Origin of the sequence: Stenotrophomonas sp. PS02298, assembly GCF_029959445.1 — a bacterium.
GTDB lineage: Bacteria > Pseudomonadota > Gammaproteobacteria > Xanthomonadales > Xanthomonadaceae > Stenotrophomonas.
In genome coordinates this window covers 1-41,894 of sequence record NZ_JASCOR010000021.1, presented here as the reverse complement: position 1 = coordinate 41,894, position 41,894 = coordinate 1, and the positions used below count along the sequence as shown (strand labels likewise).

37 protein-coding genes and 2 pseudogenes are annotated in these 41,894 nt (G+C 66.3%); 8 read left to right on the top strand and 31 right to left on the bottom strand.

The window, feature by feature from the left end; all coding sequences use genetic code 11:
* Nucleotides 1-166 precede the first annotated feature (166 nt).
* From QMX78_RS05485 to QMX78_RS05475, 3 genes are all read left to right on the top strand, one after another.
* Nucleotides 167-991, top strand: a complete 825-nt coding sequence (locus QMX78_RS05485) for a DUF932 domain-containing protein (RefSeq protein ID WP_154352387.1) — start codon at nucleotides 167-169, stop codon at nucleotides 989-991.
* 79 nt (nucleotides 992-1,070) lie between these two features.
* On the top strand, nucleotides 1,071-3,122 hold the full coding sequence (locus QMX78_RS05480; protein WP_154352388.1) for a ParB/RepB/Spo0J family partition protein: 2,052 nt from the start codon (nucleotides 1,071-1,073) through the stop codon (nucleotides 3,120-3,122).
* A 61-nt stretch (nucleotides 3,123-3,183) separates the two neighbouring features.
* Entirely contained in the window at nucleotides 3,184-3,393 is a 210-nt protein-coding gene (locus QMX78_RS05475; RefSeq protein ID WP_154352389.1) for a hypothetical protein, read from the top strand.
* Nucleotides 3,394-3,522: 129 nt separating this feature from the next.
* Here QMX78_RS05475 and QMX78_RS05470 read toward each other — a convergent pair whose 3' ends face one another.
* Both QMX78_RS05470 and QMX78_RS05465 read right to left on the bottom strand, forming a co-directional pair.
* Nucleotides 3,523-4,041: an N-acetyltransferase gene (locus QMX78_RS05470; protein ID WP_154353609.1), complete on the bottom strand. Its 519-nt coding sequence runs from the start codon at nucleotides 4,039-4,041 to the stop codon at nucleotides 3,523-3,525.
* A gap of 696 nt (nucleotides 4,042-4,737) precedes the next feature.
* The gene (locus QMX78_RS05465; protein ID WP_017355167.1) at nucleotides 4,738-5,163 is read right to left on the bottom strand and encodes a MerR family transcriptional regulator; all 426 of its coding nucleotides are present in this window, start codon (nucleotides 5,161-5,163) and stop codon (nucleotides 4,738-4,740) included.
* Nucleotides 5,164-5,204: 41 nt separating this feature from the next.
* On the opposite strand from QMX78_RS05465, the gene QMX78_RS05460 reads away from it, so the two are divergent.
* The 4 genes from QMX78_RS05460 (at nucleotide 5,205) to QMX78_RS05445 (ending at nucleotide 7,356) form a co-directional block, all read left to right on the top strand.
* A complete protein-coding gene (locus QMX78_RS05460) occupies nucleotides 5,205-5,561 on the top strand; it encodes a mercuric transporter MerT family protein (protein WP_017355168.1) in 357 nt (118 codons plus the stop codon).
* 8 nt (nucleotides 5,562-5,569) lie between these two features.
* A complete protein-coding gene (locus QMX78_RS05455) occupies nucleotides 5,570-5,857 on the top strand; it encodes a heavy-metal-associated domain-containing protein (protein WP_017355169.1) in 288 nt (95 codons plus the stop codon).
* Nucleotides 5,850-6,062 (top strand): GDCCVxC domain-containing (seleno)protein, encoded by a 213-nt coding sequence (locus QMX78_RS05450; RefSeq protein ID WP_083536958.1) that lies wholly within the window; start codon nucleotides 5,850-5,852, stop codon nucleotides 6,060-6,062. Before QMX78_RS05455 ends, QMX78_RS05450 begins: the two co-directional genes overlap by 8 nt.
* 94 nt (nucleotides 6,063-6,156) lie before the next feature.
* Entirely contained in the window at nucleotides 6,157-7,356 is a 1,200-nt protein-coding gene (locus tag QMX78_RS05445; RefSeq protein WP_017355170.1) for a hypothetical protein, read from the top strand.
* Nucleotides 7,357-7,392: 36 nt separating this feature from the next.
* On the opposite strand, the gene QMX78_RS05440 is transcribed toward QMX78_RS05445, so the two are convergent.
* The 28 genes from QMX78_RS05440 to QMX78_RS05305 all read right to left on the bottom strand — a co-directional run bounded on the left by QMX78_RS05440 (nucleotide 7,393) and on the right by QMX78_RS05305 (nucleotide 41,124).
* Complete coding sequence (locus QMX78_RS05440; RefSeq protein ID WP_036196077.1) at nucleotides 7,393-8,496, bottom strand: acetate/propionate family kinase; 1,104 nt, start codon at nucleotides 8,494-8,496, stop codon at nucleotides 7,393-7,395.
* Between the two features lie 19 nt (nucleotides 8,497-8,515).
* Nucleotides 8,516-10,591, bottom strand: coding sequence for a heavy metal translocating P-type ATPase (locus tag QMX78_RS05435; protein WP_082316348.1), 2,076 nt, complete (start codon nucleotides 10,589-10,591; stop codon nucleotides 8,516-8,518).
* A gap of 63 nt (nucleotides 10,592-10,654) precedes the next feature.
* The gene (locus tag QMX78_RS05430; protein WP_017355174.1) at nucleotides 10,655-12,247 is read right to left on the bottom strand and encodes an AarF/UbiB family protein; all 1,593 of its coding nucleotides are present in this window, start codon (nucleotides 12,245-12,247) and stop codon (nucleotides 10,655-10,657) included.
* A 25-nt stretch (nucleotides 12,248-12,272) separates the two neighbouring features.
* On the bottom strand, nucleotides 12,273-14,738 hold the full coding sequence (locus QMX78_RS05425) for a hypothetical protein (protein ID WP_017355175.1): 2,466 nt from the start codon (nucleotides 14,736-14,738) through the stop codon (nucleotides 12,273-12,275).
* Nucleotides 14,735-15,649 carry a ribose-phosphate diphosphokinase gene (locus tag QMX78_RS05420; protein WP_017355176.1) on the bottom strand — a complete coding sequence of 305 codons (915 nt, stop codon included), beginning with the start codon at nucleotides 15,647-15,649 and terminating at the stop codon, nucleotides 14,735-14,737. The genes QMX78_RS05425 and QMX78_RS05420 overlap by 4 nt, the downstream gene beginning before the upstream one ends.
* A complete protein-coding gene (locus QMX78_RS05415) occupies nucleotides 15,646-17,163 on the bottom strand; it encodes a thymidine phosphorylase family protein (protein WP_154352390.1) in 1,518 nt (505 codons plus the stop codon). The genes QMX78_RS05420 and QMX78_RS05415 overlap by 4 nt, the downstream gene beginning before the upstream one ends.
* The gene (locus tag QMX78_RS05410; RefSeq protein ID WP_017357192.1) at nucleotides 17,160-18,545 is read right to left on the bottom strand and encodes an MBL fold metallo-hydrolase; all 1,386 of its coding nucleotides are present in this window, start codon (nucleotides 18,543-18,545) and stop codon (nucleotides 17,160-17,162) included. Before QMX78_RS05410 ends, QMX78_RS05415 begins: the two co-directional genes overlap by 4 nt.
* An 82-nt stretch (nucleotides 18,546-18,627) precedes the next feature.
* Nucleotides 18,628-19,035: a hypothetical protein gene (locus tag QMX78_RS05405; protein ID WP_049436410.1), complete on the bottom strand. Its 408-nt coding sequence runs from the start codon at nucleotides 19,033-19,035 to the stop codon at nucleotides 18,628-18,630.
* Nucleotides 19,032-21,419 carry a heavy metal translocating P-type ATPase gene (locus tag QMX78_RS05400; RefSeq protein WP_049404642.1) on the bottom strand — a complete coding sequence of 796 codons (2,388 nt, stop codon included), beginning with the start codon at nucleotides 21,417-21,419 and terminating at the stop codon, nucleotides 19,032-19,034. Before QMX78_RS05400 ends, QMX78_RS05405 begins: the two co-directional genes overlap by 4 nt.
* Nucleotides 21,416-22,081 (bottom strand): isoprenylcysteine carboxylmethyltransferase family protein, encoded by a 666-nt coding sequence (locus QMX78_RS05395; protein WP_017357195.1) that lies wholly within the window; start codon nucleotides 22,079-22,081, stop codon nucleotides 21,416-21,418. The genes QMX78_RS05400 and QMX78_RS05395 overlap by 4 nt, the downstream gene beginning before the upstream one ends.
* A gap of 1 nt (nucleotide 22,082) precedes the next feature.
* Nucleotides 22,083-22,397, bottom strand: coding sequence for a DUF2933 domain-containing protein (locus tag QMX78_RS05390; protein ID WP_065427866.1), 315 nt, complete (start codon nucleotides 22,395-22,397; stop codon nucleotides 22,083-22,085).
* Nucleotides 22,394-22,906 carry a MerR family transcriptional regulator gene (locus tag QMX78_RS05385; RefSeq protein WP_017357196.1) on the bottom strand — a complete coding sequence of 171 codons (513 nt, stop codon included), beginning with the start codon at nucleotides 22,904-22,906 and terminating at the stop codon, nucleotides 22,394-22,396. Before QMX78_RS05385 ends, QMX78_RS05390 begins: the two co-directional genes overlap by 4 nt.
* 172 nt (nucleotides 22,907-23,078) lie before the next feature.
* Complete coding sequence (locus QMX78_RS05380; protein ID WP_049404640.1) at nucleotides 23,079-26,228, bottom strand: CusA/CzcA family heavy metal efflux RND transporter; 3,150 nt, start codon at nucleotides 26,226-26,228, stop codon at nucleotides 23,079-23,081.
* A 1-nt stretch (nucleotide 26,229) separates the two neighbouring features.
* Nucleotides 26,230-27,642, bottom strand: a complete 1,413-nt coding sequence (locus QMX78_RS05375) for an efflux RND transporter periplasmic adaptor subunit (RefSeq protein WP_017357198.1) — start codon at nucleotides 27,640-27,642, stop codon at nucleotides 26,230-26,232.
* Entirely contained in the window at nucleotides 27,639-28,832 is a 1,194-nt protein-coding gene (locus QMX78_RS05370) for a TolC family protein (RefSeq protein WP_229296417.1), read from the bottom strand. Before QMX78_RS05370 ends, QMX78_RS05375 begins: the two co-directional genes overlap by 4 nt.
* A gap of 258 nt (nucleotides 28,833-29,090) precedes the next feature.
* Entirely contained in the window at nucleotides 29,091-29,513 is a 423-nt protein-coding gene (locus QMX78_RS05365) for a hypothetical protein (RefSeq protein WP_049404632.1), read from the bottom strand.
* Nucleotides 29,514-29,557: 44 nt separating this feature from the next.
* Nucleotides 29,558-31,984, bottom strand: a complete 2,427-nt coding sequence (locus QMX78_RS05360) for a heavy metal translocating P-type ATPase (protein WP_154352391.1) — start codon at nucleotides 31,982-31,984, stop codon at nucleotides 29,558-29,560.
* Between the two features lie 61 nt (nucleotides 31,985-32,045).
* Nucleotides 32,046-32,975, bottom strand: coding sequence for a copper homeostasis membrane protein CopD (gene copD, locus QMX78_RS05355; protein ID WP_017354978.1), 930 nt, complete (start codon nucleotides 32,973-32,975; stop codon nucleotides 32,046-32,048).
* A gap of 10 nt (nucleotides 32,976-32,985) precedes the next feature.
* Nucleotides 32,986-33,369 carry a copper homeostasis periplasmic binding protein CopC gene (copC, locus tag QMX78_RS05350; protein ID WP_017354979.1) on the bottom strand — a complete coding sequence of 128 codons (384 nt, stop codon included), beginning with the start codon at nucleotides 33,367-33,369 and terminating at the stop codon, nucleotides 32,986-32,988.
* A gap of 162 nt (nucleotides 33,370-33,531) precedes the next feature.
* On the bottom strand, nucleotides 33,532-33,882 hold the full coding sequence (locus QMX78_RS05345) for a four-helix bundle copper-binding protein (RefSeq protein WP_026070601.1): 351 nt from the start codon (nucleotides 33,880-33,882) through the stop codon (nucleotides 33,532-33,534).
* A gap of 70 nt (nucleotides 33,883-33,952) precedes the next feature.
* Nucleotides 33,953-34,477, bottom strand: coding sequence for a DUF411 domain-containing protein (locus tag QMX78_RS05340; RefSeq protein ID WP_229301210.1), 525 nt, complete (start codon nucleotides 34,475-34,477; stop codon nucleotides 33,953-33,955).
* Between the two features lie 14 nt (nucleotides 34,478-34,491).
* Nucleotides 34,492-35,001, bottom strand: a complete 510-nt coding sequence (locus tag QMX78_RS05335; RefSeq protein ID WP_026070602.1) for a DUF4440 domain-containing protein — start codon at nucleotides 34,999-35,001, stop codon at nucleotides 34,492-34,494.
* 19 nt (nucleotides 35,002-35,020) lie between these two features.
* Complete coding sequence (locus tag QMX78_RS05330) at nucleotides 35,021-35,791, bottom strand: cytochrome c (protein ID WP_026070603.1); 771 nt, start codon at nucleotides 35,789-35,791, stop codon at nucleotides 35,021-35,023.
* Nucleotides 35,792-35,803: 12 nt separating this feature from the next.
* Complete coding sequence (locus tag QMX78_RS05325) at nucleotides 35,804-37,081, bottom strand: copper resistance protein B (RefSeq protein ID WP_017354984.1); 1,278 nt, start codon at nucleotides 37,079-37,081, stop codon at nucleotides 35,804-35,806.
* Nucleotides 37,078-38,949, bottom strand: coding sequence for a copper resistance system multicopper oxidase (locus QMX78_RS05320; protein WP_017354985.1), 1,872 nt, complete (start codon nucleotides 38,947-38,949; stop codon nucleotides 37,078-37,080). Before QMX78_RS05320 ends, QMX78_RS05325 begins: the two co-directional genes overlap by 4 nt.
* A 115-nt stretch (nucleotides 38,950-39,064) precedes the next feature.
* Nucleotides 39,065-39,484 carry a CopL family metal-binding regulatory protein gene (locus QMX78_RS05315; protein ID WP_080354476.1) on the bottom strand — a complete coding sequence of 140 codons (420 nt, stop codon included), beginning with the start codon at nucleotides 39,482-39,484 and terminating at the stop codon, nucleotides 39,065-39,067.
* A gap of 174 nt (nucleotides 39,485-39,658) precedes the next feature.
* Nucleotides 39,659-40,009 (bottom strand): helix-turn-helix transcriptional regulator, encoded by a 351-nt coding sequence (locus QMX78_RS05310; RefSeq protein WP_049404629.1) that lies wholly within the window; start codon nucleotides 40,007-40,009, stop codon nucleotides 39,659-39,661.
* 74 nt (nucleotides 40,010-40,083) lie between these two features.
* Complete coding sequence (locus QMX78_RS05305; RefSeq protein ID WP_017354988.1) at nucleotides 40,084-41,124, bottom strand: DNA-binding protein; 1,041 nt, start codon at nucleotides 41,122-41,124, stop codon at nucleotides 40,084-40,086.
* Nucleotides 41,125-41,396: 272 nt separating this feature from the next.
* Between QMX78_RS05305 and QMX78_RS21585 the strand changes: the two are divergent.
* A pseudogene (locus tag QMX78_RS21585) lies at nucleotides 41,397-41,765 on the top strand (AAA family ATPase); the annotation flags it as partial.
* A 7-nt stretch (nucleotides 41,766-41,772) separates the two neighbouring features.
* On the opposite strand, the pseudogene QMX78_RS05295 reads toward QMX78_RS21585, so the two are convergent.
* Nucleotides 41,773-41,894, bottom strand: a pseudogene (locus tag QMX78_RS05295) (IS3 family transposase); the annotation flags it as partial.

Genomic DNA, 41,894 nt, shown 5'->3' with positions numbered 1-41,894 from the left:
CTCCTGACCGTCGCGGGCGATGAACTCAGGAAAGACGGTGGCAACAGGGCCAACCGGGTTCCTCGTGCCGACCGCACCGAACAGCCGAAAGGCTGGGCTTCCGAATCTAGGAATCCGGTGTGCGGTGTGAACAGCAAACCCTTTTTTCTTTGTCAGGAGAAATGCCATGCAACTCGCATCCCGCTTCGCTTCCCGTTCCCCGGTGCTGCGTTCGGAACGTCCCTTGTCCGACGACCAAATCCGGGCCGTGGCCCCGTCCATCTTCGCGGACGCCCCGCACGAAAGCCGCTCCGAGCGATACAGCTACATCCCCACCGCGACCGTGCTGCAAGAACTGCGCGGGGAAGGTTTCGAGCCTTTCATGGTGACGCAAACCCGCGTGCGCCACGACGACCGCCGCGACTACACCAAGCACATGATCCGGCTGCGCCACGCCAGCCAGATCAACGGCCGCGAGGCCAACGAAATCATCCTACTGAACTCCCATGACGGCACCAGCAGCTATCAGATGCTGGCCGGGATGTTTCGTTTCGTTTGCAGCAATGGCCTTGTCTGCGGCGATACCGTGGCCGACGTGCGCGTGCCTCACAAAGGCGACGTGGCTGGACAGGTGATCGAAGGCGCATACGAAGTCCTGCACGGCTTCGACCGGGCGCAGGAATCCCGCGATGCCATGCGCGCTATCACGCTGGACGCAGGGGAATCGGAAGTGTTCGCCCGCGCTGCGCTGGCGTTGAAGTACGACGAGAACAAGCCCGCGCCCATCACGGAATCGCAAATCCTGATGCCGCGCCGCCATGACGACGACCGCCGCGACCTGTGGAGTGTGTTCAACCGCACGCAGGAGAACTTGACCAAGGGCGGACTGTCCGGGCGAAGCGCCAACGGACGCCGCCAGCAAACCCGCCCCGTTCAAGGCATTGACCAAAACGTGCGCCTGAACCGCTCCCTGTGGCTGCTGGCCGATGGCCTGCGCCAGTTGAAAGCCTGAATCCCCACGCGGCAGGGGCAGGCAGCAGCCCTTGCCGCTTCTCTCGCTGCTGCATCCCTAACCGCAAGGAGTTATCACCATGAACGCCGTACTCAAAACCGAAACCGTCGCCATCGAAGCCGCCGCGCCGCTGGAAGCGGCAGACCCGACCAAGAACCTGATCTTGGTTCCGCTGTCGCAACTGTTGCCGCGCCGCTCCAGGCGCAACGTCCGCACGACCCCGCGCCAGTCCATCCCCGAACTGGCCGCGAGCATTGCCCGCATCGGCCTGCTGCAAAACCTGATCGTCATCCTTTCCGCGGACGGCGAGGCTTACGAGGTGGTGGCCGGTGATCGCCGCCTGACCGCCTTGAAGCTGCTGGCGAAGAAGAAGCGCATCCCCGCCGACTATGAAGTGCCGTGCCTGCTGGTGGCCGATGCGTCCGCCCGTACCGTCAGCCTCGCGGAGAACGTGCAGCGCGAGAACATGCACCCCGCCGACCAGTTCGCGGCCTTCGCCGCGCTGGTCAAGGAAGGCCGGCCCGTCGAAGACATTGCCGCCGACTTCGGCGTGTCCCCGCTGGTGGTGCAGCGCCGCTTGAAGCTGGCGAACGTCTCGCCGCGCCTGATGAACGACTACCGCGCTGGAACCGTCACGCTGGAACAGTTGATGGCCTTGACCATCACCGACGACCACGCAGCGCAGGAAGCCGCGTTCTATGGTGCGCCGGAATGGCAGCGCAGCCCGTCCAAGCTGCGCGAGCGCCTGACCGAGCGCGAAATCGACGCCGCGCACGCGCTGGTGCGCTTCGTCGGGCTGGACACCTACCGGCAGGCAGGCGGCGGCATCCGCCGCGACCTGTTCGCAGAAGGCGATGCCGGAACCTACCTCACCGATACCGCAGTGCTGGAAACGCTGGTGCGCGACAAGCTGGCAACGCTGGCCGAGGACGTGCGCGCCGAGGGCTGGGCGTGGGTGGAGGCCGTGCCGCATCTGGCCTACGAGGAACGGCAGGCGTTCCAGAACGCCCCGCGCCATCGCCGCGAGCCGACCACCCGCGAGGCCCGCCGCATCGCCTCGCTGGAAACCCGCCTCGAAAAGATCGACGCCGAACTGGAAGAAGCCTGCGACGCCGAGGACGAGGCCAAGGCCGAGAAGCTGGAACGGCGGCGCGATCAGGTGATCGGCGAACTGCAAGACGCGGAGGACGCCTTACAGGGCTATGCCCCCGAAGTGCGCGAGGTGGCCGGTGTCATCGTCACCATCGACCGCAACGGCGAAGCCGCCATTCATCGCGGCCTGCTGCGCGAAGCCGAGGCCAAGGCGCTGCGCACGCTGGAAAAGCTGCGGCGCGGTTTCGGCAACACCGAAGGCGAAGTCGCCAACGACGAGCACGAGGACGCCGACGACGCACCCAAGGCCGCGAGCCTGTCCGACCGGCTGGCGCAGCGGTTGAGCGCCCACCGCACGGCGGCGCTGCAAATCGAAGTCGCCCGGCATCCGCATGTCGCGCTGGCCGCACTGGTGCATGGCATGGTGCAGACCGTCTTGCAGCCCGACGCCTACGGCGATGGCCTGCCGCTCGGCGTGCGCCTCACGGCGCAATACCGGCTGGAAGGCATGGCACCGGACTGGCCGGAATCGCCCGCCGCCGTGGCGCTGCGCGAACTGCAACAGGTGGCCGGTGAAGCCTTGCCGGAGGACAGCGCCGAACTGTTCGCCGCGCTGCTGGCGAAGCCGCAAGACGAACTGGTGCGACTGCTGGCCGTGTGCGTGGCTTCCACGGTGGACGTGGTGACGCCCCGCGCCACGACGCACCATCGCGGCGAAGAACTGGCGCAGGCCGTGGGCCTCGACATGGCCGCATGGTGGAAGCCGACCGCAGAAGGCTACTTCAAGCACGTTTCCAAGGCCGTGATTCTGGATGCCGTGGGCGAGTACGCGCCCGAGCAAATCAACCGGCTGGCGAAGCTCAAGAAGGCCGACATTGCCAGCGAAGCCGAGCGGCTGGCCGATGGCACGGGCTGGATGCCCGCCATCTTCAAGGCCGCAGATCCGCAGGATGCCGCGCAGGAGGAAAGCCCGGAGCAGGACGCCTCGGAGGATGCCGAAGCAATGGCGGATGAACCCGCCGAGGTGCTGGCCGCTTGACCCGCGCCGAAGGCAAGCGCCCCGGCCTCGACCGGGGCGCTTCGCTGGAAGGAGAAGCTCCATGATCCACACCGCCACCAGCCGCCGGCGCATGGCGGCGATCTACGCCCCCGGCACAGTACGCGCCCGCCGCTGGCACGGCGCAGGCGACGTACGCGGCTATCGCCTGCCCTCGGGCTGGTCGGCCCGCGCCGACCTCACCGACATTCATCCCATCACGGGCCGCGCCTTGCCGCGCGCCTTGTGGTGGCTCATCGAGACGAAGGAATAACCGCGATCAGCACCGCGCCCAGGCCGTTCCGTCCTGGGCGCGGTGAAATGCAAATCCGGTCGCGGTAGTGGCCGCGCGCGGTGTTCAAGGCCAGCAGCCGATTCAGAACGCCGCCGCCTTCGCGCTGGCTCAGGCGGCGGCGTTGAAAGCATCGCTGTAGTGTGCGATGCCTTCGGGCACCGGCCCATCGAAGGCCAGTGCCATGAAGTAGCCGGGCGGCACGCCCGGCAGTTGCAGGCCCGCACGGGCCTGAAAACCAAAACGCGCGTAATACGCGGGATCGCCCAGCAGCACGCAGCCCGCGGCCTGCATGTCACGCAGTTCAGACAGCGCCTGTTCCATCAGGCGCGAGCCGATGCCGTGCCCTTGCCTTTGCGGCAGGACGGAGATCGGCCCCAAGCCGTACCAGCCTTCGGCCTTGTGGCCGTTGCGATCGGTGATGGTCACGGGCGACAGGGCCACATGGCCGACGACCTGGCCGTGTTCCTCGGCCACGATGGAAAGCGTCAGTTCGTCGGCGGCGCGCAGGGCGCGCACGATGAACTGCTCGGTGTGGCTGGTGTGCGGTGCATCGGCGAAGGCGGCGACCGTGACGGCCTCGATGGCGGCCATGTCGTCAGGTGTTTCGTGTCGTAGCTGGATGGTCATGGACTGCTCTTGGATTCTTTCCTGAAAATATAGAACGGCCTGGGCGTGTCGGCGCTTCGCCCCGCCGGGCTTTCGGGCTGCGCCCCGTGTCAACTTCGCTGTCACGGCCATTCGGCTTCAATTCCTCGCGCCTTCGCGCCTTTGGCGCTGCGCGCTTCGCTTGCCTCCAGGGGAAAGCCCTGCGGGCTATCCCCGCCGCGCGATGCTTGGCGCCCCTCGATGCGGCCGAACCGGCTGCGCCGGATCGGCGCGGCCAGCGCTACGCTGCGATGGACGGGGTGCTGGCGAACACGCTGGCCCTTGCTGCAGCAGGTTGCACGGATGCGTGCTGCCCTCAACGCTGGCGGTTCCTGCCCATCACGTCACGAAGGACGGTTCACGGACAACCCGCCCGGCATCGCTATGGAGCTTCCACGCCACGCCTCAAGACCGGCGCCGCAAGGTGCGGCCGGGGCTTTCTCGCCTTTCATTTGGTGGTTGACCTGGCCCGCGTCAGTGAGCGAGCTGGAGAAGCCTTCGGGCGGGGATGCCGAGTCGGCCCCATCTCCTTTCGGAGCGGTTCGGCCCAAGGCGTCCTTGTCTCGTTGTGAATCCTGGCGGTGGCACGGCTGCGCCTCGGGCTTCATGGCTGCAACCGTCCGGCGAAAACAATTTGAGGGTCGGCAGGGATTCGTGTAAAAACGGGCCGAAAGTGAGCTAACTGCCTGTCGCAGCTGGCTTTATTGGCCGCTCCAGAAAATCGAGGGTTGGGCAGCACTCTCCCGCCGGCACTTGGGCGCACCGCGCTATTTTCTGTTCGAGATCCCTCTCCAGCTGTCGCAGCTCGCGGATTCGTAGACGGACATCGACGAGCTTTCGCTCGGTCAGCTGACGGGTCTGCTCGCAAGAACCTTCGCCTGTGATCTCTAGCAGGCCAGCGATCTCGTCGAGGCTGAATCCCATCATCTGAGCGCGCCGGATGAACTGAAGCCGATTGACATCGTTTTCGTCGTAACGACGCACGCCTCCTATGGGTCGCTCGGGTTGACGCAGCAGCCTACGCCGCTGGTAGTAGCGCACGGTTTCGACGTGCACATCGGCCGCCGCCGCCAGCCGGCTGATCGTAAACGTGTTCGGACGCACGGCTTGACTCCGTACCTAGGTACAGAGGCTAGTATGCTCTGATGCAAACAACCCCGGCCAAATCGTCTGTTCCAGCCATCGTTGGCGCGAGCATCGCCGCCATTGGCGCATCGGTCTGCTGCGTCGTGCCGCTGGTGCTGGTCCTGCTGGGCATCAGTGGCGCCTGGATCGGCACCCTGACAGCTCTCGATCCCTTGAGGCCCTGGTTCAGCGCCGCCGCCGTACTGTCCTTGGCCGTGGCGTTTTGGATGCTGTATCGACCGGCGGCACGGTGCGGTGTGGATGGCAGTTGCATCGCCCCGGACGCTCTGCGACGCAGGCGACGTTGGCTCTGGTTGGCGACAGCCCTCATCGTCCTGTTGCTGCTGTTTCCCTATTACATCGTCTGGATTCTGTAGGAGGCGCGATGCACAAGTGGATACTGGCCCTGGTGGCTGCTCTGTCGGTCGGTGCCGCTCTTGCGACGCCCGCAACCGTAGTGATGCTCGATGCTGAGAACATGACCTGTCCCGCCTGCGGCATCACCATCAGGAAGGCGCTGGAGAAGGTGCCGGGCGTGGCCGATGTGAAGGTGGACACCCGGGCTGAAACAGTCACGGTGACGTTCGAATCGAGCCAGACGGATGCAGCCGGAATCGCGCGTGCAGTCACGGAAGCAGGCTTCCCGGCCAAGGTGCGGACTGGCGGTGAGTGACGTCAAGCTGGAAAGCGTCTTGACCTGCCCGGAGTGCGGCCATCGGGCGACCGAGACAATGCCCATCACAGCGTGTCAATTCTTCTATGAGTGCACGGGCTGTGGAGCGGTTTTGCGTCCGCATCAAGGCGACTGCTGTGTGTTCTGCTCGTTCGGAACAGTGCCATGTCCACCGATCCAACAGAACAATCCCTGTTGTGGTTGAACCGCGGACTCCGATAATAGTTGGACAGACAGGCTGCGAGATCGACTGTGCCACCCTGGAAAGCGCGCCGCTCAACCAGCGGTGTGCATGCGAAGTGGTCGACATCCTCCGTCTGCACGAGTCGATCCGGGGTGCCTTTCCGGAGTTCACGACTGATCCCGCCGTACACGCGCACTTATTTTCACCCTATGCCTTGTTCGTTGATCGGCCCGCGTTGGAGGCCATGGGACGAGTCGCGGCGGCGGTCTTCGACGTCGCAGGAAACCCGGGATATAGCCAACGGGTCCTGCAATGGGCCCCTGACATTGCAACCCATGATCCGGGTTCGGCGGGGGGCGTCCTGGGTCTGGACTTTCACCTGACGGTCGATGGCCCGCGGCTGATCGAGGTCAACACCAATCCAGGCGGTCTGCTCCTCAATGCCTTGTTGCTCGATGCCGTGCGGTCTTGCGCGCCGCCAGCATGGGCCACCTGGACCAACGCGGCCCAAGCGCGTGATGCGGCCGTCACGGCCTGGATGGAGGATGCTCGGCAGCAATCCGGGCGCACGCCGTCGCGCCTGGCCATCGTGGACAGCACTCCGCGAGCGCAGTTCCTTTACCCCGAGTTTGTGCTGTACGCGAACGCGTTTCGGGACCATGGCGTGGACTGCGTGATCAGCGCTCCCGAGGATTTGTCGTTTGGTTCGGACGGGCTTGAGGATGCCCACGGTCGAATCGACACTGTCTACAACCGGTTGACCGATTTCGCGCTCGAGGATGCCTCGCATGCAGACATTCGTGAGGCTTACCTGGCAGGGGACGTCGCGCTGATGCCGCATCCCCGAGCACACGCGCTGTTTGCCGACAAGCGCAACCTTGCGGTGCTCGGGGACCCGGCTCTGCTCGGCGGGTTCGGGGTCGATGCGGGTTCGACGGCACTGCTGGGCCAGGTGATCCCGCCCACGGTCGAACTCGTGCCCGCGAACCGGGATGCGTTGTGGGCAGTGCGCAACGGATATTTCTTCAAGCCTGCAGCAGGGTTTGGCAGCCGTGGGAGTTATCGGGGCGACAAGTTGACCCGGCGGACTTGGGCGTCTATGGCGTCGGCGACCTACATCGCACAGGCCTTCGCGCCACCGAGCATGCGGATCGTGCATGGGGGCCAGTCCCTCAAGGCGGATGTGCGCTGCTTCGCGTCCGAGGCGGGTGTCCTGTTGTTCGCGGCCAGGCTGTACCAGGGCCAGACCACGAACATGCGCACCCCCGGTGGTGGATTCGCAGCGGTGCTCACGTCGTCACGGATCGAGGAGTGATTCCCCACCGGAGCCGACCCTTGGGGCGTGTCGTGGCTACAGCCAGGCGAGTGCCGATTCAGCCAGTTCGCGCTCCTCATCGATCGCGACGTTCCATATGCTCGGCCCGCCCCCGCGGTCGATCCGCGTGGCTCCAGCATCGTTGACGTCAGGTGCCAGCGCCAGGCCGAGCCAGGCCAGTCGCGCGACGATGCGAGCCCGCAAAACCGGCGCGCGATGGCCGATGCCGCCGGAAAAGACGACATGGTCGAGACCGCCAATTGCCGTGGCCATGGCCGCGATGGACTGCGCAATCCGGACTGCAAAGAGCTCCACGGCAAGCTGGGCCTGCGGGCCGGGATCCGTCAGCAACACGCGCATGTCGCCATGGCCGGCGATTCCGGCAAGGCCTGCACTGCGGTACAGGCCGTTTTCAAGCGCCTGCGCATCCAGGCGTTCATGCCTCAGCAGATACAGCAACGCGCCGGGATCGAGATCTCCGGAGCGGGTAGGGCTCGGGATTCCACCCAGCGGAGTGAGCGCCATGGTGGTGTCGCGGCTGCGGCCGCCCTCGACGGCGCAGACGCTGCAGCCACCCCCCAGATGCGCGAAGACAGCGCGGCCCTTCAGGATTCCAGCGTCGTGGCTGGCCACTATGCGGAGCGCGGAGGCAAAGGCGAGTCCATGGAAACCGTAGCGGCGGATGCCCAGCGCATCCCATGCTTCAGGGACAGGCAAGCGCCGGCTCCAGGGCGCGAGCGACGCGTGGAAGTCGGTGTCGAAGGCCACGCCTTGGCGCGCGTGCGGCCAACGCATGCGCGCGGCACGCGCGAAAGCGAGGGCTACCGGCTGGTGCAAGGGTGCGAACGGCACCAATGCATCCAGTTTCGCGAGCACGGTTTCGTCGAGCTCGCGGGCGTCGTGCAGGTCACCGCCATGTACGATTCGGTGCACCACCACGTCGGGGCTGGGCCACGGCTCCGACAATGCCTCGAGCAGGGTGGCAAGGCGCTCCTGCGCATCCACGCCGACTGGAATTTCGGCCCGGGAGCGCTCGAGCAGACGAGACTGCGCGCCGTGTCCCTCAGTGTTGAACAGATAGGACGCGCCCTTGAGGGTGGACGAGCCAACGTTGAGTGCAAGAAGCCGGCGCGTGGTCACAGGTGTCCCCGAATCATGTTCATGGGGACCGCACCGCCCGGCGCAACAACTGCGCATTGATTGCCACAACGACGGTGCTCAGCGACATGAGCACTGCCCCAAGCGCAGGTTGCAGCAGGATCCCCCATGCGGCGAGAACGCCAGCGGCGAGAGGGATGGCGACGATGTTGTAGCCGGCGGCCCACCACAGGTTCTGGATCATCTTGCGATAGGTGGCCTTGCTCAATTCGATGATCGCTGGCACGTCGCGCGGGTCGCTGCGCACGAGTACGACGTCGCCGGCCTCGACCGCGACGTCCGTCCCTGTGCCGATGGCGATGCCGACGTCGGACGTGAGCAGCGCCGGAGCGTCATTGACACCGTCACCCACCATCGCGACGCGCTTGCCCTGGGCCTGCAGCTCCTCGATCTTTGCCACCTTGTCCTCGGGCAATACCTCGGCGAAGACGGTGTCGATGTTGAGTTCCTTCGCGACCGCGTTTGCGACCGCCGTGGAATCACCCGTCAGCAGGACAACCTCCAGTCCTTCGTCGTGCAGCCGCTTGACCGCGTCGAACGATTCGGGACGGATGGCATCCGCGATCGCAAATACGGCGAGCACCCGGTCGCCTTCCACCAGGTAGGTTGCAGATTGACCATCGGCTGCCGCTGATTCGGCAGCCCGCCGAAGCGTCTCCGGCGGTTCGACCGCGAGCATTCTCAACAGACCCGGCCCGCCAACGTGAAGCGAGCGCTCCTCGACGACTGCGCGCACGCCGCGTCCCGGCATGGACTCGAAGTCCTGCGACATCGGAACGTCGATGCCATGTTCCTTGGCGCTGGTCATCAGCGCCTGCGCGATCGGATGTTCAGCGTCGCGCTGGACCGACGCGGCCACGCGAAGCACCTCGTCGTCGGTGAGTCCATCGGCGGCAGTGGTCTTCACGACGCGGTGCGAACCGAGCGTGAGCGTGCCTGTCTTGTCGAACACGACCGTGTTCAGCAAACGGGCCTCTTCCAGGCCGCGTCGATCGCGCACGAGCAGGCCGTTCCGTGCGCCAATCGTGGTCGAGATGGCGGTCACCAGCGGGATGGCCAAACCCAGCGCATGGGGACAGGCGATCACGAGCACGGTCACTACGCGCTCGATCGTGAAGCTCCACGGTCGACCGAGGAGTGGCCAGACAATGGCGGTAACCGCGGCGGAGACGATGGCGATGATCGTGAGGTAGAACGCCGCCCGGTCCGCCAGGGCCTGGGCGCGCGAGCGCGACGTCTGGGCCTGCTCGACGAGCCGCATGATACCCGCGAGCGCGGTCTCGTCGCCGGTTCCCGTCACCTCGACACGCAACGAGCCCTGTCCGTTGACGGTGCCGGCGATCACCCGGTCGCCCGTCGACTTGTCCATCGGCTTGGACTCGCCGGTGATCATCGCTTCGTTGACGGCGCTGGTCCCTTCCTTCACGACGCCGTCGGCGGGAATGCTCGCGCCGGGCCTGATGAGCAGCAGGTCGCCGCGCTTCAGTTCCGCGACAGGGACTTCCTTCGCGGTACCGGCCTCATCCAACCGCACCGCCATATCAGGCAGCAGCTTCGCGAGTTCCTTGAGAGCGCCCTGTGCCTGGTTGATCGAACGCATCTCGATCCAGTGGCCGAGCAACATGATCGCCACCAGCGTCGCCAGCTCCCACCACAGGTCCAAGCCCTCGACAACGCCGAGCGTGACCAACGCGCTGTAAAGGAAGGCGACGGTGATCGCAAGCGAGATCAGCGTCATCATGCCCGGCAGGCGATTTCTCAGCTCGTGGTATCCGCCGCGGAGGAACGGCGAGCCGCCGTAGAAGTACACGATCGTGCCGAACACCGCCGGGATGTACGCCGACCCCGGGAACTGTGGTGCGGTGTAGTCGAACCAATGCTGGATCATCCCGCTCCAGATCAGAGTGGGGATGGTCAGCAGCAGCGTGAGCCAGAACTTGTCGCGGAAGCTCGCCACGCTGTGGCCGGCATGCTTGTCGTGCCCGGCATGGACGTCACCTTCAGCACCCGTGCGGGGATGCGGCGGTTGCTCGCCGTGCGCCTGATGATCTTGATGATGATGATTGTGTTGCGTCATGGGTCTGCCTTCCTGGATGCACTGATGCGCCGGGCACCAGCGGGGAGATAGATCAGTGTTCTGTTACAAGTGTCCCGATCTGGCGATGGCCATCACCAGCCGCAGTGAGAGCAATCCCGCAGCAGCGAAAGCCACCATAGCCAGGAAAGGCATGTGACCGAACACTTGCGGGCCGTCGGAATGCAGGCTCAACAGCGCACCGCTTACGTACAGGCCCAAGGTGACCAGGGCCAACGCCAGCCGGTTGCCCGTGCGCGCGATTGCCTCCTGCGTGGAACTCAGGCCATGGTGGTGTACGGAGAAGGCGGGTCGTCCGTCGCTCAGTTGCGCCTGCCGCAACAGGTCGGTGGCGATCTGTGGCAGTTGGCGCGCAGTGCGGGCCAGCCGCATGGCAAGCGGCCTGTTGCCGCTGGGGCGGCTGGCTTCGGCAATGTCGGCGATCGCGGCCGCCTGCGCGGACAGCGTCCCCAGCAGGTCCAGATTCGGATCCAGCGCCCGCAGCGTGTTCTCGACCAGGAACAGCGTCCGGATCAGGGACAGCAGGTGGGCCGGAAGCCGGAAGCCAGCGCCCTGCCCAATGCGTGCCACGCGCCAGATTGCCTCGGCAATGGACCACTGCGCCAGCGGACGGCTGGCCATCTCGGCCAGGATCAGGTGGATCTCGCGCACATGCGAGCGGCGGTCGACCTGCGACGGGAAGAAGCCCATGGCGATCGCTGCATCCAGCACGCCCTCGGCGTCGTCGGCCGCAATGGCCTCGACCATGCCGCCGAGCGCGAGCCGGGATGCAGGGTCGAGCACGCCGATCGATCCAAAGTCATGCAGGCACAGGCGACCGTCGTCAAAGAAGAACAGATTCCCCGGGTGCGGGTCGGCATGGAAGACGCCGGCGCCGAAGAGCTGATGCACGTAGGCACCGAGCAGCGCCCTTGCCAGTGCGGGAGCGGCCGCTGTGCCGTACGCGGCCTCCAGACGGGTCCCGTGGCTTCGATCCTGCACAAGCACGTTGCGGGTGGCATACGGCTCGACGACGTGCGGCTGGGTGATGCCGGGCAGGGCATCCAGCACCTTGGCCATGCGCCGCATGTTCTGCGCCTCGTGACGCATGTCGATCTCGTCACGCAGGAATGCGCCTAGTTCGTCCACCAGTTCGAGCGGCCGGTGGCGTTTCAGTGGCGGCCAGATCCACTGGGCGACGCGCATCGTGCGCCGCAGGAGCAGCAGATCCGCCTGCACCTGGGCATGGATCCCGGGGCGGGTGATCTTGACGACCACATCGCGACCATCATGCATGCGCGCTGGATGGATCTGGGCCACTGAAGCCGCGGCCAGGGGCTTGTCATCGAAGCTGGCGAAAAGTTCGCCGACCGGCGCGCCAAACGCCTGTTCGACGATACGCATGGCCTCCTCCGCCGGGAAGGGGGGCACATCGCTGTGCAATCGCGACAGCGCCTCGCGATAGGGCGCCGGCAGCAGGTCCCAGCGCAGGCTCAAGCCCTGGCCCAGCTTGACGAAGGTGGTGCCCAACCCCACCAGTGTGGTGCTGACGTATGCCGGAAGCAGGTCGGGTGCACGTCGGCGCAGGCGCAGCACGGCGACGCCGAGCTTGAGTCCCGCCCAGGCAATCTGGCCTCCGCGCCGCACCGTGCCCGCCATCAACGCGCGCTCCCGGTTGGACAACTCATGGCGTCGACCCACTTGCAGGACGCAGGATCGTGGCCGGATCGCCCCGACCATCCACTGCCGCCAGCTCCGCTTCCGACAACAGGCCGCCCCGGGACTGGCCGAGGACGCCCGCGGCCGCATCGACCACGTGCGCCCAGGTGCTGCGGTTGGCGAACAGCAGTCCCGGCACGTCCAGCGTGCCGCCGCGGTTGACGAAGCCGAGCGCCGCGGTCGTGGCCGGGCCAGTGTCGAGCCGGCGCAGCGCGCCCAGGAAGGGCTCGGGCCGCGTATGCGTGACGAATATGCGCGGCCGTTCCGCCGGGAACAGTGCATGGACCTCGCTGTCGGAGTGCACGTACCGCGCCTCGTCCGGATCGCGCGGCGTGCGGAACCGGCCGGGCTCGCCGAGATAGACGATCGCGGCCGACACGCCACGTTCAACGAGGCGCACCTGCGCGTGGCGCACTTCCTGCAATTGGTAAGCACCGGTGGCGACCAGCAGGATCGCCGCTGTCGCCGGGTTGCCGGCCAGGCACAGCGCACCTTGGGTGGCCAGCGCCTGCGCCTGCGTCGGTGTCAGCTCGTGCGGCACCGGTCGCTTGGGGACGACCAGGGTGGTGACCGTGCCGCGTTGCGCGTAGGCGTGGGCGAGGGCCGCGGCGGCGCCGTTGGCGTCCGGGGGAAACACCACGCGCGATATGTCGGCCATTTCGCCCAGGAGCGCCTCGGCCATGGTCGGATCCTGATGGGACTGCTCGTTCTTCGCGTTCTCCCACGTGTGCGAGGTCAGCACGAGAGGCACGCCCAGCCAGCCGGGCGGTCGCCCCGCCTGTGCCTGGTGACGCGCGAAGATCAATTCCTGGCGCACGGCGCCAAGCATCTTCGGTGCGAACGCCTCGTAGGTGACCACCAGGTTCAGCCCGCCCTTGTTGCCGAGCGCGGCGCATACCACGGCTTCCTCATTAAGCGCGGTGATGACCGCGCCAGTGGTCGATTCCGCGACACCGGGCTCGGGCTCGTGCACCCGGTGCTTCATTGCGTCCAGGGTGCGATCGAGCTTGTTGCTGCGCAGCTCGTCAGGATTGCCCACGCGCACGCGCAGCCCCGGGTTCGCTTCGGCGATGGCGACGAACTGCTCGTCGAGCGCGGTCATCGGCGAGCTCTCGCCGCCGGCGCCGCGGTCGGCGATCGCCGGGACGCGGGGCGGTTCCACCTGGCGATCGGCCAGCGCATGGTCGCGCTCGCGCACGCGCTGCTGGAGGTCGTGGCTGTTGAGTGCGGCAACAGCCTCCTCGAGCTCGGACGCGGCCACGAACAGCGCCGCGGCGCCTTGATTGAAGAGCGCGCGTGCCTCGGCCTCCTTCGACGGATTCCCGGGCAGGGGCAGGTTGTGCGAGGCGTTGGTCCCGGCGCCGGGGAATCCGAAGCCCTTCACGGTTTCGGCAATGCCATAGGGCAGCCGCACGTCGGCATCGGGAACGGCGGCGCCCGCTTGCAGGCGCGACTCCATCACATGGATACCCCACGCGATGCTGGCCGGATCGCGCCCGTCCAGCGCGATCGGATCAAAGCCGTTCAATCGCAGGTGCCGGTCCAGCCACCGCTCGCCGCCCTGCTGGGCGATCTGGCTGCGCTGTTCGATGCGCCGCCCGTTGAGGATGATGATCGGGCTGACCAGCCCGCTGTCCTCGGCACGCCACCAGCGCGGCGCCCAGTCGCTGCCGCGCTGTTCCTCGAACGCACCGTCGCTGAGGAACGCCACCAGGCGTTCGTCCTTGAGCGGTGCATGCACGTACTGCAGTTCGGCAAAGCCGAGATAGCCGCCTTCCATCACGCCCCCGGCGGTGTGCGCATTGACGTGGGAGCCCAGGGGCGACGCCGGTGTTCCGTCCGGATTGAGGGTGTAGGCATAGAAGTCGCCGACGAACCGGCTCAGCCCCGCGTCGGAGCGGTCGTAACGTTCGGCGTGCCGGGCGGTCATGTTGCCAACCAGCACGTTCAGCGCGTCGATGGCGGCCACGCAGTGCCCCTGGCCCATCATCCATGCGCGGGTGACGCCATCCAGGGCGTCCATCAGCAGGTAGCCGGCGTAGGCCGGCACCATGTTGAGGGACCCGCCAGTGTGGCCTTCGGGCGTGGCCTTGAAGTCATCGGCCTCGAGGGCCGCGCCGTCGGTGCGGACCCGCTGGCTGTAGGTCATGTGGGCCACCAGCCACATGCCGGCGCTGGTGACGCGATCGGCCGCGGCGAGCCGCTGCCAGGCGGTGCCGGCATCGGGCGTGCGGCCCAAGGCCACCAGCTCGTGCACCATCTGGCGGACCCGGAGCTGGGTGAGCGGGTCATGTCGGATCACGCCGTAGCCGGCCGCCCAATGGTCAAACGCGGGATCGGCCCGCCGGTGGGCGTCGGCGAGTTCAAGGGTCCGCTGGCGCTCGGCGGCCGACAGCTGGTCGGCGGTGCAGCAGTTGAGATGCAGGTTCATGGGTCCTCCGGGGAGTCGGCCGAAGCGGACATCAGGGTCGATGCCGCGTCAGCGAGGTCCGCGCCGAGCGCGATCGCGTTCGACGGGTGGGCAATGGTGTCGGTACTGACGATGCGGGCCAGACCTGCTTCCTGCAGGCGGGCATAGGCATCGCCGGCGAACACCGGATGGATGGCGACCAGCAGTGGCGGCGGCAACGACAACCGGCGCAGGTGTGCGAGGGTCTCCAGGATGGTGTGGCCGGACGACACGATGTCGTCGATCAGGACCGGGGTCCGGCCCGCCACGGCCTGCGGGTCGGGCAGGCTGACGCGCACGTCGTAGTCGCCGTGCCGCTCCTTGGCCAGCACCTGGTAGGGCATGCCGGACAGGGCGGCGATGTCCGCTACCCACTGCTCGCTCTCGCTGTCAGGGCCGATCAGCACAGCGTCGGGGACGGTCTCAGCGATCCAGCGGGCCACGGCCGGCGTCGCCGATACGTGGACCGTCGGAATGCGGTAGAGCGACTGCAGGCGCTCGACGCGGTGCAGGTGCGGGTCCACGGTCACCAGCCAGTCGAAAGCCTCTTCGAGGAATTGCGCAAACAGCGGTGTACTGACCGCCTCGCCGCGATGGAAGCGGGTGTCCTGGCGCATATACCCCAGGTAGGGTGCGATGAGGCCGACCGAACGAGCCCCGAACTCGCGCGCGGTCCGGGCGGCGAAGCGCAGCGGGAGGGCCAGGGCATCGGCGTTGCGCAGGCTGGCCAGGATCGCCACATCGGCGCCGTCCAGTGCGTCGTCCAGGGTGACCAGCGACTCGCCATCGGGGAAGTGCCGCCAGGCCACGGGTGCAATGCGCGCCTGCAGGGGCTGGTTGATGGTGCCGGCCAACACTGCATCGGCCGGGAAGGGCATCAGCACACGGGTCATGGAACCTCTCCAAGCACAAAGGGTTGCAGCGTCGCGGCGTGCTCCAGGGCGTAGGCCAGTTCTCCCGGCGACTCCGCATGCAGGGTCATCATGGGCTGTCCGCGCTCGACCGTATCGCCGATCCGCAGACCGGTTTCGAGGCCGGCGGTGGGGGATGTCGGGGCGCCGGCCAGCTTGGCCAGTTTGGCCAGCCTGCGGTTGTCGATCGCCGCGATGCGGCCCGATGCAGGCGCCGGGACGTCGGCGGTGAACGCCGCCCGTGGCGGTTCGCGGAAGCCTCCCTGGGCCTCGCAGATCGCCAGGAACTTGGCCAGCGCCGCCCCGGAATCCAGCACGCCGCGCGCGCGCTCCAGTCCGGTGCCGGCGTTGCTGCCCGCTGCCATGTCCAGCAGCGCCGCGGACAGCGCAAGTGCGCGTTCGCGAAGGTCGGCGGGTGCATCGGCCGCGTTGCGCAGCACCTTGAGCACGTCGTGCGCCTCGAGCGCCGGGCCGATTCCCCGACCCACCGGCTGGGTGCCGTCGGAGCGATGGATGCCCAACTGCAATCCCAGCGCGCCCGCGGTGTGGGCAAGCCGCGTGCCGAGGCTGTGGGCCGCGGCCTCACCTCGCACCTTGGCCGTCGGACCCACCGGCATGTCGATCAGGACGTGGGTGGAGCCCGCGGCTATCTTCTTCGACAGCACGCTGGCGACCAGTTGGCCGTCGCTGTCGAAATCCAGCGGGCGCTGGACCCGGATCAGGATGTCGTCGGCCGGGCTCAGGCGCACGTTGCCACCCCACACGATGCAGCCGCCCTCGCGCTCCACCACCCGGCGCATCGCCGCCAGGTCGAGCGCCACCGGCGCCATCACTTCCATGGTGTCGGCGGTGCCCGCGGGCGACGTGATCGCGCGCGACGAGGTCTTCGGGATGCGGTAGCCCAGCGCAGCCACGATGGCCACCACGATCGGGGTGGTGCGATTGCCCGGCAGGCCACCTACGCAGTGTTTGTCCAGCACCGGCCCTTCGCCCCAGTCCAGGCGCTGGCCCACGGAGATCATGGCTCGCGTCAGCGCGGTCGTCTCCGCATGGTCCAGGCGGTCACCCGCGCTGGCAGTGACGAAAGCTGCAAGCTCCAGGTCCGACAACCTGCTTTCCATCACGTCCTGCACCAGGGCGAAGTACTGCGCGTCGTCCAACCGGGCGCCGAACACCTTGGCACGGAGCGCGCCCGCCGACGCCGCGGGTTCCGCGTGCCTGACGCCGGCGAGGGCGTCGGGCGCGGGATCGAGGAGCGTCCACGCGGCCTCCGACAACGCCACCTCGTCCAGGCCGAGCCGATCGTCGATGACCACGTTCAGCGTCGCCACCAGCGTGCGGGCGTCCACGTCCAGCCTGACGCGCGTCAACGCGGCAAAGCCTTCCGAGCGACAGACCTCGCAGTCGCGGTGCATATAGACCACCGGCTGCTGGTAGGTGTCGATGCCGGCACGGGTGACGCGCAGGCGGGTGTGGCCCGGGGCCTGCGTGGTCATCTCGCATCCTCCAATCCGACTTGCTCCAGGTGCCCCGGCACGCGCGCACGCCAGCCCAGTTCACGCTGCACGCGCCCGCGCAGCGTGTCTGCAGCGTCGGGCTCGCCGTGGGTGAGGTAGACCATGCGCGGCGCGGACGGCGCGGTGCGCATCCAGTCCAGCAGCTCCCCGGCGTCGGCGTGGCCGGAGAAGCCCTCCAGCTGCACCACCTCGGCGCGGATGGGGACCTCGCGGCCGAACATGCGCAACGTGCGCTTGCCTGCCGCCAGCGCGGCACCGCGTGTTCCTCCGGCCTGGTAGCCCGCGAGCAGGATCGCGTTGCGGTCATCGGGGCCGAACGCCTCGATGTGGTGCAGCACGCGCCCGCCGGTGATCATGCCGCTGGCCGAGATGATGATCATCGGCCCGCGCTGGCGGTTGAGTGCCTTCGACTCTTCTACAGTGTTGACGAAGGTGGCCACGTCGAACATCCGCTGGCAGTCCTCGTCGGACACGTGGTGCTCGGAGTGGTGGTCGTGGTAGTGCCGGGTCGCGTTGATCGCCATCGGGCTGTTGAGGTAGACCGGCACGCGAGGGATGTCCTTGCGCTCACGCAGCCGGGCGATATGCAGCATGAGCGCCTGGGCGCGGCCGATGGCAAAGGCGGGAATGACGATCACGCCCCCGCGGGCGGCAACGCGGCGGATGATCGGTGCCAGCTCGGCTTCTTGGTCGATCGGAATGTGTTCCCGATTGCCATATGTGGATTCGCAGACCAGGACGTCACAGGCGGGCAGGGGCGTCGGCGGATTCATCAGCGACTCCTGCTGCCGTCCCAGGTCGCCACTGAAGTGCAGGCGCTGGCCCTGGACGTCAAGGCTGACATGGGCAGCGCCCAGGATGTGGCCGGCAGGATGGAAGCGGATCGTGACGCCTGATGCGACCTCGATGTCGCGACCATAGTCATGCCCCTTGAGCTGCTTCAGGCTGCGGCGGGCGTCATCCTCGGTATAAAGCGGCCGTGGTTCCTTGTGCTTGGAGTACCCCTTGCGGGCCGCGTACTTGGCCTCCTCTTCGAGCAGGTGTCCGCTGTCGGGAAGCAGCAGGCCGCACAGGGCCACGCTGCCATGGGTGCAGTGGATCCGGCCGCGGAACCCTTGTTTGACCAGTGCGGGCAAGTAGCCCGAATGGTCCAGGTGGGCGTGGGTCAGGACCACCGCGTCGATTGATGACGCCTCGACGGGAAACGGAGCCCAGTTGCGCTCGCGCAATTGCTTGTAGCCCTGGAACAGGCCGCAGTCCACGAGCACGCGCTGACCGTTGGCCTCGACCAGGTAGCGCGAGCCGGTCACGGTGCCCGCGGCACCGAGGAATTGCAGGGTGGGGTTGGAAGACGCTGTCATGGTGTGGCTCCTGTCCTGGAAGGGAAGTGATTGCGGAGGGCATGGCGAGGGCCGAGGCGCATCTGCATCGCCCGCGCGCCTGTCAGGGGCGGATCAGCTCCACTGTGTCGTTGACCTTGGGGCTCCCGGAGATCACTTCAGCCTCCGCGTAGTGGCTGTCGAACAGTTCGACGATGCGCACTTGGCCAACGTTCTCGCGGCGGTAGCGTGGACCGCCGGCCCGCGAATGCCGGATACGGCGCTTGTGCCGGATCACGTCCAGCACCTGCCCGACCTGGGCACCGTCGGCCTGCCCGACACAGACCACAAGCGTTCCGTCCTGCTTTTCCAGCACCTGGCCGCGCATCAACACGTTGTGGCGGAACCCACCCTCGTTCGCGGAGACGACCCCCGGCAATGCGAACGCGAGCGCGAGGGCCAGTGCGGCGACCCAATGGCTGCGATTGGTACCTCGGGGTCTGGAATGGGCGACGTGTGTGACCGTATTCATGGTGTGGACTCCTTAGATGGGCTGCGAGGGGTGGCGGCATCCGCCAGTGGAAGGCGTTTGAGCAGCAACGCGTTGAGGGCGACGATCACCGAACTGCCCGACATCGACAGCGCGGCGATTTCTGGCGACAGCACGAACGGATAGAGCACACCGGCCGCCAGCGGAAAGGCCAGCACGTTGTAGCCCACGGCCCAGCCCAGATTCTGATGCATCTTGCGCAGAGTGGCGTGGGCGATGGTGGTCGCGCGAACGACGTCATAAGGGTCGCTGTGCATGAGCACGATGTCGGCACTCTCGATGGCGACGTCGGTGCCGGCGCCGATCGCGAACCCAACGTCGGCTTGGGTGAGCGCCGGTGCGTCGTTGATGCCGTCGCCCACCATGCCGACCTTGAGGCCCTGCGACTGCAGCTTGATGACCTCATCGGCCTTGCCGCCCGGCAGCACGTCGGCCAGCACGATGTCGATTCCCAGGTCCTGTGCCACGCGCTCGGCCGTGGGGCGGTTGTCGCCGGTGATCATCGCCACCTTGATGTTGCGCCGGTGCAATTCGTCGATGGCCGCGCGCGAGGTCTCCCGGATCGCGTCGGCAATCGCGAAGAAGCCTGCGAGCCGGTCACCCACCCCGGCATAGATCACCGTGCGACCGGCACCGGTGAGGCGCGCAGCCTCCGCTTCCAATACCGAGAGGTCGATGCCGTGCTCGACCATCAGGATCCGGTTGCCCAGCACCACCTGCACCCCGTCAACCACGCCGGTAGCGCCCTGGCCATCGATGTTGGTGAACGCGGTAGCGCGCTCGGCTACCGGACCGGCACGCTTCAGGATGGCCTGCGCCAGCGGGTGCTCGGAGTGCGCCTCGACCGCGGCGGCCGCGGCCAGCAACCGCTCCTGCGTCCAGCCCGGCGCGACCGCCATGTCGACCACCTCGGGGGCGCCGACCGTCAGGGTGCCGGTCTTGTCGAAGATCACCACGTCCAGGCGTGCGCTCTTCTCAATCGATTCGGCATGCTTGAAGAGGATGCCGTGTCGTGCCCCCAGGCCAGTGCCGATCATGATCGCCATCGGCGTGGCCAAACCGAGTGCATCGGGGCAGGCGATGACGAAGACGGTGATCGTCAGCGTGAGCGCGAACAGCAGCGGCTGTCCCAGCCACCAGAACCAGACCGCGAAGGTCAGCAGCCCGATCACGATCGCAGCCAGCACCAGCCATTGCGAGGCGCGGTCGGCGAGCAGCTGCGCGGGCGCCTTGGAGTTCTGCGCGGTCTGGACCAGCTTGATGATCTGCGCCAGTGCCGTGTCGCTGCCGATCTTGGTGGCGGTGTAGGCGAATGCGCCGCTCTTGTTGATCGATCCGCCGACGACGGACTCTCCGGGATCCTTGCGCACCGGCATCGACTCGCCGGTCAGCATGGATTCGTCGACCTGAGAGCTGCCTTCCGTCACGATGCCATCGACCGGGATCTTCGCCCCGGGCCGCACGATCACGGTCTCGCCGACCAGCACTTCAGCGGTGGGAATGTCGAGCTCCTGCCCCTCGCGCCGGACGACCGCGCGGGGTGGGGACAGCTTCAGCAGCGCTTTCATGGCGTCCGAGGCGCCGGCGCGAGCCCGCATCTCGAGCCAGTGGCCAAGCAGGACGAAGGTCAGCAGGACGGCCGAGGCCTCGTAGAAGTTCGGCCCGTCGAAGAAGAACGTCGACGCGATGCTGAAACCGTAACCTGTGCCCACGCTCAGGAGCACCAGGACCGCCATGTCCAGCACACCCCGTCGCAGGGACCGGATCGCGGCGCTGAAGAATGGCCAGCCCGGATACAGCACGGCGCCGGTCGCCAGCAGGAACAACCAGACGTTCTCGCGCAGTCCGAACGGCACCGGCGGCGGCTCTATCAGCCCGCCCATGGGCGACCACACGAATACCGGGATCGCGAAGGCGAGGGCGACCAGGAAGCGGCGGCCCATGTCGCGCGCCGCGGCGTGCAGATCGCTGCCGTGGTTCATGCCCGCATGGGCGTCGTGGCCCCCGGCATCCGTGGCGTCATCGCCGTGGCCGGCGTGGGCGTCAGCGGGGCGCTCTGCGGCCAATTCCTGTCCGTGCCCGGCATGCGCAGCATGGGCGTGCGCGCCTGCGGCGGGGTCGGCATCGGGCATCGGCGCGTTGCATTGGAAGCCGCAGTCGCGGATCGCGGTGGCGACCGCGCCCGCCGACAGGCGGGCCGGGTCGTAGGACACCTGCAGGGTCGCGGTAGCGAAATTCGCGCTGGTGGCGTTGACTCCAGGCAGCGCGGCCACGGCCTTCTCCAGCGTGCGCGCGCAGCCGGCACTCACCATGTCGCCGATGGGCCAGGTGCGCGTGCGCACAGTGGGTTTGTGGACGTGCGTCATCGGGTTTCTCCTTGGGATGGAGCGGGGCCGCGCCGGCGTCGCGGGATGAAGGCCGGCACTTCCTGCATGTAGCGGACGTAGTCGTCGCCGAAGCGGCTCAAGCAGTCTTTTTCCTCACGACGCGCCAGGCGGGCATAGGCCCACACGAGCACTGGATAGCTGGCGAGCGTGAGCAGCGTGGGCCACTGCAGCAGGAAACCGGTCAGCACGAGCAGGAAGGCGACGTACTGCGGGTGACGCATGCGCGCATACACGCCCTCGCGGGCGAGCCGGCCTTCACGCTGTGCCCGATACAGCACCGGCCAGGCGGCCGACAGCAGCCAGAAGCCGCCGCCGATCAGGACGAAGCTTGCGATGTGGAATGGGCCGAAATGCGGGTTGGCGCGCCAGCCGAACCACATCTCGAGCAGATGGCCCGCGTCATGGCTCAGCCAGTCCACCTGCGGATAGTTGGCGCTGAGCCAGCCGCCCAGGACGTACAGCGTCAGCGGGAAGCCATACATTTCCGCGAACAGGGCCACGACGAAGGCGGAGAACATACCGAACCCACGCCAGTCCCAACGGGTCAGCGGTTTGTAGAAGCTCCAGGCGAAGAAGATGAAGAACGCGGCGTTGATGGCGGCGAGGAGCCAAAGACCGTAGCCGGAGTCGGGTGCCTGCATGTCAGTGCCCTCCGTTCGAGGTGTCGGACGTTTCGTCGTTCAGTGCCCGCTTGCTACGGCTCTCATGCTGGCCATGGGGTGTGTCGTCGGCATTGCCGTCGCGCCCATGACTTCCGGAACCTCCATGACCGCCATGCCCCTTGTGCATGAACACATGCATCAAGGGACATAGCAGCAGGATGGCCAGGGGCAACCAGCGAAGCGTCCCCCCAAGGTGGGCGCGGTGCTCGACGGCGAGATAGAACACGGCCAGCGCCAGGAAGATCCAGAAGACCCAGCGTCGGGAGCCTGAGGGGGCAGGACTGGAGGCTGTCATGGCAAATTCTCCTCTGTGGGGCGGCGTCCAAGAAGTCGCCGGGGGGTGGACTTGACGAACCCGCCGCCTTCAGCAGCGGCAACAGATTCGATCAATGCGCAGACGTCATCGCCAGTCGGAATGGAGTCCGGAAGCTCCGCCCAGGCGTGGATGGCACGCTCCATTCGTCCGTGCATGGCGAGCAGCCTGTCCAGTTGTTGGCGGGTGTCGTCGAGCCTGCGCCGAATGATGTCCCGCACAAGCGGACAGGGACTATGTCGCAGCAGGCTGTGGTGGATGATTTCCTCGATTTCCCCCAGCGTGAAGCCAAGGTGTTGCGCCGTGCGAATGAAGTGCAGGCGAAGGAGCTCCGAGGTGGAGAACAACTGGTAGCCGCCCTCGGTATGCGTGGCCGCTTGCAACAGACCGCGCCGCAGGTAGTTGCGCACCACATGCACCGTGACATCGCCCTGCCGTGCCAGCTGGCGGACCGTCATCAGCGGCAGCGTCACTTCTTCCTTGGTCGTCATCGGCTTGCTCCCGGCGAGGTGTTGATCAGGCTAGACCTGTGTCTCGCACACAGGTCAACCGGCCTTGCGGTGGGCGAAGCCAGTAACGCGCGAATTGGCCGTGGACGGACGGATGTTCGCGGCCACAGTTGCATGAGCCGTCGGTCCCTGCCTGCGTTGAACGGCCCCATCACTACTTCTCCTTGGGTAGTGCGGAGGAGGGGTGCGGCTTCCTGGCCAGCTGCCGCTGCTTGATCAGCGAGTACAGCGCCGGGATCACGACCAGGGTGAGGATGGTCGAAGACACCATGCCACCTACCATCGGCGCAGCGATTCGGCGCATGACTTCCGAGCCAGTACCGCTGCTCCACATGATGGGCAGCAGGCCCGCCATGATCGCGACCACGGTCATCATCTTCGGGCGCACGCGGTCGACCGCGCCTTCGATGATGGCCTCGCGCAGGTCCCGTGAATCCAGTGCCCGGCCTTCGGCCTGCCTCTGCGCGGCACGCGCTTCAAGTGCGTGGTCGAGGTAGATCAGCATCACCACGCCGGTTTCCGCGGCGACGCCGGCCAGCGCGATGAAGCCCACGATCACCGCGACGCTGGTGTTGTAGTCGAGCATCCACATCAGCCAGATGCCACCGACCAGTGCGAAGGGCACCGACAGCATCACGATCAGCGACTCGGTGACACGGCGGAAGTTGAGGTACAGCAGCAGGAAAATCAGCGCCAGCGTCACCGGAACGACGACACGCATCTTCTCCGCGGCACGTTGCATGTATTCGTACTGTCCACTCCAGGTCACGTAGTAGCCAGGCGGGAACTGCACCTGCTCGGTGACCGCTTCCTGCGCAGCCTTCACGTAGCGGCCGAGATCGCTCTCTCGGGTGTCGACGTAGATGTACGCCGCCAGCATCGCGTTCTCGGTGCGGATGCTCGGCGCACCCTTCCTGACCTCAATCCGCGCCAGTTCGCCCAGCGGCACCTGGGCGCCGCCGGGCACCGGCACAAGGACTTGGCTGCCTATCCGGTGCGGATCGTCGCGGAGTTCGCGGGGATAGCGCACGATCGCGCTGAAGCGTTCGCGGCCCTGGAGGATGGTGGTGACGATCTCGCCGCCCAGCGCGGCGGCCACCACGTTCTGCACCTCGCCCAGGGTGACGCCGTACTGGGCCAGGCTGCCAAGGTCGGGGGTGATGTCGAGGTAGTAGGCGCCGGTCAGGCGTTCGGCGAACGCGCTGGTCGTGCCCGGCACTTCGCGCACCACGGCTTCGATCTCGGTGGCCAGCGCGTCGAGTTGCTCAAGGTCCGTGCCGAAGAGTTTGATGCCCACGGGCGTGCGGATGCCGGTGGCCAGCATGTCGGTGCGCGCCTTGATCGGCATCGTCCAGGAGTTGGCGACGCCCGGGAACTTCAGCGCCGCGTCCATCTCGGCGATGAGCTTGTCGGTGGTCATGCCGTCCCGCCATTCGTCCTCGGGCTTGAGGTTGATGACGGTCTCGAACATCTCCAGCGGTGCGGGATCGGTGGCCGTCAGGGCACGGCCCGCCTTGCCGAACACCGACTCCACTTCCGGGAAGCCCTTGATGATCCGGTCCTGCTGCTGCAGCAGCTCCGAGGCCTTGGTCACCGACATGCCCGGAAGCGACGCGGGCATGTACAGCAGCGTGCCTTCGTTGAGGGTTGGCATGAACTCGCTGCCCAGCCGCGATGCAGGCCACAGGCTTGCAAACAGGGCGGCCAACGCAAACATGATTGTGGCCATGCGATGCCGCAGAACGACGTTGATCACCGGCCGATAGGCCGCAACCAGGAACCGGTTCACCGGATTCTTGTGCTCGGGCACGATCTTGCCGCGCACGAACAGCAGCATGAGTACCGGTACCAGCGTGATCGACAACAGCGCGCCACCGGCCATCGCGAAGGTCTTGGTGAAGGCCAGCGGCTTGAACAGGCGACCTTCCTGAGCCTCCAGGGCGAACACGGGCAGGAACGAGACGGTGATGATCATCAGGCTGAAGAACAGCGCCGGCCCGACCTCGCGACAGGCATCGATGATCAGCTGGGTCCGGCTGCGGGAGCCGTCGGAGCGCTCGATGTGCTTGTGCGCGTTCTCGATCATCACGATCGCCGCGTCGACCATCACGCCAATCGAGATCGCGATGCCGCCCAGGCTCATGATGTTGGAGTTCATGCCCAGCATGCGCATCGCGATCACCGCGATCAGCACGCCGACGGGCAGCATGACGATCGCGACCAGCGCGCTGCGCGCATGGAACAGGAATACCAGGCACACCAGTGCGACGATCAGGCTCTCCTCGAGCAGCGTCGTGCGTAGCGTCTTGATCGCGCGCACGATGAGATCGGAGCGGTCGTAGACCGCCTGGACGCTGACGCCCTCGGGGAGTCCACTCGCAAGCTGGGCGATCTTGTCCTTCACCCCCCCGATCACGGCCAGGGCGTTTTCGCCGAAGCGCGCAATGACGATCCCGCCCACAACGTCGCCTTCGCCGTCCAGGTCGACGATGCCACGGCGCTCATCGGGTACCAGTTCGACCCGGGCGACGTCGCCGATCAGCACCGGTGCGCCCCCTTCGGCGCGCAGAACCAGGCTCTCGATATCCTCGATACCGCGCAGGTAGCCGCGGCCCCGCACCATGTACTCGGTCTCGGCCATCTCGATCACGCGGCCGCCGACGTCGCGGTTGCTCTCGGCGATCACCTCGGACACGCGTGAAATCGGGATGTCGAACTCGCGCAGCCGGACCGGATCGACGGTGATCGAGTACTGGCGCACGAAGCCGCCGACGCTGGCGACCTCGGCCACGCCGGGCGCGGTGGTGAGCTGGTAACGCAGGTACCAGTCCTGCATCGCGCGCAGCTCGTCCAGCGAGTGGCGGTCGCTCTGCAGCACGTACTGGTAGACCCAGCCCACGCCGGACGCGTCGGGTCCCAGTGCCGGTGCCACGCCAGCCGGCAGGTTTTTCGACGCGACGTTGAGGTTCTCGAGCACGCGCGAGCGCGCCCAGTACAGGTCCGTGCCTTCTTCGAAGATGACGTAGATGAAGGAGGCGCCGAAGAACGAGAAGCCGCGGACGTCCTTCGACTTCGGCGTCGCGAGCAGGGCGCTGGTCAGCGGATAGGTGACCTGGTCCTCGACCACCTGGGGCGCCTGCCCCGGGTACTCCGTGAACACGATCACCTGCACGTCCGACAGATCCGGTTGTGCGTCCAGCGGCGTGTTCATCAGTGCGTAGATGCCACCGGCGACAATCGCCAGCGCCATCAGCAGCACCAGGAAGACGTTGCGCACCGACCATTCAACGAGACGGCCAAGCATGTCAGTGCCCCTCGTGGCCGGTGGGGGCGGGCGGAGTCTCTTCCGGGGTAGCCGGCATGGAATGACCGGCGTGCGGATCAGAGGCCTCGTCACCATGACCTGCGTGCGGGTCGGCGGCGTCCTCGCCGTGCCCGGCGTGTGGATCCTCAGCGGTGCCCGAAGGCGCGCCGTGTCCTGTGTGACCCTCAAGACCCTGGAGTGCCGACTGCAGGTTGCTTTCGGCGTCGATCAGGAAGTTGGCGGAGACCACGACCTGCTCGCCCTCGGTCAGGCCGTCGAGGATCTCGATGCGATCGCCGCCGCGCCGCCCCAGGCTGACATCGCGCGGTGCGAAGCGGCCAGGGCCGGTCTCGACCAGCACCACCTGGCGCGTGCCGCTGTCGAGCACGGCCGAGCGCGGAACGGTCAGGACCGGTCCAGCCCCCGGCTCCTCCAGCACCACCGTCCCATACAGCCCGGGCCGCAGGTCGCCAGCGGGGTTGGGCAGGGCGATGCGCACATCCACGGTGCGCGTCATCGCATCGATGACGGGCTGCACGAAGGTGACCTCGCCCTCGGCCACCTGGCCCGGCAGGGCCACGGTTTCAAAGCGGGCCGTTTGGCCGGGCTGGATACCCGCGGCCTGCGCCGCCGGCACCTTGGCGATCACCCACACCTTCGACAGGTCCGCCAGGCGCAGGATGGTTTCGCCGGGCTCGAAACGCGCGCCCTGGACCACCGGCTTCTCGATCACGACCGCGTCCGCGGGCGCGGTGAGCACCAGGCCCGTCTTGCCCATCTGCGCGTCACTGATTTCCCAGTTGCGCAGGCGGGTGCGGGCGGCATCGCGCAGGCGGACCATCGACGCCGCGCTCGCGGGATCGGACCCGGCCAGCCTGCGGGCGGTCTCGTCGGCCAGCCGGTATTCCTGCTGCGCCGCGGCCAGCTGCGGGCTGTAGACGGAGAGCAGCGGCTGCCCGGCGCTGACCCGCATGCCGGTCTGGTTCGCGTACAGCCGCTCCACCCAGCCTTCGAAGCGCGGGGCGATCGCGTACTGCCGGGTCTCGTCGACCTCGACCGTGCCGCTGGTGCGCACGGTAGCGGACAGGGCTCCGCGCTTGACCGCTTCGGTGCGCACGCCCAGCGCCTGCACCTTGTCCGGCGGCAGCACCACCGTGCCCGGTGCCGCCGGCGGTGCGTCGTCGGCATAGACCGGGACGTAGTCCATACCCATCGAATCCTTCTTCGGCACCGGCGACGTGTCCGCCAAGCCCATGGGATTGCGGTAATAGAGCACCTTGCGTTCTGCGGCCGGGCCGTCGATCGACGTGCCCGCGGTCGGGGAGTCGTTCGTGGCGCGGCCGGCAATCCAGCCGACGGCGAGGGCGGCGAGTGCAACGCCGATGGCGAGCGACAGGGTCTGGACACGGGTCATCGGATCTCTCCTTCGATGGCGCGCACGGCGGCGGCGCCCAACAGTTCGTCACGCAGTGCATCGACCCGTGCGAGGTCGGCGCCCTGCCATTCATTGAGTGCTTCCAGCAGCGTCCCGAAGTCGACTTCACCGACCTGGTAGCTGGCCAGGGCGGACTGCCAGGTGGCGTCGGCCTGCGGCAGCAGCGTGTTCTCGATCAGTCCGCGACGCTCGCGCGCGTTGGTCCACTGCGACCAGGCGGAAGCGCCGCGTTCCTCGACGGCCCGCAGCGTGGCGTCCCTGCGGGCAAGCGCTGCGTCTTCGAGCAGGCGCGATTCGCGCTCGCGCTCGCGGCGGGCACGCTGCTGGAACGGGATCTCGACCTCGAACATCAGCTCGGTGCTCTCGATGCCGTTGCCGAACTGCATCGCACCCACGCCCAGGGTGATGTCGGGAAAGCGGTTGCGACGCTGCAGTACCACGTTCGTGCGCGCCGCCTCGGCGCGAGCCTGCTGCGAGCGCACCGCGGGATGCGCATCGGCGTCATCCAGTGCCTCGGCAAGCGAGGCGCTGTGGACGGCGAGGCGCGGCGCCTCGTCGGGAGTCGCCAGCGGTGCATCGGACCGGCGCCCCAGCACCGCGTTCAAGGTGGCGGCCGCCTCCTGCTTGGTCGCGAGGCGTTCGATCCGCTCGCGCTGGAGGCTGGTCTGCTCGACCTGGGCGCGGATGGCATCCTGCTGCGCCGCGCGACCCAGGGCGTAGCGCACGCCGGCCATCTCTTCCACCTGGCGGAGCAGGGCGATGCGGCGATCAAGCACGGCCACGGCCTGGTCGGCATGCCAGTAGCGTGCGTAGGCCGCCTCGGCGTCGGCCAGCAAGTCGCGCGCAGTGGTGAGGCGATCGAGTCCGACCGCGACCGCGTCCTGGCTGGCCGCGGTCCGCGCCAGGGCGCGCTTGCCCCAAAGCGGGAGGCGCTGGCGCAGCGCGTAGTTGACCTCGCGCTCGGCACCGGCGGAGCGCCAGGGCTTGTCCGGATCGAGGCCGCGGAATCCAAGGGAAGCCGTCGGGTCGGGTAGGGCGCCCGCTGGCTGGATCCGTGCTTCGGCGGCCTGGGCCTCGAAGTCCATGGCCCGCAATTCCGGGTTGTGTTCCAGAACCCAGGCGCGGATCGACTCGAGGCTGTGCCCCGGGACGGGTTCGGTGGCGGTCACCGGCAGCGCCAGGGCCCACAAGGCGCCGGCAAGCACGCCGGCAAGAAGGTGCCGGAGCGGTGGCAGACGGCGGGACAGAGGGCGAGGGTGCAGGCGCCTGGCCGGCAGTCGGTCGAACGGGGATGCCATATCAGTGTCCTTGGGCCGACGCGACGCAGGTCGCTCGGACGAGGGCAGGAACACATGCCGTGACGCAGCCACGGCGCGAACGCACAGGACTGCGCCGCACAGACGTGCGGAGCAGTCAGCGTCCAGGCATCAGATCAGCAGGAGTGCCGCTGGATGGGCGGTAGGTCGGTGCCAGGCGGGTCTGGGCGGCGAATCCACCCATGTAGCCGTGACACCTGGCGCAGCATCCGCAATCGCGGCGATCGCAAGCCAGGAGAACCAGGCTTCGGCCAGCAGCGGCGGAATCGAAGGGATGCGCCCACTGTCCGCCGAGATGTCACCCTCGGTGCAGTGCGCGTCGCACACTGCCTTGCTCGCTGAGGGGAGCTCGGCATCGCAGCCGTGGCCATGGTCGTGTCGGGTGTCGGTGGCGGCAGCGACAAACGCCGCCGGCGTGACTGGGAGATCCAGGCAATCGCCATGGCCTGCGAGCGCGAACTGGGACCAGAGCAGGGCCACCATCGCGAGGAGGGCGGTGCGCTGGAACAAGTTCCGATGGCGGATGCGGACCATGGCGTGAGCTTACCTCTTACTGGAACCGATGCAATTGATCCAAGTCAATCCTTGGCCAGGCCCAGGGGCTGGCGCGGCACAGATGTGGTCGGCGAGGACGGTACGGCGGCCGACTTGGCAAGGCGAAGGGCGTTGGCCACCACCGACACCGAGCTCAAGCTCATCGCAAGCGCCGCGACCATCGGGCTCAGCAAGATCCCGAATGCGGGGTAGAGCACCCCGGCCGCGACCGGCACCCCCAGCGCGTTGTAGAGGAACGCGAAGGTGAGGTTCTGCTTCATGTTGGCCACGGTGGCCTGGGAGATCTTCCGGGCGCGCAGGATGCCCCGCAGGTCGCCCTTGACCAGGGTGATCTGGGCACTGGACATCGCGACGTCGGTGCCCGTGCCCATGGCGATGCCGACGTCGGCCGCGGCGAGCGCCGGGGCGTCGTTGATGCCGTCGCCCGCCATCGCCACCCGCCGGCCTTCGCGCTTGAGGCGCTGCACCAGCTCGGCCTTGTCCTCGGGGCGGACTTCGCCATGCACCTCGTCCAGGCCCAGCTCGGTGGCCACGGCCCGTGCGGTGGTGAGCCCGTCGCCGGTGGCCATGATGATGCGCAGCCCGGCGGCGTGGAGCTCGTTGATGGCCGCCGCGGCCGACGCCTTGATCGGGTCGGCAACCGCGACCAGCCCCGCCAGGCGCCCGTCCACGGCCAGGAACATGGCGCTCGCGCCCTCGCGGCGCATCCGCTCGGCCACGTCGACGTGCGCAGCGGGATTGGCGCCCAGGTCGTCCATGAGCGCGGTATTGCCCAGCGCAAGCGCATGGCCGGCCACGGACCCGCGCACACCCATGCCGGTCACCGAGTCGAAGTCCTCCACGCGGTCGAACTCGAAGTTCCGGCGTCGAGCCTCGGCGACGATGGCGTCGGCCAGCGGGTGCTCGCTGCCCTGGTCCAGGCTGGCGGCCAGGTGCAAGACCCGGTCGGCGTCGAAGCCCTCGAAGGCCACGACTTCCTTGAAGGCGGGGCGCCCCTCGGTGAGGGTGCCGGTCTTGTCGACGATCAGGGTGTCGATGCGGCGCATGTGCTCGATGGCCTCGGCGTCGCGGAACAGCACGCCCACCTGCGCCGCCTTGCCCGTGGCGACCATGATCGACATCGGCGTCGCCAGGCCCAGCGCGCAGGGGCAGGCGATGATCAGTACCGAGACCGCGTTGAGCACCGCAAAGGTCCAGGCCGGCTCCGGACCGAAGGAGCCCCAGATAAAGAAGGTGGCCACCGCGATCGCCAGCACCGCGAGCACGAACCAGTAGGCCGCGATATCGGCCATCCGCTGCATCGGCGCGCGGGAGCGCTGCGCCTGCGCGACCAGCTGCACGATCTGCGACAGCACGGTGTCGGAGCCCACCTTGGCGGCGCGGATCACCAGCGCGCCGGTGCCGTTCTGGGTCGCGCCGATGACCTGGTCGCCTGCGGTCTTCTCGACCGGAATCGGTTCACCCGTGAGCATCGACTCGTCGACGCTGGAGCGGCCTTCCACCACTTCGCCATCCACCGGCACCTTCTCGCCGGGACGCACGCGCAGGTGGTCGCCGACGTGGACGTGGGTCAGCGGGATGTCTTCCTCGGTGCCGTCGGCGTTGACCCGCCGGGCTTCCTTCGGCGCCAGGCCAAGCAGGCCCTTGATCGCCGCGGACGTTTTCGAGCGCGCCCGCAGTTCCAGCATCTGGCCGAGCAGGGTCAGCGAAACGATCACCGCCGCCGCCTCGTAGTACACCCCGACGCGCCCATGTTCGGTAAACGACGGTGGGAACAAGCCGGGTGCCAGCGTGGCGACCAGGCTGTAGCCAAAGGCGGCCGCAACGCCAATCCCGATGAGGGTGAACATGTTCGGGCTGCGGTTGCGGATCGACTGCACGCAGCGCTCGAAGAACGGCCAGCCGGCCCACAGCACGACTGGTGTGGTCAAGACCAGCTCGACCCAGGTCTGCACGTCGATCGACAACGGCAGGATCTGCACGTCGCCCAGCACGACACGCGGGAGGTACTGGCCGAACATGGCCAGCACGAGCGTCACCACAGTCAGCGGAAGCGTCCACCAGAACCGGCGCGAGAAGTCGCGAAGTTCCGGATTGTCATCGTCCTCCAGGCTCGGCATTTCCGGCTCCAGCGCCATGCCGCAGAAGGGACAGTTGCCTGGACCTTGTTGCCGGACTTCCGGGTGCATCGGGCAGGTGTAGATGGCGCGGGGCTGTGCCACCTCGGGTTCGTCCTGGGGCGTCAGATAGCGCTCCGGATCGGCCACGAACTTCGCGCGGCATCGCTCCGAGCAGAAGTGGAAAGGTGTGTCGGCGTGGGTCGCATGATGCTGCGTCGTGGCGGGATCGACCTGCATGCCACAGACCGGATCGGTGACCCGTCCATCCGCAGCCTCGACAGGGGCTGCGCCTGCAGAATGGTGATGGTCATGGGACGACGGTGAGTTCATGCCGATGCTCGCTTTAGTGGGGATGGACTGCCAAGGCAGTGTGCCATTGCGGGTTACACAGCTATTCGGGGCTGAGCGTCCCGAGCACTGAAACAACAATCAGGATCAAGATGGCCAGCGCGGCCTCAGCCGTAACACTCTGCCGCAAAGCCCGCACCTCCTGCGCGGGATCTCCGCTGGTCAGCGCTCGTTCCAAGCGCGGCACCAGCGTCCATCGGTGCAGCGCTCCCAAACCCAGCATTCCAGCGAACAGGGCCAGTTTGAACAGCAGCAACTTCCCGTAGGTGCTCTGGAACAGGGCCGAAAACGACCACGCGGTGAGATCCCCGTAGTGCGCGATGCCGGACACGATGAGCGCACCAACGAAGATCGTTCCCAGCGTCGAAAAACCATGCAGAAAGTCATGCGTTGATCGCAGACGCCCGCTGCCGTTCGTCTCTTTGCCGCGCAGCAGCATGGCAAGGAACATCAGGACCGCTGCGATCCAGCCGCCTGCCGCGAGAAGATGGACGATGCCTGCAGCAAGCCGGACCGCGCCTGCCAAGCCCTCGCCAGCGGCGGCGTGGCCGTTCCATGCCAGCGAAGCGAGTGCGCCGCCCGCCAGCATCGCCCCCAGCGGGAAGGCGGTCTCCACCTTCCCGCGGCGACGATGCCATCCGAGCACGAACATCAGGGCGACCAGCAGCGCGCCTCTCGCCATGGCTGCCCGGCCCGCGGACGTCTCGAGCAGATACCAGCCAAGCGATGCGCGATCAACCTCGGCAAGCGGCATTCCCATGATGCCCGCGGTCTTGAAGACGACATCGAGCCCGGTGAGCACGAGACCGGCTACGGCACCCGCCAATAGAACGCCCATGAGTGACCACCCGGCCAAGGCGTCGGCGAGTGCCGATCGACGCGACCCGTACCAACCGAAGAGTGGAACCCCGAAAAGAACCATGATGACAAGGTATTCCAGGAATCTCAGTGCATAAGCCGACAGGTCGAACATTCGCGACTCCTCAGCGCACCGTGAAGCTGAAGCTGCCCGGCATGGGGTGGTTGTCACCACCGACGGCGCGGTATTCCACGGTATAGACGCCCGGAGTCAGCGGCTGGGGCAACTTGGCACGCAGGGTCTTACCGTTGTTGACGATCTCGGTCGTGAAATTCTCGATCGGCATGGTGGAACTGCCGTGCTTCATGAGCAACTTGAGACGCGACGCCCGCGGAATCAATGTTTCGTTGAACACGAGATCGATCTGGCCCGGCGAAGCCACCACCGCATTTGCCGCCGGTGTGGACTGCTGCAGCGCGGCGTGGGCGTGCGCGATCTGCAGGGAGAACTGCCCAGCCGCAATCGCGAGGACGAGCGCGAAGGAGCGAAGGACGTTTGATGATTTCATAGGGATAAATCCTCATTGCGAATGTGATGCAAAGCCCCGTTCGGCGCCGTGCTGTGTTGGATCCGACAAGCGTTAGGTGTCGGGCTGTCACCGAAACCACGGTTGGTCGGCTTTTGATATTTGAGATGAGGATCCCGCCGCTCAGGCGGGATCCTCGACGCGTCAAGCCGCCATGGCGCTGCAGCTTTCCGCGCAACGGCGACAAACTTCGGCGCAGCGCGCCATCTCCGGGTCGTTCATGGCGTCGCATGCTTCGGCGCACTGGCGGCAGATCTCCGCGCAGGCACTGCAAACCACCGAGTGAGCGCTGGCGCCACGCAACATGGCGTCGGCGCTGGTGGCGCAGATATCGGCACACGTCGCCAGCAGGGCGATGTGCTCCGGGGCTGCGTGGGCACCTCCTTTGCTCAGGCAATAGTTGATGGTCTCAAGGCAAATCGCGTGGCATTGCGTGCAGTTGTCGATGCACTCGTTCATGGCCTGAGACCGGTGGTCTTCGGAATGGTGAGTCATGTGGATCTCCTGCTTCATCGCGGACGAGAATCGGCGCGCCCGCAACACCGCCCCCTGTTGCTCTTGCGGATCAATGCTGTGCGAAGGGTTCGGTGGTTCCGTCGTGATGGACCAGCTCGACCGTATACGGCTGCTGGCGTCCTTCCGGGACCTCCATGCCCGGCGAACCGAGCGGCATTCCGGGCAGGACCAGGCCGCGTGCGTCCGGCTTTTCTTCGAGGAGGCGCTTGATGTCCTCGGCCGGGACATGGCCTTCGATGACGTATCCGTCGACCTCGGCCGTGTGGCAGGAGCCCTTTGCATAGGGGACACCCAGGCGCTCCTTGACCGGACCCAGGTCATCCATGTCATGCACATCCACGGTGAACCCCGCCTTCTTCACGTGGTCGATCCAGCTACCGCAGCACCCGCAGGTCGGGGTCTTGTGGACGGTCATGCGTGGCAGGGCGGCTGGAGTCGCGTCGGCTGTTTCCGGGACGACCTGTGCAGTGGGCGCGATGGTGGATTGCGCGGGTGTAGCCGCTTGGGTGCAGGCACCCAGGCCGGCGACCGCAAAAGCCGCCCACGCCAGTCGGTTCAATCTGCAGGTTTTCATTTCTGGTTCTCCGCTTAGCGCTTGGTCCGCGAAGACCAGTGGATGTGGGCGATCCGCCAACCGTCGGTGGTCTGCTTCAGCACCATGGTCTCGGTGCTCTGGACGGTCAGTGGCTTACCGTCTTTCTGGGCGTGCAGCTCGCTTTCGGTTCCGACCCATGCGAACTCACCAGCGGTGCGTGCACGCTGACGGAGCAGCTGGCGATGGGCGCCCTTGAGGAATGCCGCATCGCTGACTGCGTGATGACCCAGATATTCCTCGCGGCTGCGCTCGGCACCCCCGGACTCGAGGATGAGGACGTCGGCAGCGAGCAGGGCTTCGACCGTGGCCAGATCGCCGCTAGACAGGGCCCTGTTGAAACGCTCCGCTACGGCGACCGCGGCCTCTGCAGTGACTGGGACGTCGACGTCCGCAGATGCCGCGGCAGCGGGGTGATGTGCGTGCGGCTGTGTCGCCTGCGCCATTGCGGGGGACACGACGGCCAGTGCCAGTGCGAGGGTGAACGAGATTGCTGTTGCGTTCATTGCGTGGGCTCCAAGGAGATCAATGGGTGTGCGCATGGCCGTCATCGGCCACGGGCGTGTGTGGTGCAGGGTGCGACTCCACCTTGCCGTCGGGATGGCCGTGGCTCACCAACCCGACTTCCGTGTCGCTGGGTGTCGGGCCGTGGTGATCGTCGTCCACGCCCGGCGGGTGCGCATGCGGCATGGAGTTGTTGCCCGGCTCGAATAGGGCAGGGTGATCCTCGGCCTTTTCGTCGTCATGGTGGCCTTGCGTCTCGCCGCCGCCATGCGAATGACCATCACTGCTGGCCACCAACGCCTGGTAACCGGCCTTGTCCAGCGTGGGCAGCTTCTGCAGGAAGGCCGACATGTTCCAGATGAACTCATCGTCCATGCTGCCGCCCCACGCGGGCATGCCGCTGGCCTTGATGCCGTGCTTGATCACCCAGAACGCCTCAGCTGGAGCGACCGACTGTTTGCTTAGGTTCGGTGGCGCGGGGTACAGGCCCTTGCTCATCTCGGTGGCCGCCGCCTCTGGCGAAAGATGGCAGGTCACGCACATGGCGTTGTAGTTGCCCGCACCCTGGCGGATACGCTCAGGATCATCCAGGTTCGTGGGCACCTGAAGCTTGGCGGCGCGCACCTCAATGGAACGCTCGCGCGCCGTTTCAAGTAGCGCATACACCGGGCGACTATGCGGATCGTCGGCGGCCACGTTGTACACGCCCAGAGAGACCGTGGCAGTTGCCGCGACCGCAACCAATCCCACGCCGGCACCGAGCCATACCCACATCCTTTTGTTGGATTTCATTGTCAGTTCCCCTTAGAACCAGGTACGAAGGCCGATGACCAAGCGCGTGTCTTCAAAGGACTCGCCATGCTCGCGTCGCATGTCTGCGGTATTGCCAAACGCGCGCTCGTACACCACGCCGATGTAGGGAGCGAACTTTCGGGTGAACTCATAACGAAGTCGTAGCCCCGCCTCAGCGGTACTCAGACCCGAACCTATCCCGCGCAATGGATCGTTCTTGCCATAGGCGGTGACTTCCACCAGCGGCTGCAAGATCAGCCGGTTGGTTAGCAGCAATTCGTACTCGGCCTCGACATTGGCGGCAGTCTGGCCCCCTTCGCCGAGATAGGCTGTGGCGGACACTTCGAACTTCATCGGCGCCAAGCCCTGTACACCGATAGCGGCGAAGTTTTGAGATGCCCCAGGCTTGAAGTCATGACGCACACCGGCCACCACATCCCACCACGTGGAGATACTGCGGCCGTAGAGCACTTCCAGATCAGCCGACTCGGTCTGACCATCCGTGCGTTCGCCTTCACTGCGGAGCCAGACGCGATTGAGGTCCGTACCGATCCAAGCCTGGCCCTCCCAGCCCAGCCCGGTGCCCGGATCGGCATCCCAGGCTTCCAGGCGATTGAGCAGCACGTAGCTCTTGATCGAGTTGTCATGCACCGGATGCGCGTGTTCCGGCGCGATGGCCGCCTTGCGATCCGCGTCCGTCACCGCGGGTATCGGGGTGCGCGGCTGCGTTGGCACTGCAGGCCCGTGTCCCATCTGACTGTGGTCCATGCCCTGCATCGACTGTGTCTGCGCTTTGGGCGTTGCGGGCGTGCTCGGAGGCGCGCCGTGCCCCATCTTGGAATGGTCCATCCCCTGCATCGCAGGCGTGGCCGTACTAGAGGTGTCGGCTGCAGCGGGCTGTGCCATCTGACTGTGATCCATGCCCTGCATCGACTGCGCCTGTGCTGTGGGCGCCGCAGGTGTGCTCGCGGGCGAGACGTGCCCCATTTGCGAATGGTCCATGCCCTGCATGGCAGGCTCGGCTGCTTTAGCCTGCGGCGCGGCGTGGCCCATCGTCGCATGATCGATCGTCGCTTCGCTCGGCTTGGCCGGTGTTGCAGGCTTTTGGGCTGGCGCAGGTTTTGATGTCGGCGCCTGTTGTGCAGAGTGATCCTGAGTCTGGGTCTGCGCGCCCTGCTCCATCGGCATGGAGCCGTGCTGCATGGATTGGGCGCTGGCCGCATTGGCCAGGGCCAGCGAGATAGCCAGCGTCAGCGCAGTCAGGGTGGTATCGCGTCTATTGATGTTCATTCGTCGACCCTCACCGTGCGCATCATTCCGGCTTCCATGTGATAAAGCAGGTGGCAATGGAACGCCCAGCTGCCCAACGCATCGGCACGCACGCGATACGTGCGTCGGCTACCCGGCGGCATATCCACCGTGTGCTTGCGCACCATGAAGTTGCCGTTGTCGTCCTCCACGTCACTCCACATGCCGTGCAAATGGATGGGATGGGTCATCATCGTGTCGTTAACCAATACGATGCGCATACGCTCGCCGTAGTTCAGCCGCAGCGGCTTGACATCGGAGAACTTCTGACCGTTGAAGCCCCAGGAGAATTTCTCCATATGTCCGGTCAGATGCAGCTCGATCTCGCGACCGGGGTCGCGTCCGTCAGGGTCTTCAAAGGTGCTCTTGAGCATGGAATACGTCAGTACATGACGGCCGTTATCGCGCAGGCCATTACCCGGATCATCCAAGCGCGAACTCACGCTCATGGCCTGGTTGTCCAACAGGGGATTGTTGGTCTCGCTGGCAGGGTGTGATTGCATGCCCCCGTGCTGCATGCCTGCCATGGCACCATCGCCGGCGGCGGGCATCGCATGGCCTGCATGGGCCGAGGTCGCGTTACCGCTGGCAGGTGGGGTCATGCCAGGCATGCCCATGGCCGCACCACAGCCGCCTTCCATGCCCTTGCTGCCGCCAGACATATCCATCGATCCATGATCCATGCCCATGTCTGCCATCGTCAGCAGCGGCCGGGGATCCACAGACGGAACGGGCGCGCGTAATCCTTCGCGCACGGCGAGCGTGCCGCTGACGTAGCCGGTGCGACCGGAGTCTTGGGCAAAGATGGTGAATGCGTCCTGCCCGGAGGGCTCCACGATCACATCGAAGGTTTCTGCTACCGCGATGCGGAACTCGTCGACGGAAACCGGATGGACATACAAGCCATCTGCTGCCACCACGGTCATCTTTAGCCCCGGAATACGCACATCGAAGTACGTCATGGCAGAGCCATTGATGAAACGCAGGCGCACCTTCTCGCCACTGCGGAACAAACCGGTCCAGTTGCCCAGCGAGGTCGTGCCGTTCATCAGGTAGGTGTAGGTGTTGGCGTTGACGTCGGACAGATCCGTGGGCGTCATCCGCATCACGCCCCACATCTTGCGATCTTCCAACGTGGCCGACAGGCCGTTGCGCTTCACATCGCGCGCAAAATCGCCGACCGTGCGCTTGTAGTAATTGTCATGGCCCGGCATCTTCTTCAAACGATCGAACAGGGCCGTCGGGTCCAGGTCTGTCCAATCGCTCAGCATCACGACGTAGTCGCGATCGAAGCTGAAGGGCTCCGGCTCCAATGGGTCGATGATGATCGGGCCATAGAGCCCGGCTTGTTCCTGGAACCCCGAGTGGCTGTGGTACCAGTAGGTGCCGCCCTGATGCAGGGTGAACCGGTAGTGGTAGGTCTCACCACGTCCGATACCGTCAAAGCTCAGGCCCGGCACGCCGTCCATGTTGGCCGGCAAAATGATGCCGTGCCAATGGATGGAGGTGTCCGCGCCATGGAGGGAGTTAGCGGGCAATGCATTGGAGACACGCAGGTTGACCGTGGTGCCTTCCCGCCAACGCAGCAACGGCGCCGGAACGGACCCATTGACGGTGATCGCGGTGCGGGTCTTGCCGGTGAAGTTCATCGGCGTCTCGCCGATGGTTAGGTCAAACTCGGTGCCCGATAGTACGTTGGGTTGTCCCGGGCCCTTGAGCGCCCAACTGGCTTTGGGCCAGAAACCTAATCCTGCGACTGCGCCTCCCAAGGCCAAGCCCTGGACAAATCGCCGCCGCGAAGGTAGCAGCGGCGGTCCACCGTGTGGACCACGAAAATCATCATGCGACATGAAAATGCTCCAAGCGTCGTGTTGCCACCGGCGGGCGGTGGTACAGAGCGGGCGGCTGGCCTATAAATAGGCATGCAAGCCACACCAACGGCGCCATTGCGGCGCTTAGGGACGCTTAGCCGATCGGTGGTCGGATCAGATGAGGCAAGGCAGGTGCCGCATGCCCTAGGGGCAGCGGCATGACATCCAGGCCCAAGGCCAGTTGCACCGAAACATGCAGGCGCGCCGGAAGTGCGCTCGCGCACGCGTGTACGCAGGCGCACCGGCACGCAGAAGACTTGCAACAGTCGGGACCGGCATGGTCGCCATGCCCAGTGCCAGCCCTTTCAATCGAGGTGGCATCGGGATGATTCTCAGCACTGTGATGGGCGACGCAGTCTTCGTCGCCTTGCACCGCGGCAGCCACTTCGCTGGCCTGCGCTTCCATGGCCGGGTTCATACTGATCGACGCAAATGCCGACCACGCGCCGTTAAGCACGAGCATGACGATCAGGAGCAGTCGCAGTAGAAGTGAGGAGGCTGACACGGGCGACATTGTAAATCACTTTAGACAAGGCGCGTGTGTATCGGTCGTGAACAAAATCTCAAGTAGGCCTGAGATGCCGCCACTTGTCAGTCGCACTAGTCACGGCCACTGCAGCTCCCTCCAGGAGCGCCCAATGGGCGGGTTGAGGCGAAGGGTTGCCCATAGGGCTAGCGCTTGTTCGGTTTACTTCTCGGGTGTGGCCTCGATCAGCTTCACCAACTCCCGCTTCTGCTGCTTGCTTAGCGAGCCCCAGCGCAGGAGCAACTTGGCCAGCAGATCATCGTCGGTGTAAAGGAAGGCGGCGGGGATCCCCAACGCTTGGGCCAACCGCTCAGCAGTCTCCAGCTTGGGCTCGTGCTTGCCACGTTCGTACTGGTTGACTCGGGGGCTGGCCACGTAAGGATCCAGACCGGCCCGGATGCCCAACTCCTTCTGCGACAAACCCGTGTGCAGGCGGGCTTGTTGGAGGCGTCGAGCGAAGGTCGGTGTTGAGTCGACGGACAAAGTCACGCGCACCCCCCATGGAAACCCCATAAGGATGGCGGATGTGGGGTTAAGCCGAGATACGTGCAAAAATGCCCCCCAGAATTTTTTTTTCTTCCGTGAAATCATTTGGTTGCCGGATTTTTGTTGGTACCTGAACTGTCGGCGCGATCGGGCCGCAACTGCGCCAGCAACTGCTCCAAGGTGTCCTGGCGCACACCGGCACGCAACGCTTCGGCCTCGGCTTGTTCACGCCGTTCTCGCTCCTTGGCCAAGTCGGCGTGAGCATTGGCCAGCTTGACCCGTGCGCTCTCCAACGCTTGGGCGTCCTGGGTCCAGCGTGCCAGCAAGGCCTGGTACTCCGCAGCCGTAAGCCGCAGCGCGTCCAGCTCCTTCCGCTGGTCGTCCGCAGCTTGCCGCACCTGCGCCAGTTCCCTCTCTAGGCGGCTGTGGCGTTCCAGCCACTGCCCGTTGTCGCGGTTGAGCTGAACCAGTTCGTGGTTCTTGGCGGTCAGCGCCTCGTTGGCCTGGCGCAGCGCGACCTGCAGTTCCTGCACCTGGTGCTCGTGGCGGCGCTGTTCCTGTTCGCGTTGGTCCTTGACCGAGGTGCGGTAGTGCTCCAACGCCTCGCGAGCATGCTGGTGCTTCTGCTCCAGCGACTGGGCATGCGCCTCGTGCTCCGCCAGCCGCGCGGTCAGTCCCGCGATCCGTTCGCCGAGCTGCGCGACCTCGGTGACCCGTTCGGCCAAGGCCTGCTGGGCTGCGGCGTGGGTCGTCTTTTCTTCGCGTAAGGCAGTTTCAATGCGCTGAAGCTGCGCGCTCAGCGTGGACGCCTCCTGCTGGGTGCGTTCCAGCGCCTCGCTACGCTCCTGCAAGTGCGCTTCGAAGCGCTGCCGGGCCTCGGCGATTACAGCCTCGGCCTCCTCGTGTAGGCGACCGGCAAGCCGACCGACCAGGTCCTGTAGCGCGTCGCTGACCGCGACCTTGGCGCCAAGGCCTTGCCCTTCATCTTCTTCCAGCTCCTTCAGGTAGCGGTGAATGGTTGTCTTGGAGCCGGTGTTGCCCAGCGCCACCCGCACCGCGTCCACCGACGGGTGTTTGCCCTGTGCCCGCAGCGCATCGCGGGCCTTCTGGATGTCGCTCTTGTACAAGCCGCCGCGTGCCATCGCACTCTCCGACTATTTCGTAATGTATTACATACCACGTAATTACATACCAATCAAGTTACACTACTCGCCGAGTACGGGTCGTATCTAAAGGCGGGATAATATTGAATTATCCCGCGTAAGGCCGATTCATGCCCTTCCCAGCGCCCCAAATAGTACGAAACCGCCCAAGGCCGGCGATCGCTGGGTAGTCTGGCCCAGAGCGGAAAGGAGGCCAGCCAGGGTGCGGCCAGGCTCCGCCACCGAGCCCGTTGGTCATCAAAGGACTGTGCATGCCGATCGAACGTATCGTCATCGAAAACTTCAAGTCGTTTCGGCATCTGGACCTGCCGCTCAACGCCCACATGAACCTGGTGGTGGGCGACAACGAGGTCGGCAAGTCCACCCTGCTGGAGGCCATCCACGCGGTGGTCACCGGGCAGTTGCATGGGCGCAATCTTGCCTACGAGCTAACGCCTCACCTGTTTCACCAGCCCACAGTGCGGGAGTACTTGGCGACGCTTGCTGCAGGGACGCCGGCATCGCCGCCGCGGATCTCCCTCGAAGCCTATCTGGGCGGCGACGCCGCACTGGCCTCGTTGCGCGGCACCAACAACTCGCTGCGCCAAGACACCGCCGGCATCCGGTTGCTGGTTGAGCTCAAGGGTTCTACCCCGAAATCACGGACGGTTGTAAAAGGGCTGAGAACTTCTGGTCTTGCCTGGCGACCCTTCGTCGCATCCTCGGGTTGTGGAACCGCTCGATGTATTCGAACACATCCGCCCTCGCGG

Bases quoted from the DNA above. Each gene is read 5' to 3' on its own strand.
- QMX78_RS05340 (WP_229301210.1), bottom strand. From the start codon at position 34,477: ATGAAAACCTGCAGATTGAACCGACTGGCGTGGGCGGCTTTTGCGGTC.
- QMX78_RS05375 (WP_017357198.1), bottom strand. From the start codon at position 27,642: ATGACCCGTGTCCAGACCCTGTCGCTCGCCATCGGCGTTGCACTCGCC.
- QMX78_RS05475 (WP_154352389.1), top strand. From the start codon at position 3,184: ATGATCCACACCGCCACCAGCCGCCGGCGCATGGCGGCGATCTACGCC.
- QMX78_RS05345 (WP_026070601.1), bottom strand. From the start codon at position 33,882: ATGACTCACCATTCCGAAGACCACCGGTCTCAGGCCATGAACGAGTGC.
- copD (WP_017354978.1), bottom strand. From the start codon at position 32,975: ATGTTCGACCTGTCGGCTTATGCACTGAGATTCCTGGAATACCTTGTC.
- QMX78_RS05435 (WP_082316348.1), bottom strand. From the start codon at position 10,591: ATGACGCAACACAATCATCATCATCAAGATCATCAGGCGCACGGCGAG.
- QMX78_RS05380 (WP_049404640.1), bottom strand. From the start codon at position 26,228: ATGCTTGGCCGTCTCGTTGAATGGTCGGTGCGCAACGTCTTCCTGGTG.
- QMX78_RS05470 (WP_154353609.1), bottom strand. From the start codon at position 4,041: ATGACCATCCAGCTACGACACGAAACACCTGACGACATGGCCGCCATC.
- QMX78_RS05405 (WP_049436410.1), bottom strand. From the start codon at position 19,035: ATGAATACGGTCACACACGTCGCCCATTCCAGACCCCGAGGTACCAAT.
- QMX78_RS05430 (WP_017355174.1), bottom strand. From the start codon at position 12,247: ATGGCGGGCACGGTGCGGCGCGGAGGCCAGATTGCCTGGGCGGGACTC.
- QMX78_RS05335 (WP_026070602.1), bottom strand. From the start codon at position 35,001: ATGAACGCAACAGCAATCTCGTTCACCCTCGCACTGGCACTGGCCGTC.
- QMX78_RS05415 (WP_154352390.1), bottom strand. From the start codon at position 17,163: ATGACCACGCAGGCCCCGGGCCACACCCGCCTGCGCGTCACCCGTGCC.
- QMX78_RS05315 (WP_080354476.1), bottom strand. From the start codon at position 39,484: ATGTCGCCCGTGTCAGCCTCCTCACTTCTACTGCGACTGCTCCTGATC.
- QMX78_RS05385 (WP_017357196.1), bottom strand. From the start codon at position 22,906: ATGACGACCAAGGAAGAAGTGACGCTGCCGCTGATGACGGTCCGCCAG.
- QMX78_RS05460 (WP_017355168.1), top strand. From the start codon at position 5,205: ATGCAAACAACCCCGGCCAAATCGTCTGTTCCAGCCATCGTTGGCGCG.
- QMX78_RS05365 (WP_049404632.1), bottom strand. From the start codon at position 29,513: ATGGTCCGCATCCGCCATCGGAACTTGTTCCAGCGCACCGCCCTCCTC.
- QMX78_RS05390 (WP_065427866.1), bottom strand. From the start codon at position 22,397: ATGACAGCCTCCAGTCCTGCCCCCTCAGGCTCCCGACGCTGGGTCTTC.
- QMX78_RS05395 (WP_017357195.1), bottom strand. From the start codon at position 22,081: ATGCAGGCACCCGACTCCGGCTACGGTCTTTGGCTCCTCGCCGCCATC.
- QMX78_RS05310 (WP_049404629.1), bottom strand. From the start codon at position 40,009: ATGGGGTTTCCATGGGGGGTGCGCGTGACTTTGTCCGTCGACTCAACA.
- QMX78_RS05400 (WP_049404642.1), bottom strand. From the start codon at position 21,419: ATGACGCACGTCCACAAACCCACTGTGCGCACGCGCACCTGGCCCATC.
- QMX78_RS05360 (WP_154352391.1), bottom strand. From the start codon at position 31,984: ATGAACTCACCGTCGTCCCATGACCATCACCATTCTGCAGGCGCAGCC.
- QMX78_RS05480 (WP_154352388.1), top strand. From the start codon at position 1,071: ATGAACGCCGTACTCAAAACCGAAACCGTCGCCATCGAAGCCGCCGCG.
- copC (WP_017354979.1), bottom strand. From the start codon at position 33,369: ATGAAATCATCAAACGTCCTTCGCTCCTTCGCGCTCGTCCTCGCGATT.
- QMX78_RS05305 (WP_017354988.1), bottom strand. From the start codon at position 41,124: ATGGCACGCGGCGGCTTGTACAAGAGCGACATCCAGAAGGCCCGCGAT.
- QMX78_RS05410 (WP_017357192.1), bottom strand. From the start codon at position 18,545: ATGACAGCGTCTTCCAACCCCACCCTGCAATTCCTCGGTGCCGCGGGC.
- QMX78_RS05325 (WP_017354984.1), bottom strand. From the start codon at position 37,081: ATGAACATCAATAGACGCGATACCACCCTGACTGCGCTGACGCTGGCT.
- QMX78_RS05330 (WP_026070603.1), bottom strand. From the start codon at position 35,791: ATGAAATCCAACAAAAGGATGTGGGTATGGCTCGGTGCCGGCGTGGGA.
- QMX78_RS05320 (WP_017354985.1), bottom strand. From the start codon at position 38,949: ATGTCGCATGATGATTTTCGTGGTCCACACGGTGGACCGCCGCTGCTA.
- QMX78_RS05420 (WP_017355176.1), bottom strand. From the start codon at position 15,649: ATGACCCGTGTGCTGATGCCCTTCCCGGCCGATGCAGTGTTGGCCGGC.
- QMX78_RS05425 (WP_017355175.1), bottom strand. From the start codon at position 14,738: ATGAACCTGCATCTCAACTGCTGCACCGCCGACCAGCTGTCGGCCGCC.
- QMX78_RS05485 (WP_154352387.1), top strand. From the start codon at position 167: ATGCAACTCGCATCCCGCTTCGCTTCCCGTTCCCCGGTGCTGCGTTCG.
- QMX78_RS05455 (WP_017355169.1), top strand. From the start codon at position 5,570: ATGCACAAGTGGATACTGGCCCTGGTGGCTGCTCTGTCGGTCGGTGCC.